Origin of the sequence: Candidatus Chloroploca mongolica (assembly GCF_004762035.2) — a bacterium.
Taxonomy (GTDB): Bacteria; Chloroflexota; Chloroflexia; order Chloroflexales; family Chloroflexaceae; genus Chloroploca; species Chloroploca mongolica.
In genome coordinates this window covers 1-57,671 of the sequence record NZ_SIJK02000032.1, presented here as the reverse complement: position 1 = coordinate 57,671, position 57,671 = coordinate 1, and the positions used below count along the sequence as shown (strand labels likewise).

The following is a 57,671-nucleotide window of genomic DNA, read 5'->3' as shown; positions in this document are numbered from 1 at the left end:
CCAGTTCGTCGCGTACCAGGCAGCGCTGCACAAGCGCTTCGAGCTCGCGGCGGAGCGTGGCATCGAGCGTCAGGGCTTTGTCGGCGATTGGTTGGGGCAACGGTTGCGCCAGCCCTTCGAGGCCGCCGCCTTCGCTGGCCCAGGCTGCGGCGCGCAAGTCGGTGGCGGTGAGCCTGGTGCGTTCGTGCAGATGCGCCTCGTGTTGCGCGACTTGCCCCAGATGCGCGATGCGCCCGCTGCTGTGGCGATGGTGGCGCGCCAGGTCGGCGGCGAGTTCGGCATCGCCGGTGACGCCGAGCCACAAGGCTTCACGGTCGCGCCGCTCGGGTACCGGGAGCGTCCAGGTATAGAGCGTTGCGCCGGCACGCTCCACCGAACCATCTGGCCCGCTGATTGCCAGCACTGGGCCGGTATACCCTGGCAGCGCCGGGAGGGTGCCCTGTTCGCCGGGGGCGAGTTCGAGCGGAAAGACGGGCAGGAGTTGACGGAGGAGCAGCCAGGGCACGAGGCCCGGCAGCGTCTGCGTCGGGTCGAGATAGACGGGGCGCCGTTGCAAGGCCTGGGCCACGGCAACGGCGACGGCTTTGCCCTCGGCGAGCGAGCCGGTGCGGATCACCAGGCCGCCCCTGGTGGCCTGACTGAGCGCGAGCGCCTGGCGGTGGGCTTGCTCCTCGATCGCCGCGGGCAGTTTGATCTGCGGGCCAGACTCAAGCGTTGCCCCGGCTAGATCGGCATCACGGTCGTGCAGCGCCAGACAAATCGCCAGCGGCACGCGCACCGGGCGCTCGGGCAGGGGCAGGTGCTCGTCGCCCATCACGAGCAGACCGCTGCGCATCGCTGGCCCGGTGACAAGGCTCGGGATTGGCGCGTGCTCAGGATCGTGGTACAGGGTCGCCAGCAGGCTCATCGTAGGACGACTGCCACCGATGGGTGCCTGCACATACGCGATCGTGCGGCCAATCATCATGTCATCTTCGACGGCTGCGGCCAGCGTGATCGCCAGGATCTCGGCATCCGACAAAGCCATGGTCTTCGCCAGGCGCAAGAGAGGCCAGTCGACCCGCGCTGAGGCCTGGAAATACGCGGTCAGCCGTTCGCTCCAGCCTTCGCGGTGCGGATCGACCAGGTGCGAGGCGTGCAGCAACAAGGCGTGTTCAGGGCGATCTGGCTGCGCTTCGAGCGCACCAAGCATGCGCGAGGCAATGCCCGCCAGGGCGTAGGTGCGCAACGTGACCGGGGGCAGTTCTTCACGCGGCCCGTTCTGCGTTTGTCGAGTTGCTGGTGCTTGAGTCATTGTTTAGCCGGCATGCTTTCTGACGAAGCCTGATTTTTTGACGAAGCCTGTTTTTTGACGCAAAGACGCAAAGGCGCAAAGGTTTTGAGGGAGCCCGATTTTTTGACGAAGCCTGTTTTTTGACGCAAAGGCGCAGAGGCGCAAAGGTTTTGAAGGAGTCCATTTTTTTGACGCAAAGGCGCAACGGTTCTGAGGGTTCAAAGAGCATAACGCAGTTCCTCCACGTTGGCATAATGAAATGAGACGACTTTCCCTAACCACGGCACCCAGCCAGGATTGAAGTCGAGGCCGTGACGCCGCAGGCGCAGATCGGTCTGGCTGTGGTCGAAGGTGAGGTCGAGATGGGTTGTGGTGATGCTGACCAGGGCGGGACGGGTGACGAGATCGCGCAGGCCGATATGGGCCGGGCTGCGCCGTAACCAGCGACGGGCGGCGGTGATCCAGGCGTGCGTCGGTGAGGGCAGGTTCGCCAGGGTTGCGCCGCGACGCAGATCTGTTGCCGTACGCAACTCGTGCAGGCCCGCCGGTCGCTGGTGTGACCACCGTGCGAGCAGCAGGCGTCCGGTGCGATCAATGATCACACGCAGCCCTGGCTGTTGCTCGACGCGATGGATCGTGGCGGATGGTAGCACCGCCGGGCCGTTGTGCCAGGTAGCGGGTGCAACGAAGGTGAGCGCGGGATCGTCGGGCGGTGCCTCGCCGAGAACGTGGTGCAACGGGTCGCGCTCGGTGAGGCCGAGGCGTGCAGCGACGATGCGCAGCAGCGCCCAACCCAGGTCGGCCTCGATCCAGTGAGGCTGGGCCGCAAGCAAGGCGCGCAAGCCGAGGCGCTCGAGCACAGGTAACAAGAAGAAGAGTCCGCCAAGCCGGGTCACTGGTGGCATTGCGAGCGGTGGCGCCAGCGCGAGCATTGCTTCGCCGGGTTGGTCAGTGCGTGCCGGCGATGGCCGCGGCGTCACAGTCTGGTCGCCGTGTGGCACTGGCCTGAGCTGCGACGAGCGCTCGACCGGCGCACCGAGGGCCGAAAAGGTCGCACCGCCAGACGGCGGCAGTTCATCTGTGGTTGCCTCGGCTGGATACGTCGCGGTGTGCGGGGCCTGAGTCGGGTGCGGGTCTTGGTCTGGTTCTGGAGTGAAGCCAACCGGCGACGGCTGTGCCGTTGGTGCGCTGGTCATCATGCTGGTGAGCAAAGCCGCCCGTATGGGCAGAGTCGGATCAAGCAAGCGGGGCGGGTGGGTGGCAACAAGGGCGCTTGTGGCGAGCCAGTGCGAGCGTGGATCACCGCTGCCCCACCGCTTGATCCAGCGTGCCAGGGGCGCGCGCCACGCCGAGGCGAGCAGTGCGGTTGGCATTGCTGGTGGCCCTGCTAATCCTTGCATCTGTGCTGCGTCATTGGGGGGCAAGGCTGGAGCTGCTACTGGGGCAGACCAATGACGCAGCGCCAGCAGCCGTGCGCCATCAGTGGGCGTCAGGGTTGCCAGCAATGGATCGAGCGCCTCGCGGGCCGCGAGTTCAGTGAGTACGCGTAGCAGCATTGCGGTGCCGACACTGGTTGCAGGGATCGCGTAGAGCAACGAACGCAACGGCGCACGTGGGTCGAGGTGCGGGGCGACGAGCCGCCAGAACCAGGCGCTGATTGGCTGACGCGCCACGAGGCGCAGGGCCAGCATTGTGTAGGCCTCGGCTTCGTCGTGAAAATAGACCGCCTGGGCCGCCGGCGCCCCTGCCGTCGCCGCATGCACCGCCGTTGCGCGCAACAGGCGCATCCGCTCTTCGAGGGCCATCGCGAGCGCAACGGGATTGCGGGCGGGATTGATCGTGCCCACATGCAGATAGCGCACGAGCAGCAGACGCCCTGGTCCTGCCCCTGGCAGTGACGCGGTACGCAGGGCATCTTCAAGCAGGAACGCACCCCGCTGCACTAGATGGGCCGCCGGCGCATGGAGACGAACTCGATGGACCAGACGTGACATAGGCTACCGTTTTCTATGACTCAACACAAGCGTCGAAGCTTCGGCGAGTTGCACCCGCGCATTGACCTCGAGTTGCACCGTGGGTTGCATCGTCTTGATCACCTGTACCGACGCCACGCTGCCGGCGAGGTCATCAACGAGCGCCTGGGCGACCACGGTATTGCCCTGGTAGAGCAAGGCGATCATGCCGACATGCACCTTCGCCGGATCGATCTTCAGGCGCACGCGGCTCCCTTCGCTGGCTGTCGTGGCTTCTTCAATTGAGGCGGCGACCAGTTCATTGACGGGGGCGTGGCTCGCTAGCAAAATGCAGATGCGCACGAGATCATTGATCAAACTGGTCGCCTCGGGCACACGCTCATCAACGCGCAGGAAGAGCCAGTCAACCATGGCCTGCAATTCACGCCGTTCGAGCCGGTCGATCTCGCCCCAGCGCGGCAACGACGCAAGATTGCGCAGGTTCACCGGCTCGTCGTACTGGCTCAGGCGTTCAGCCCAGGTGAGCCGCAACGATGGCAAGACCGCCGCAAAGCCATTGTAGAGACAGGCAGCGACATGCATGATTTGGTTGAGCGCAGTGGTGGCCTGATCAGCAATGTCGCTGCGGCTATGCCTGGCATTGAGCAGATCATTCAGCGTGACATGTTCTTCGGCGGTGACCCGCGTATGCTGCCAGCTTTTGCCGATCGTCGCATTGTTCAGGTCGAGGCGGGCGGTTGCACTGCGATGCTCGGCCACGATCTGCTGCTGTGCGGTATAGACCCGACTGATCCCGCTCGCAAGCAGACTTTGACTCTGGAAGGCCGGCTGGATCGCATATTGAGCCGGTTGGAAGAGTTGCGCCCGGTTGCGCGCCGTCAGGATTGTTTCGACCATTGTTTCGACCCGGTCGAGCCGTTGCAAGAGCGGGCGCAGATCGTTGAGCCATTTGAGTGGCGTTTCGCGCAAGAGCGCCACCATCTCGCGGAGCTCGGGGGCAATATAGGCGCGCTGGGCAAGGCAGGCCGGAACGGGTGCCGCGACCAGGCCATTATCAATAAAGCGTACGGGCACATCCTTGCGATTATCGCTCAGGCGTGGTCGGTAGTAGGCAAGAAAATCGACGTGCTCGGCGATGATCTGGTTGCGACGGTCATTGATCCCGGCAATGCGGGCGGTCTCTTCCGCCAGCAATGCGGTTGCTACGGCTACGTCGTGCCGCGCTTCGGCGAGCTCGTCACCGATCAGTTTGAGCCGACGATCGGCCTGGGCAGCGAGATCGGTGATGGCCTTGAGGGTTTGCTCGCATCGGTTAATCACCGCTCGGTAGGCGCGGATGCGCCCTTCGACCAGGCGCAACACCGCGATGGTATGTTCCGTCTGCTGCACGGCGAGCGAGAAGAACTCGGCTTCGTCGGCGTCGGCGGGATCGGGGTCGCGCAGCAGATCGAGGAAATTGTTCTTGGCGAGTTCGCGCAGGGTGCGCGACTCGCGGCGGAGCCGGGTGCGCCCATCGCCAACTTCTTCGAAGACGGGACGACCATCTTGGTAGACGGCGACGCCCGGCACGCTGATCTCATCGAGGTTGAGGCCCATGTCGAGCAGTTTGTGCAAGCCGCTCGCCACATCAAACTTGGCCGCAATCGTCGCCTCTTTGGCCTCATTCGCCTCGGGTGCCCGCAGGCGTTCGGCAACGGTCATCGTGCGAAAGTCGTAGCCCTTGCCAACAAGGTGGGACTGGCTGATGATCGCTTCCTGGGGCGGAACGAGCGACGGCGTCGCAAAGAGCTTGCCCCCGCTGGCGGTGGCAGCCTGGCCCCGGACGCTATCGAGGTCGAGGGCCAGTTCACCGCGGCCCCCACTGAGGTCGCGTCGCCCAGCAGCGAGCTCGGCTGCAACCGTTGCGTCGGGGATGCTTCGCCCGGCCAGGCCAGCGGCGAGCCGACTGACTTCGGCGGAGAGAAAGAGGTTGCGAGGGGTGGCACCACTGAAACCGGCAGGCGCCATGCCCGGGGTCGTTGTGGAACGAGTCACTGCCCTCGCCACGAGACCGCGACCAGCAAGATCACCCGGCGTCGGCGCATCGCCGGTTGTCGGCGTGCCCTGGGTTCGTTTCAAAACATCAGGCTGCACAACATTGCCCAGGTAGCGTTGGATCTGCTCGTTGGCAACAATCGCCGAATCGCTCCGCGCAATCTCGGGGAGGGCGGTCGAGGTTGCGAGGCGCGTTGCGCCGACAGTGCCCATCAGCAACTGGCGCAGGCGATACATATTGGTCTGTGCCTGGACAAAGCCGAGATCGATGCGGTCGTCGGCCTGCTTGACCCGTTCCTGCAGAAAGACGATGAAATTGCTGAGGCCCATCTGGTCAAACTGGGCCATTTCGGGTTCGCGCAGCAGGGACTGCTCGGCCAGCCAGGCGCGTAACTCTTGACGTACGGTGACGACCGGCGCATCATCGCTCGGGGTTGTACCATACGCCGCTTCGGGCTCGGCCAGTGCCGGCTCATTCGGGTCGAGCAGGTCATCCCCGGTGAGCACCGTCTCTTCGCCGACCGCATCGGGGTCGGGGTCAGGATAGACAAGGGCCTCGCCGGTGATCGCTTTGACGAGCGCACTGGTGATCTGGTGAACCTGGACGCGTCTTCCCAACCAGCGATTGCGCCGTAGCGCAAATGCAGCGAGCGTCGTTTGAAATTCGCCGTCAACCACTTCGACGCGCAGCAAATCGGGTTCGTACCAGACCTGGGGCACCGGCACGGCGACACGCACCCGATCGGGAACGCGCAGATCAAATGGGTCGAGTGAGGCGCTCGCTTCGAGCACAACATCAAGTTGTTCGAGCACCACCGGCAGCGCCTCGACCACATAGCCTGGGGGAAAGAAATGGTTCTGGGCGCGGGTCGTGCCATCGTCGGCGAGCAGGCGCGGCTCCAGCGCACCTGCGGGCAGAATTCCTGCGGGAGGCATGGAGCGTACGCGGGCGGCGATCTGCTCAATCGGCATGCGCTCCAGACTCAGATCGGCCATGTAGGCGCTGAAGTGTTGCATCCGCGCTTGCCACAGAAACGGATTGCCGCGCTCTGGTAGCAACGGTGTGCGGCGGCGCGGCTTGCCTCCCGCCCGCACGACGGCATAGCGATCAACAAAGAGCGCGTTCCAACTGGCGTCAAAGCCAACCAGACCCACCGGAACGCCGAGTTGTTCCCAGGGCATGCGCTCATCCGGCGCGAGCGACGCTTCGGCCTCAAAGATGGCGTGGGCCAGATGATTCTGCCACTGGTTGGCATCGAAGGCAGGCAGATTGAGTGCATGCAACGGCCAGCTATAAAAAGTCAGGGCAAGCCCATCGATCCATTGCCAATCGGCAAAAGCCTCGTCTTGCTCATCAATCGCGCACGGATCAGTGCTGTCGGTCGCTGCGCTCAACGGGATGGTCACCGGCGCGAGCACCAGAATGCATGCGCGTGGCAGCGGATCGGCGTCGGCGCTGGCGATCATCGCAGCCAGCGAGCGCTGCGTATCGCCGCTGCCCAGGCCCGTCTCGGGCGGAATATAGACCTGCGGCGCGTGAATCGGCACGCGCAATGGCTGCGGCACGGTCACATCATTGCCATCGGGCGTTAGCCCGGTGCCACGATTGAGATGGAGAAAGGTGCCACCTTCGCCGCGTTCAAGGCCGACCTCGAGACCCTCGATGACTCCGGACGAGACAACCTGACCGCGTAGCGCAAGATGCGCCTCGCGGATCGTCTGTTCAGCCTCGAGCGCCCGGTGACTCAGCGAACGCCCGGTAAAAAAATTGAGCCGACGACGCCAATCGCTGACGAGATCCGGACGTAGCTCGGGGTCAATGGCAAGCAGATGCTCGTCGCGCTGCGCATTGCGTATGCTCTTGAGAATTCTCATAGTCTTCCTTTTCCGCTTACCTGGCGCAAACGGCACATCTCTGGCGTACCATGTTGTGCTGGCAGCGAGGGCACCTCGCCCTCGCTGCTAGCGCAACAATTATTCCCCACGGCGCGGGAAGAAGGGGATCTCAGCCGGGTTAGTCCGTGTGACCCTGATCCCCGCAGCAGTTAATTGTTCAAGCATCGCCTGGAAGACCTCTTCGGGCGACAGATCGCCTTCACGCAGCGTCTGACCCATTTTCAGCAAGAATTCATTGATGGTTGCGATGTCGTTCTGGTTACTGAATTGCGTAATCAATTGATCAATTTCTGGGACAAGCAAAAAGCGTGGCACGGTCACGATCAATTCGGGATAAAACCGGGTCAGCACAGCATCATCCAACCGACGGAGTGTGGCATAACCCTGACCAGCATTTTGATAGCGGCGGGCCACATTGCGCAAATTGGTGCGCTGCATCCCCTCGACAAGACTCATCTCGTGAATGCTGCCGGCGAGCAGGAACGGTTCACTGCGCCAGCGTGCATTGTCAAGCAGCGTGACAACGCTCTCCCAGGTGTTGTTTTCGCGGGCAGCCGAGCGGAGCGCGGCAAAACGACGAAAATAGAAATTGGGCAGATCGCGTTCGCCAAGCGCGTCAAGCAGGCGGTTCTCGCTGATCAGGGTGCGATCGGGCACCTCGTCACCACCGCCTTCGCCGCCGTCCACCGGCGGTTCCACCGGGAGCGGAATGATCGTGCCGACAAGCTCGGCTTTATAATGAAAGTTGCGCCGCCGGACAAACCAGAGCTGCTCGGCACGCTGCAAAACCTCTTGCCATGCGCGATCAGCGAGACTCGCCGGATCAAGGATCGGCGGAGGCAGGCGCTGCGGCAGGCGCAAGGTGCGCAGGGCTTCGAGCGGTTTGCGCGCCGCAACCAGCCCCGGTGCAGCAGGGCGCAACAGGCGCATGGTGCTTTCGAGTTGATTGATGCGCTGGCGTAGTTCAGTACGAGAGATCGGAATAATGATCTGAATACTGGTGCTTTCGAGTTGATCGGCGGTGAGCGTCAAATCAATCGGCGGTAGCACCAGACTCTCTTCGAGCAGGATATTCAATTCATCAACGGGCACCAGCGAGAGATCGACCTCGATGCCTGGTGGAAAGTAGGTCTGCGTGAAATCATTGGGATTGACCGCCGAGCGAGGGAGACGGCCAGCGGGCGGCAAGACCCGGAAATAGTCGGTGGCACTGAACGGACGCCCGCCCTGGCGATCGAGCACGCTTGTGAGATGCATATCGTATTGCAACAGGTGCGCTTCGCGGGTCGCCCGTGTTGCAAAGCCGAGCATTGGTCCCAGGCCGATCACATCGGCATGTTCAGCCCCAATTTCGCGGCGCACCAGGAAGGGATCGATCCACTCGACCGAGCCGCGATTGAGCGCAACCATCGCCAGTGGGAGCGTGCCGACCGGCAATTCGCGCTCGGCATGTTCAACAAACATCGCGTAGGCGACCTCGGCCCGGCGCTGGTCAAGTTCGCTGCTCGTTGCGCCATCGCTGAAAGGAATCAGCGTCACCGCCGTCGCCTCAATGATGTCGCCATCCTCGACGCTGCGTTCGCCTTCAACCGCAGTTGGGTAGGAGACAATGGGATTCGCCGTATACTCGACCGCCCGCAGCGCCACGATAAAGAGACCGGTCAGCGTGCGTGGCGGCACGGCGGGCACCCGTGACAGCCCGAAGGTACGGTTGAGCCGCTCGATCTGCGGGATGTTCTGCACTTGCAGGGTCAGTTCACGCGGAATGATCACCATCTCGCCGAGCGAGGTGAGGCCAAAGCCGGGTTGAATGCGCAAGCCGCGCCGGTCCGCGACGACCTCTAGCCCGCGCACGACGCCAACCCCGCCAGCCTTGCCGAGATCGGCCTGCCGCGTGAGCACATAATTCTGTTCGTTGGTCAGGTCGCGGGCCGCCAGAAAGCGCCCATCGAACCACTGCGGGCGACGGCGGCGGTCGTCAACGACCATGATGCCATCACGGGTCAGGCGGTCGGCCTCATCGCGGTTGAGGCGCAGCCGCATCAAGCGGCGACCAGCCTCCAGGTTGAGATCAAACATAGCCTGTCTCCTCTTTATTGACCTAACCATGCCAGCAGGGCTGCGGTCGTATAGGCAAAGAGCCGCCCGGTCTCACTCAGGGTGACATCGCCGGGTGCGCGGGTCGCCGGTGGGCCGGCGGTGGCTGGAATGGTTACGCGAGCGAGAAAAACGCCGGTGGGATCTTGCCCAAAGACATATTCGGGCAAACGGTTCAGTTCATCCTGTGACGAAACGCGGGCGGCCACGTCCCACGCCGTGTAGATCGCCTCGCGCAGGGCCGCCGGGCGATCCGCCGGGTCAACGCCCTCAACGGCGCTGGCCCAGTGATCAAAGGGCAGCGGCGCATCGGCGCGATCGCGGACAATCAGATCAATGTCGTAGTAGTCACGTAGCCGCGAAGGTTGCACCGCATTGAGTGCGTCATACGGCCCGGCGGCCAGCGCTGGGGTTTTGCCCTGTTCACACGCGACATAGCGCAGATAGAGGTCAACTTCGACCCGGGCGGGGCGGTCCGTACCGTCACTGCTCGTATCGGCCACCAGTACCGGCAGGTCAGCGGCGTTGGCATCAAACCAGCGTTGTACCCGCAGACATACCGTACTCGGCACCTCGATCAAGCGCCCCAGTCGATCGATTGCCACCCCCGGATGCACCAGCAGTCGCTCTTCGCGACCGGGGGTACCCTCAGCGGCAGGCACTTCAGCCTCGTAGACGACGCGCAGGCCGGCAGCGGTACCCGATCCATGCAAAAAATGGAGCGCCCGGGCCTGCCGCCCTCGATGGTAGGTCTGCTCATCAAGAAAATCCTGGGCATCCAAGAGCACGCCGGTCGCATAGAAGAGCCGGTCGGTGGTGCGTCTGGCCTGCGCCAGCGGATCTGGGTATCTGCTCATGTCTTTGTTCCTTCAGGGCTGCGCCCTGTCATTTGTTACTTGTAGGGGCCCAGCGCGCTGTGTTGGGGCCCAGCGCGCTGTGTTGGGATGTGTTGGGGCACAGCGCGCTGTGCCCTTACCAGAGGACGGCTATCCATAAAAGATGGACGGCGTCTTAGATTCGCTGATCGAGACGTGGATCAAGAGAGGGCGTTGCTTGGAGCAGATCCCGTACGCCGATCTGGCTTGTGCCGAGGCGGAGTGGCCCCGGTGGACGTTTCGGACTCAGGTAGGTGTCGATGCCAATCAGGGAACGCAAGGCGACCATGAGTGATCCAGTGGCGGTCTGTACGTCGGTGATGATATGGGCGGGGGTTTCTAGCGCGGCGATGCGCTGGATCAACCCCTGCTCTTGCGGTTGCACGTCGTTGTGAACCAGGATTGTAACGCGATAGGCCAGGCGGTCGAAGAGCGCGGCGATGACCTCGGCCTCGGCTGCGGTGACGTCGAGATCGGCGGCAAAGAGGGCTAAAAACTCCTTTTTGTCTTCGTCGCCAAGCACGAGGGTGTCGCCAACATAGCTGTTGCCGCTGACCACCATCCCGGCCAGCAGGGGGTTCGTTTCGTCGGCAAGGTTGGCCCCCAGGATGGTGGCGACAATGCGACGGAAACGCCAGTTTTCAATGACGATGATGCGGCCATCGCGGACGCCGTCGCCCGTCGCAATGTCGAGCGCGAGCGTGAGCCCGGCCAGCGTGCCGCGCTGTCGGTAGAGCGTCGGGGCCGCCGCGAGCAGGCGTCGGTGGCGGGCTTCGGGATAGGCCGAGTCGAGCGCGAGGCCGATCCAGCTTGCCAGCCATTCCAACGCTTCGGGCGGGGTCGTCTCGGGGGCCGTGAGCAGATGCGCCGCAGCGACCCGGTCTTCGAGCATGGTCAGCACGCCCTCGAAGTTGCCGACAAACCGTTCCAGGAAATCCGCCGGGGTGCTGCGCTCGCCGTTGACCAGATACGCATCAGCCTCAGGCCCAAAGACGGTCTCGCGGTAGAGTTCGGGTAGATAGTTTTCGACATAACTGAAGCGACTGGCATAGACGCGAACGGCCCAGACTTCCGGGGTGGTGCGGCGATCGCCGTTGAGCACGATGCGGACGTGGAGGTAGCGCCCACGCAGGGTCTTCACTTTGCGTTGTGGGCGCTGGATCAGCGCGGTAAAGAGGCCCGCTTTGCCAGGGCTACGGTCGCAGGTGAGCAGGCCTGGATGGTGCGGGATTTCGCTGGCGTGCGGCACCCACGCCCCAACGGGGATATTCTGTTCGCCGGCAACCTTGAAGATCGACCCAAACTGGTGCTCGTGCCATTCCAGGTTGTCGGTCGGGGCTGCGCCTGTATCCTCGGCGGCCAGCAAGATGCGCACGCCACATACGTCGGGCAGGTTGGCTTCGAGATAAAGCCGGTGCCAGGCGGTGCGCGCGCTGCCGCTGTCAATGCTGGTCTGGTTGCTCGCTTCGCCTTCGCTCGGAAAACTGGGCAACGAAAGGTAGTGCAACGGGAGGCTGCCCTCTTCGTCGCTGGTTGCATAGTGCGGCGGGAGCGTCAGGCCATGCATGAATGGTTCACCCCCAAAGCGATCAGGTCGCAAGGGGTAGTAGTCACCGACTGGCATCACCCGGGCCGCGCCAGGGCTTGCCGGGTAGACCGGGGCTTCGTTGCCCAGATGCGCAACGAGCAGGGCCAGGCGATCGCGTGCGACCCAGGCAAGGCTGAAGGGATGCGTCACGCCTTGCAATAGGCACGGCTCATACCATCCCCCGCGTGCGTCAAGATAACGCACAATGGCAGGTGCGCCGTCGGTTTGCCAGCAGAGCACGGCGACCTGTCCATCAGGGCTGCACGCAAGGCCAACGGGTCTTTCGGTGGCGACGAAGGTGGCGTGCGGATAGGGTTGCAGCCGGGGCGGGTTCGCGTTCTCTTCGCAGGGGCGCGGCGTATCCGGGTCATAGTTAACCTGAACCCGTCTCCGCAATGGCAGCCCTGTGACCCGCGCAAGCTGTGGCTGGTCACGGTCAAGCACCCATACCCCGCCATCTGGCGCCGCCGCCAGTCGCCACGCCGCAAACCCTGGCATGCTCAGGCTCACTGCGTCCCACCGATCGCGCAGATCGACCAGCGTGACGCCGCCGTTCACCGCAAGATAGAGCACGCCATCGGTGCCGACACAGAGATCCGTCGGCGCCTCGGCGGCGCTCGGGGCTGTCCAGATTGGTACCTGCCCAGAAAGGGCACCGGTTGCCATGATGCGCCCAGTTGCGGCGTCCCAGATCGCCCGTGTGCCAAACGCATCGCGAGCTTGCGGAACGAGCTCGAGGCGGGCGGTCGCCTCGGCTTCGGTGCCAGCGGGCGCAACCGGCGGTAAGGTTGCCGCCTGGCTGGCGAGCCGTAGCGCACGCCGCTCGCGATCATAGCGCAGCGCTGGTTGTTCCCCCGCCAGCACCCAGTCATGGGCATCCGCAAGCATCCAGAATTTCAGACCGTTCGCATCCATAGTTAGGTGCATACCTCCGGGACAAGCGGGATCGGCACCATCCCTCCGTCGCTCAGGAAGGGATTCGGTACGCCCCGTAGATCGTTCGGTGGTTCGTCATCGGCGACGGCGACCACCGAGAGCAGTTCGGGCAGTTGCCAGTTGCTCAGCGGGATGTTGATGAGGGCATTCGTCGTGCTGCGCTCTTGTTTCACCCAATCGTCGCCCGTTGCATTGCGCACAAAGATATTCAGCCGGTTGCCGAGCAAGCTTTGAACTCCTGGGACCCGTGCGGCGACCAGTTCGAGCTCGCGATCTTCGACGGTTTTGCCAAGCGGCCAGCCGGTGCGCTGTGGCCCGCCGCCCATCAACGGCCACAAAAACTCGCGCAGCGCCAGACGCACACTGCGCAGCGTTGCTTCGCGGTCGTAACCATCGGCGATCTCGACGCCAACACTCAACCCGAGCGGCACATAATCGACGCCAATGACATACAATTCGGTGCCAAGGGGCCGCCGTGCTTCAAGGTGGGCATAGACGGTTTCGAGAAAGGGCCGGTCAGGCCGCGGATTCGGTGGGCCAGGCGGCGGACGGAAGGGCAGCACCATGACCGAGACAATGCCCGGCACATCTTCGCGCATCTGGTGCGGCTTGAACCGTGGCAACAACTCGACCCGTGCCACCTGCACCCCTGGCGTCTCGGCGGCGATCGTGCGGTAATCCTGGGCCGTCACCGCCCGCTCGCGATGGCGAAAGACCTGCGGAATCCGCACCTCGGCTTCGGCCAGCGTTTCGGCATCGAGACCGCCTTCGGCGGCCAGGGGTTGCGCCACCACGACTCCTGTTGCCCGGCGGCCATCAAGTTCAAAGGCGTCAAGATCGGTCAGAGACCCGGGCGGCAGGTTTCCCGCAATTCCACCACCGGCCCGCATCTGCGCGACCCGCACCCGCCGACCGGGGGCCGGCATACGGCCACGCACCCCATTGCCAAATGTGATTGTCCCGGCCTCGGCATCGAGCGTGTAGACACGACTGTCGCGCCCGGCCAGGCTCGTTTCGCCACGTTCCCACAGGACATACCCGAGGCCATCTTCTTCTACCTGCAAGGCCAGCGACGCTGGCTCGACACTCGTGCCAGGCAGCGCCATTTGCTGGTCGCTGCTGCCGTTGCTTGTGCCGATAATGCGCCCGGTGATGGTCTGCCGCTGATCAATCTCGACCGCGTTGATCCCGACCCAGCTCAGGCGCAGGCTTTCGAGGCGGCGGGTGGGCCGCAGGCGTAGCCACGCAACCAGCCGCGCCGCCTTTGCCGGATCATCCAGACGCGGCGGCATATCGCCGGTGCCCGCATTAAGGTGCTGGCGCACATCGTTGCCAGGGGCACCAATAAATTGCGGCCCCGGCAAGACCAGGCGCTCGACGCCACGTTGCGTCAGCCCTGCCGTTGTATCCACAATCTGATCAAGTTGCGTATAGGTCACCTGACCACGCGCATTCAGGCCGGTGATCTCCCAGAGATGGGGCAGGGCTGCGCGTGGCCCGATCTGCTCATCGTTCCAGGCCGGCACACTGATCGCCGGCAGCAAGCCGATGCTCAACAGTTGCTGGCCACCGCCGACACTGGTGCCAAGCGTCTGCCGCACCGCTTCGTTGTGGATCGGTTGCAATGCTGGCTCCTCGGCCTCGGGGGCCAGCAGCGCCAGCCACAACGCCTGATCAATCGTCTCATTGATCAGATCAAAGCCCTCGGGATTGGCTGCGCCACCGGCAAAAATCGGCACCGTCACATAGCCCCGCGCACGACTCGCCGCCTGCGTGCCAAGATAGAGCACCCCAAGATTGTGGACGATCTCGCTATACGTGGCTTGCTCGTTCTCGCTCAGCGGGCGTCGCGCATACGCCTCGGCGGTCACCGGCAGCACCGTCACTTCGCTGGTCGTCTCGAAGGCGACGGGGCCGCTCACCTTCGCCAGTGGCCGCAGGATCGTCGCGCTCGTCTGCATCGGGTCGTCAAGCGCCAGCGTCACCAGCGTGCGGGCTGGCAGGGCGGGCCGCATCTGCATGCCGAGCAGCTTGAGAAAGACCAGGCGCTGCCGCTCGGGGATCAGATTGGCCCGGTAGAGGATCGAGTCGGCCAGAAAGGCAAAGAGCTCGATCAGCGTTCGCCCCGGATCGCCAGGCCGCACATCGGCCCACTCACGGGTATGCGCCGGCACTCGGTTGAGCAGTTCGCGCACCAAGTCGTCGTAACTGCGATCATCAAGCGTTGGAGGAATGATCGGCATGGTATTCTAGCCTCCCAATTCCATCGATAGGCCCAACTGACTGATCACGCCTGTCCGTCGTAAGCGGTACACCACCTCGACCCTGATCCAAGTCGGGCGCTCCGGCACCTCTTTGATCTCCACCCGCTCCACCTTGATCCGGGTCTCCCAACGCTCCAGCGCTTGCACAATCGTATCGTGAATGCGCCGATGCGTCGTGAGTGTATTCGGCTGGTGCAAAAAGACTTGCAAACCGCCCCCAAATTCTTGACGTTGCAGGCGTTCACCAGGGCGTGTACGCAAAATGATCTGGATCGATTGGCGCACACTCTCGTCGAGCGTTGGATAATGCAGCTGGCCGTTGGCATCAGGTACAGCAAGCAACGGCCAGCTGATCGGCTCCTGAATCATGGTTCTTACTCCTCTTCTGGAACCGGAATCGGCAAACAAATCCGAATAAAAATCAACCAGTTAAAAACGATATTGAGCAAGATGGCAAAAATGATCAAAATAATGAAGGCGATCATCATAATGATATAAATGCTAAAACTACAGATCCAGAGAATGCCAATGCCGCCGCCGTTGCCTTTGGTCGCATTGCCTTCGAGGAACGCGTTGAGGCCATTGGCCGCCAGGAAGTTTTCGAGGCTCTCGGGGACTTCAAAGGCGACATTGGGCTTCATCGCTTTCAAGGCCGCCCGCGATGGCAGGTCAGGCAGCGGAATGATCGCCGGTGGAACGTCGGGATTGTGATCCCAGTGCTGGGCAATCTGAAACACTTCGCTATACTCGCTCCACCAGAGTTGCGGTGGGCACCCGGGTTCACGTTTCACGCGAATAAAGGCCCGGGCGACATAACGCCCCCGGCGCGGATCAAAGCGCCGCTCGCCCGAGATGAGTTTGAATTCGGTGATCCGGCTCTGCATCCGGTCGGCAAGCGCCCCGAGCACCTCGTCACTCAGCGTCGTCGTCGGGATGCTCCAGGCCAGCGTCTGTCCACTCGCGACCGTGATTTGATTGGTGAGATCGCTCTCGCTATCACGGAGGCGCGTGGCACTATCGGCCACCAGATCGCCCAGGCGCACCTCAAGATAGTCGGCAATGACCAGATTGTTTCGTCCCCGCTGCGTGACCCGCGTGAAGGGGGCCACAATCGCCAGACCTGGCGTTGTCGGATCCAGCCCGAGTTGCACCGTCACACTATTCAGGTGCTCGATCACCGCGGGGTTCTCAAGTGCGTCCAGTTCAACAACCCAGCGCAAGAGCGACAAAAACCGATCCTGTTGAGTCAACTCGCGCTGTTTAAGTTGGTAAAAATCGACCCCGAGCGGATTCAGTTGCAACGGAATTGACCGTTGCCCCCCGGCTGGCGTCAGGTAATCGGCAAAGAGATCGCGTAACTGCCCGATCGCCAGGCGCGGCGGGGCCAGTTGCTCAGTCGGGAGCTCGCTCTGTTCAAGGCTGACCGTCGGGATCATGCCAAACAAGAGCGTTCTGGCCGCACCTGCACAGACATCAGGCGGCGCCACATAGAGCGGCTCAACGGCTTCGCTCAGGTGCTCGGCGGGAAGGCGGTGCAGCCCGAGTTGCTCGTCGAGTTCGCGGATCCCCGTGCCCAGACGACGCGGGCGGCGCTGCGGATCAGGATCAATTTCGTCGTTCAGCCCGTCTTCCTGGATCGGGAACCAGCCACGCAACGCATTGCCGTCGCTCAGCCACGCCTCAGTCAGCCCCGTCTCGCCGTTGATCCGCCGAATGACCAGCCCCGAACTCTCGATCTGGGTGCGGTCGAGCTTCGGTAGCCCGGCTTCGCCAAGTTCAGGCAAGAAGTCACACACCGCTTCCAGCACAACAAACTGGAAGGTGCGATGCACCGGCTGATAGAGCTTGACGGGCGGCTGGAGCTCGCGCTTCGTACGCCGCAGCACCATGCGGTCGGCTCGCTCAACTGGTCGCGCGGCAAGCTGATTGCGCGCCATGCCCTGGTTGATCGTGCCAGCCGTCAGTTTGGCAAATGATCCACCTTCGCTCATATCGGCGAGCAACCCATCAAGGAATTTGATGTCGCTACGGCGCACCAGGGTTGGCCGGCTATCACCCGCCTCGTGCAGGCGCAGGCCACGCAGCAACACCGCATGGTTGTGGCTAGCTACCATATGTTGCCAACTCCTACGCTATACGTACCAGCCGTAATCGAAGGCGTCGTCGCTGACGGTATAATCGTCGTCGCCCCATTCACCATCACCTGCGCTCCTTTGATCGTCACCCCACCCGCTGCCGTCAGATCAAGCTTGCCCCCAGCATTGATCGTAATATTCGATGGCGAATCAAGCGTAATGCCACTGCTATCAAGCGTAATCGTCGCATTATTCGCCTTGATCACAACCTGACCACCGCCCTCATCACTCAGCACCACGCTCACTTCGGTCTGATTGGCTGTCTTGAGCGTAATCGTCGGCGTTTCGGCCTCTTCGATCGCAATGCGACTCTTCTTGGCACTCGTGATGGACCAGACATGCACCTTCTCGTCGTCCACCTGCTCTGGTGGCGGCGCACTGTGACTCCAGACCCCCCCAAGCACAACGGGGTAGCGCGGGTCGCCCTGCACAAAGCCAACCAGCACCTGATCGCCCTTTTTGGGAATTAGAAACGCCCCCATCTCTTTCCCCGCAAACGGAACAGCCACAGCAGCCCAGATCGGGCCATCCTGCTCGCCAACCCCATCGTGATGGAGCAGGCGAACCTGTACCCGCCCGAGATTTTCGTCACTATCAACTGCCGAGACCACTTCTGCCAGGTACATCCCGACAAAACGCCCCGCCATTGGCAAATCATAGAGTTCGTGCTCTTGAAGCATGCGTCAATTCCTCTTCAGCCAGGTACTCATGAGTCGGTCAACATCTACCTTTGGCACCGCCATCTTTCACACGCCTGGCATCTTGATGCGCCCTTAACGCTCTTTGCGCCTTTGCGTCAAATCATCGGGAAGACTACTCATCTACCGCCCCAATAGGCGCTCTCGGCCTCAAAGTCAACCTGATAGCCCCGGGTCTCATCCCAACGATGGCACGCCGAGGTGACATAGTAGGTATTTTCAAAACGCGGCCCCACCCCAACCAACTCGACGTGCGTTCCGACGCGCAGCTTGGGATCGCCGACCGCCGTGCCTTCGATGCAGACAAAACGACGGGCGCGCTGGTCAAACGCCGCTTCGGCGATCGCCTGCGCTTCATCGCTGGTCGCCATCGCCAGATGGCCGATATGATGCGTGCGCTGCCGCGCGATACGTTCTAAGACATCCTTGCCACTGGTGCCGCTCCCCGGGCCAGTCGCCGTCAGTCGGCTGGCGGTACCAGTGATTTTGCGCCCCGCCAGCGCATCCCATCCGCTGGTTGTCATTTCGGTGACCTGGTGCGCCAGGTCGGCGAGCATGCTCACCTGCACCAGCGCTTCATACATCGTCAACGTCAACGGATCACCGCGGCGCACGGCACCACGCGGCGAGACATGCAATTCAGTCCCGACGACCTGCAGATCGACATCGTAGCGTCGACAGATGCGACGCACAAACGCGAGATCGCTCTCATTCAATTGCACCTGCGTCCCAATATTTGTCTCAAGGCCATCGGCAATCACCAGCGTCAAACTCAACGTGTCGGCGAGTTCCTCGGCGAGGCCTTTCACGGTCACCTCGTCCTCATCAAAGGTGCGCGTCTTGCGCGTCATCCGCGCCAGCATCAACGCATCCTCGGCCAAGACAACCAGTTCGGGCGGGCCATCTTCGGGAAAGCTCAACTCAAAACCAGTCACAATGCCTCGAAAGATCTCCTCTGGCGCACTCACATCGCCTGCACCCACCAGAATTTCAGCCCCTAATTGATAGATCTCTTCATCTTCAAAAGCATAATCGGCATCGCCTTCAGTATCACTTGCCTTGCCACTGTACCGCAACTCCAGGGCCGCCAGACCGCCCTCCTGCTCGGTCATCGTCATCCCGATCAGCAGTTCTTCAATTTTGGCATAGGCCTGCTCAGCGACCCGCACACTTGGCCGCATATACACCAGATCTGGAGGAGCTTCTGTCATCTATCAACACCCTTTGCGCCTTTGCGCCTTTGCGTCAAATCTAATCAGCCCGTAACCGCGCCTGCCGCCGCTGCATCCGCCGCAACGCCCGCGCCACCTGCTCAGGCGGCAATTCCAGCAAACCCCTCGCCTCCTCCTGCTCACCTTCCCGCGCACCGCGTTCAGCCCGCTCTGCGCCAATAACGCCCTCGACCATATCAAAACGAACATCGTTACTACTCATCGTTGCTTCACTCCCCTCTCGACGCACTACTTTTCAAAGAAGCTCACGCCAAGCCGCGAAAAGTTCGCGCACCTACGCTAAAACCTTTGCGCCTTTGCGCCTTTGCGTCAAAACAACCTTTGCGCCTTTGCGCCTTTGCGTCAAAACAACCTTTGCGCCTTTGCGCCTTTGCGTCAAAAAAACCTTTGCGCCTTTGCGCCTTTGCGTCAAAAAAACCTTTGCGCCTTTGCGCCTTTGCGTCAAAACAACCGCGACGCAACCCCTCATCACGCATCAAACTGAAGCTTCGCGCTCAGGTTGCCATTCACCTTCGCACTCAGGCTCGCCGAGCCTTCGAGATGGGCCTGGCCGCCAACTTTGAAACTTGCACCCTGATCGGTACTAATATTTGAAGAAATGCTGCCTTTAATAATATTATTCGTATTCAAAGAGGTTGTTTTTTTAACGCTTGTTGTATGCTGAAGACCGCTGAAGGCACCCGCCGACGCCGTAACCCCTGCCGACGCCGTTGCACCAAACATCGCCCCGCCACCGGCACTGGCCCCCGCGCCAAACCCCGCCCCAAAGCCCGCACTGGCCCCGGCCCCGAACCCGGCGCTGGCCCCAAAGCCCGCCGACGCACTCGCCCCAAAGCCCGCGCTCGCCCCGGCCCCAAAGCCCGCCGACGCACTCGCCCCGAACCCGGCACTGGCCCCGGCCCCGAACCCGGCACTGGCCCCGGCCCCGAACCCGGCACTGGCCCCGGCCCCAAAGCCCGCACTGGCCCCGGCCCCAAAGCCCGCGCTCGCACTCGCCCCGAACCCGGCACTGGCCCCCGCGCCAAACCCCGCCGACGCACTGGCCCCGAACCCCGCGCTGGCACTCGCCCCGAACCCAGCACTCGCCCCGGCGCCAAAACCCGCCGATGCACTCGCCCCGATCCCGGCGGAAATCCCTGCGTTGAGGCCAAGCGAGGCCGACGCGCCCGCCGAGAAGGCCGCCGCAGCGCCGATGCTTGCGCCTGCCCCGACCGCCAACGCCCCCGACGGAAAACGCAGGCTCTCCAGGCCATTCGCCAGCGCCAGCATCCGTGCCGCCCCTGGATCGCCTCCTTGTGCCGCCGTGTCCGCCGGGCTCCCTGCCGTCGGGTTGTCTTCGCCCCCATCAGGAGCCGGCGCAACAACCGCACTATCAAGCCCACTCAAGCCCTGACCTACATTTGCCGCCTCGCTCTCGTTCGCCGAACGGGTGTCAAACTGTTTGTCCTTGCTCGTGAAGGTCACGTTCAAGGTCGACCGCAACGGTACGCCACCAGCGGCAAAAAAGTCGATCGTCTCTTTGTACGACTCGACATACCCTTCAAAAACAAAGGTGCCCCACTCAAAACGAATCGTTGGCGGTATCTTTTTCGTATCATCATACGGCTGCAAATACCGCGCAATCTTGACTGTCTCAATCCGCACATCTTGCCCAGTATGCGTCGTATCAAAAATCAGTTCCGTCGTCAGCGTGGCGGTCGTCTGGCTCACATGCTGGCGCGCCCGTGCCCCACGGCCCTTTTTCTCGATATTGTTGCGCAGGTTATACTCGAGCGAGGCCGGATTGAATTGCACCGTCACCGCTTCGAGCTCCTGACCAGCCCCTTGCGAAATGGGAGTGATGATCGCCTGCTCAGGATTGCTTGTATCTGACATCACCCCTCCTTCGCGCCTTCGCGCCTAAGACATGGTTGCTTGACCGTTTGGAGTGCCGACTTCAGTCGGCTTTTTCCTCAGCCGACTGAAGTCGGCACTACGATCACCACGAACGGGCAAGCTCGTTTGAAACATGCCTAAGAGCATTGGTCTGCCAAAGCATTGCCCCGTACAGCCCCGACCTCCGACCTCTCAGGTAGAGAGTTTTTGGCTGGCAACGCCCTGCCCCCCCACCCCCTGCCCCTCCCCCACGAGGGGGGGGAGGGGAGTTTGAGCGCAGTCCCATCAGGTTTTCGGCTCCCATCTCCCCCCTCCCCCCTTGTGGGGGAGGGGGGCCGGGGGGGTGGGGGGGAAAGCGCATTGGGACACCATCCCGCAAAAACTCTCTACCTGAGAGCGACCCCCAACCCCCGACTCCAGACCCTAGCCCCTAGCTCCCAGACCCTACACCACCTCGTACCTCAACCCCTCATGCGCCAGATGAATCTCTTCAATGCCAACGTCATCACCCGTCATTGCATTCAAGTCGGGCGATTTGAAGCGGATCGGCATGGCCCGCTCCAGCGTCCATTTCAACTGCGGCTCGCCACTATGGTCTTGCAGCGTAATCGTGACTTGCAAGCGATGTTTGTACGCCCCGCTCACATGCATCAGTTCAAACCACTGCCACAAGTGCCGCCGCGTGGTGATGCCCCGCCGCAGGATCACCGTCGCAAAACTGACCCGACCCGGACGCTGCACCACCCCATAGTTCATCCCGCCCACCCGGATCGTTTTCGGTTCCATCGTCGCGTCTAAGCCCGAAACTTCACTGAAATACCCGTCAACCAGGTTGAAGGCTGAGCCGACCGCTTCATCAATCGAGGCTTCCTGAAATTCGACTTTGAACCGAAAGATGTGCAGAGGCACCTCTAGCGATGGGCTGCTGTCAGTCACGACGACCTCCTACCAGCGAAACCTGCCCGCCTTCGGCAAGCGCCAGTACAACCTGAATCTGTTCAATGCTGACCGTCGGGGTAAAGGTGACTTCGGCAATCAGGCGTCCCTGATCAAGATCCTGTTGCGTCATGGTGCTGCGATCACAACGCACTTGAAACGCATCACCCGGTGCGTCACCACGCAATGCGCCCTGCCGCCAGAGTCCGCGTAACAAGTGTTCCATCTGCTCCCGCAGCCGCCGCCAGAGCAAGGGGCCGCTCGGTTCAAAGACGAGGCTCTCGCCAAGCAGTCGGGATGCGCGCACCAGTGTCGCAATCAGGCGATTGACGCTTGCCAGCCGGTAGCTTTCGTCCAGACTGGTGGTCACATCGCTGAGCAGCCGGAAGCCTGCCGGAGTCGGGCCGAGCAACGTGACGCGCTCTTCGAGGATGTGGCTTTGCGCACTTTGCCTTGGATTGTCCAGGACGGCCGCCTGCATCTGATCACGCCGCAGCCCCGGCACAACGTCATATACATCGCCCAACCTAAGCGTGGCGGCGCTCTGGTAGGTTCCTCGCGCCAGCGCATTGCGCGCCAGCAGGCCCACCACAACCGCATCAGGCACCTCAAGGCGTTCAGGCAAACGCGCCGAGCCCGCCGTCTTCACCCACGGATACACTAGTTGCACAAAGGCGCTTGCAATGCCGGTCACCCGATCATTCAGATGATGCGCCAACGGGCCTTCCCCGTTCGCCACCAACCCGCCAAGCGGATGCTGCTGCACAGCATGGCCTGCTTCGGGCAACGGGATCGCGGCGACCAGGTGCGTCTCGCGCTGGTACCGCGCTAGCATATCGCCCACCAGACGCACCGCGCGCGCCCAGGCCTCATACCCATCGTCATCGCAGCGCGGCGCACGGATCGCAACCTCTTCACGATCGGCGGGTGGCGCAACCGGCTCCGAACAGACCACAAACCGCTCCTCGGGGCCTGGCAATGGCATCGGTAGCTCACTGGCGACCCGAGCAGCACTGACAAGATCGGGGAGATCGGGCAGGCAAACAAACGAGACATCAGTCAACCCCATCACATGCGCAACGCCCTTCCAGGTCGTCTGGTCAAGCGGGTCAACCTCAATGCGGTCTGGATACCCCGGGATCACCTGGTTCATCAAGGTGTACAGCCGATCTGCTCGCGTCTGATCTGCCGCTGGTTCCAACCACGGCGGATCACCAACCCGTACCACATAACACTTGCGCCCACCCTGCGCAAAAAACGAGCGTACCGCCGCGCCGAGGTAGCTGTGTCCAGTTGTTCCTTGCGCATCAAAGATCCGCTGCTCCCACGCAAAGAGTTGATCAAACATATCCCAGGTATCAATCGGGATCGGCAGATTCGTCAGGTCAGGGATCGTCGTGATGCGCAACGTCTCGCCCGCCACCCTCGTATCAAGCGCAAACCCCAGCGCCGGATTGCGCCGCACCTGCACCGACGCTCGCATGCCCTGAGTATCACTGCCAAGCACCAGCCGCCCTTGCGCATCCGTGTAGGCGTACCCGCCCGCCATCAGGCTATTGAGCGTCTGTACCAGCCTTGTCGATGTCATTGGCTCCACCGGCAAAACAAGCGTCTGCGTTCTACCATCAAGCGTGACCGTCAGCCGGTTTGCCGGTGCCACCAGGGTCAACGAAGCAGGCAACGCATCACGGGCCGTCGCCTCGACCGGCGGCACCATTGTCTGCATCGGCCAACCCCTGGCCGCCAGCCAACGCACCACCTCGCCCCCAGCGCTAGCCCGGCGCTGCGCCACAAACCCGACAAAACAGGCAATATCCGCCCGATGCGGGTCGCTCGCCACCACCGGAATGTCATCAACAAAACTCAGCCCACGTACCATACCAATTCACCTGGCAATTGTGGGGCCACAGGCCCGCAAAAGGATCTACTATGAGCATTGCCAGCTCTGCTGGCAATGCTCATAACAATACTCACTCGATCGTGAACGACTCGCACGCCAACACCAACTCCTCAATCGCAACTTCACTCCCGCCCCGCGCATTCAGCGATGGGCCGTTGTAGCGCATCGGGAAGACCCCCGTCAATGACCAGGTCTGTACATCGTTGTGCGCTTCGTCTTGCAAGGTGATCGAGATGTTCTTCTTCGCGACTGGCCCGGTGCGCCGCGTATCGTCAAGCCAGGTCCAGAGATCCGCCGAACTGATGATGCCCCGCCGCAAGGTGATATCGCTCACGGTCGTCATGCCAGGGATTTTGCGCGGGTGATTCTCGGCTTCGTTCCCCGTTCGATACTGGGCTACTCCGATCTCCATCCCTAGGCCCGAGACCTCTGAAAAGCCACCGAAAAGTTCGTTGCCGTCGAATTTGACCAGATAATTGAAATCCCCGTAGGGAACAGTGCGCTCTGCCATGCTTCAAGTTCCTCCTCGCTATCCGCGTGCATCCGCTGTCTTCTGCCCAATCCGGAAGATGACAAATTCGGCTGGCTTGACGACCGCCACCCCGATCTCGCAGATCAGCCGCCCTAGATCAAGATCCTGCTGGGTCATCGTGCTCCGGTCACAGCGTACAAAGAAGGCCTCCTCGCGGCTGGCACCAAGCAGCGCCCCAGTCAGCCATTCGGCGTACAGAAAGTTGCTCACGGTTTCGCGAATGTTCGCCCAGAGGTCTGGTCCGTTGGGCTCAAACACCGCCCACTGCGTGCTCACGTCAATCGAGCGTTCGAGATAGATGAAGTAGCGTCGCACGCTCACATAGAGCCATTCCAGATCCGAGGTGGCTGTCCGTGCGCCCCAGACGCGATAGCCACGCCCGCTCAGGTAGCGTAAACAGTTGATGCCCTCGGGATTCAAGACGTCCTGCTGTCGTTTGTTGACGTCAACCTCGAAGCGCAACGCATCACGCACAACCTCGTTCGCCGGGGCCTTCCAGACGCCGCGTTGCACGTCGGTACGCGCATAGATGCCCGACATGGCGCCCGATGGCGGAATGTTGATCTCTTTGGGAATCAGGTCGTTGCCCGGTCGCGCCAGCGGGTTGGCAATCGTGATCCAGGGGAAGTAGACCGCCGCATAGGTGCTGTCAATCAAGCCTCGGGCCTCGCGGACTTCGCCAACGGTCAGGCCCGGTTTCGTGTCAAGCACCGCAATCCGGTATTTCATCCGCTCGGCATGGCTGATCAGGCGATTTTGCACATCACGATAGAGGATATCCGCCGTATCGTTCGGGTCAAACCCACTGGATCCAGGCGCCGCGATGATCGAAATATCTTCGATAATCTCCAAAACTTCCAGGCCCCGTTCGTACGAGACCGCGCCTGCCGTCATCGAGCTCGAAACCGGCGTGCCGCCGTCATTGCCCCCCGCCACCGGGATCGTATTTTCGGTTCCCCCACCAAGCAAGCCATTAAAAAGGGCAAAGGGTTCATTGGTGCCATTCGTCTGCAACCAGTAGAGATTTTGCAGCGCATCGGCTTTGCGCGAGGGTCTTTGTGGCAGAATAGCCCCGATATACCGCGGATGGGTTGTGGCAAAGCCCAGATTTTCATAGGCCATCAGGTTGCCATCGCCATCCTCGGTCTCCAGATTGACACTCACAAGATGGGCCGTGGTCGTCAAGGGTTGGCTTGTATCGGGTGCCGGAATGTTGACGCCGCCAACAAACGCCCAGCTTCCATTCGTCTTGAGGAAGTAGCTCGGATTCGCCCCATCCTCGCCTGTCGCCACTGCGCTCGGCAAGCCAAGCGCCGTCCGACCCGGCGTATCCTGCGCCTGCAACGTCGCCGCCGTGCCCGTCGCAACCGTAGCAAACGTGAGCTGCCCCGTACTCGGCGGCATCGTCACCCGCAGCGTATTGGGCCGGGCTGCCTCAAGCAGCGCCTGAAGCTCGGCAATCGTTACATGCTCCAGGTTCGCGACATTGCCGCCACCATTGCTACTCACCCCACCGGCAAACCCAAGCAAATCATTCGCCTGCACCGCCAGCGTGGCACTCGTGCCGTGCCGATCCGTGCCCAGACTGATCTGATTGCCATTCTCGATCCAGGCCCGCCCATACCTGATCGACCGATTGATCGCATCAACAAGCGCCGCAATGCTCTGGTCGCCCGCCGGCAGATTGATCGTCTGCTCCATACTATCGACCGTCACTACCAGCGTCGTATCATCAGGCACCGTCACCGGCTCGGCCAGCGCCGAACCAGTCACCACCGCCGAGGTTCCCTGAAACTGGATGGTGACATCTACCCCCGTGGCGGTCAGCGTCAACTGGTCATTATGGGTAAGGAAGAACGTCGGCCCCGTGATCCCCCGAAGCGTGGCGGAACGGGCGATCACCTCACCGCCGATCCGCAAGAGCGAGCCATCCGGTGCCGCCGCCATCGTGGCCACATTCGCCGGCGACAAACGCTCGCTCACCCGGATCTCCCCGTTATACCCCGAGCCCGGTTCGCGTGAGCGAAACTGCGCCGTAAAGCCGCCCGCCGTCGTCACAAACTGCGCCGATTGCCCAAAGCCAGCACTCGTCACCGTCCCAGCCGCATCAATGCGGGGCTGGAAGGTGCGCGCAATATAGACCCGTGCGCCCCCATTTTCAAAGAAACTGCGCACCGCATGCGCAAGATAGTTCGTCATCTCAGGGGCCGCATCGGTCCCCGAGGCAAACGACAGATTGCTCAACCCACCGTACATCCGCGTGAACTCACCAAAACTGGTCATCACCTCGGGCGTACCGCTCAGCGGACCTTTACGCGTCGGGCCGACAAATGCCGTGGTACTCGTGCTTACACCTTCAATTGACTTGGGGCGAAAGCTTGTCTCTTCGACATAGACACCAGGCGCCAGATATTCAGGCATAGCACCTCATCCTTTCGCAACGAACCACTACGTCGTCACAAAACAACATAGATCACCTCTCCCGCACGAATCACCCGGTTGACCACCCCCGACGCTACCAGGAAAGCACCAAGCGCATCAGGATCTGGGGCCGCAACAAGGATTTGCCGTCGGGCTTCAAGATCGTCAGGGTCAGGCAACGCTGTCTCAGGGTCAAACCCGGGATGGTAAAACGCCTGGATCGCAATCGCGATTCCCTGGCTGATCACCGGCCCTGTTCCATTCGCCGCCACACTGGTTGTTGGGATCTTCGCAATCGGCACCAGCGCCTCGCCACGGGCGCGTCCTCGCCACTCCGTGATGCCTTCCCCCATCAGATTGGTGGCATCATCAGCCGCCACCACCCGCACCAGCGCCCCCGGCACCCCTGCGCCCTCAGCATCACGCACCGTCACCCGCACCGCCCCCCATCCAGCCAGCGGCACGGCCGTCGGCGCACGGTACAGCCTCAGATCAAGCGGGGTAAACAGACTATTCACCGCCGCCGGATCAGGATCGCGTGGCAAAGCAATGGTTGCCACCCGCGGCAGGTAGCTCCCTGTTGACGGCACCACCTCCACCGCAAAGCTCAGACTACCGATCGCCGGCAGCGCTGGCGGTGCCTCAAACTGGTCATGGTGCGCACGCAAGAGCGGGTGCGAACTACGGTGAATCACATAGTAATTGCGCCGATTGCGCCGAAACGTCAATTCCGCCGCCCTGATCGCCACCGGTTCAGTCACCACAAGTTGGCGACTCACCCCCTCAAGCTGCGCCACCGTCGCATCAACCAACCGCACCGCCCCCAGCACCCGATGCACAACGCGATCAATCACGGCACCACCCCTGTAACGCTTCACCACTATCCTGACAGCAAGGGCATCGTGCCCTCGGCGCACGGCTCAACAGTGTGTGCATAAGGCCCTTTCAATCATCCAGCGCCTCATACCTGAAATCAGTTGCCACCACCGGACGATGCTCCTCTTCTTCATCAGGATCAATGCGCACAACCCGCGCAATATAGCCAGAACTCAAACGATACGTCGGCTCCAACGCATCCCAGATCCGCATCAAACTCTCAATCGTCAACTCTTCCGGAATCACCTGAATCAAATCATCAGGCTGCCAACCAGCCTCCGCCGAGAGTTGCGTCCGGCCAAAGGTAGCCTCCTGTGCAAACTGACTCATCGCCCACGCCACAATGTTGTGCTCAGCCATCGCACTCTCAGCCCACACCGTCAACAGATAGTGCAAATTCAACGAAAGTGGCAACGGGCGACGGGCGCTATCACTTGACCGTGGCGCATTCCGCCGATGCTCATTCATCGTCACCCGATACAGATAGAGCGTCAGCGTCGCCGTCGAATCAGTCTGAATGCTCGTCGGATCGGCCAGTTCTCCACTCGAAATCAAGCGAAACGCGCAAGGATGCTGATCCCTGAGGCTACTATTCCGATAAGCTTGCCGCAAATAACCGATCAGCGAATACCCGACCGAATGGATTGCCAGTACATTTGCCATAACAATCACTTCTGCCTGGACACACGTCGCAGAAAACCAGGGGCCAGCACACGCAACAACCAGTAACTATGGCCTGGATACACCCCGAGCCGGATCAGATAGATCGCAAGAAAGAGGCTCACTTCTTCCAGACGCCGAAACGACTGACGCGTATTATCCTGAACATGAACAATCTGCCCTCGCCAGCCATCGCGCCCATTGCGACCCACTCCACGTTCACGCCACACTCGCACCACAAACGAGTGCGTTGATCGCTCGAGTGGATCCATAGCAGGACTCCTACCTTGCAGTCGGTAGATCAGGGCACCAGGTATCGCTTGCCAGGCCTCACCCGCAGACACACAACAGTTCTGATGGGCCAGGAACGAGCCAACCTTGCGCCAGCAGATCCTGGCTTGAAACAACAATGGGTATGCGGCCCAGTCTACAAGCCCCAGCGATCCAGCCGCGATCCAGCCGCGATCCGCCCGCGATCCTACCCTGATTACACCAAGTAGGGGCGCAGCAGCATACGGGTGAGTGCCACCCACGGTGGCACTCACCCGTATGCTGCTGCGCCCCTGGCGCATTGGTGGCACCACCTGCCCCGGATTGAACGCCGATGCGACGGTCACCGAGGGGCGTTTCATGTCCACGGCAGCAGATCGCAGCAGCGATGGGGCACGGTGACGGCCATGGGGCGGCGTCGGGGCACGGCGCCGCCGTGCCCGTACGGGGGGATGGCGATGGGATGGCGTCGGGGCACGGCGGCGCCGTGCCCGTACGGGGGGATGGCGATGGGATGGCGTCGGGGCACGGCGGCGCCGTGCCCGTACGGGGGGATGGCGATGGGATGGCGTCGGGGCACGGCGGCGCCGTGCCCGTACGGGGGGATGGCGATGGGGCGGCGTGTGGGGCGCGTGCTTCGGCCTGACGGCCATGGGAAGGCACGGGCGGGGCACCGCAGCGACGGCCATGGGCTGGCGATGGGGTGGCGGGGATGGCACGGGCACGGCGGAGATGGGGCGATCACCGTGGTCATAGCGGATGCCGTCGTCCGGCGTAGGGGCGCAGCAGCCCATGGGCCACCGTGGGTGTGATCCTCACCCGTATGCTGCTGCGCCCACCGGCATGATGGTGGTGCGATCCTCCTCTAATGAACGCAATCCACGCCCGTAGGCATATCTGGTGTGATCGATGGCAATCACAGAGCAATTGATCACCGGGCGCGCACCACGGAGCGATCCATACGCAGATCCGGGCGTAGCCCAGGGCAGCGCATAGCGTTTCAGTGCTCAACCTTGAGCCGATGGAGCGAAACCTCAGGCTCACCGCGCCCGCGCTGCTGCCCGTCGCGTTTCAGTGCTCAACCTTGAGCCGATGGTGCGGAACGCGATCGAGCACGGGTTGCGCGTCTTTGAGTTTGCGTTTCAGTGCTCAACCTTGAGCCGATGGTGCGGAACGATCGCCGCAACGCTGACCGACGCCGCCCGGTTTGGTTTCAGTGCTCAACCTTGAGCCGATGGTGCGGAACGATCGCCGCAACGCTGACCGACGCCGCCCGGTTTGGTTTCAGTGCTCAACCTTGAGCCGATGGTGCGGAACCCGCGCTGAACGATCCGCGGATCGTCTCGCTTATCCAGTTTCAGTGCTCAACCTTGAGCCGATGGTGCGGAACGTCTGTTTCGACTGTTTCATCTGGTATCATTCCTTTGTTTCAGTGCTCAACCTTGAGCCGATGGTGCGGAACCCTCAAGCTGCGCGTCGTAGCACGCTGCGAGACGCAGTTTCAGTGCTCAACCTTGAGCCGATGGTGCGGAACCCGCGGCGGGCCGCAAGGCCGTCCGGGTGAGTAACGCGTTTCAGTGCTCAACCTTGAGCCGATGGTGCGGAACCCCGCCGCGCTCAAGCACCGCCGTGTCGAGTTCGGCGTTTCAGTGCTCAACCTTGAGCCGATGGTGCGGAACCCCGACGCTGCGCTTGCTTGGGGCGCAGCACAACCCGACGTTTCAGTGCTCAACCTTGAGCCGATGGTGCGGAACCTCCCCATCAGGCGCAAGGATAACCCGGCGGCCTTGCCGTTTCAGTGCTCAACCTTGAGCCGATGGTGCGGAACGTTAGTGATTACGATGGTAGCTTAACGTATGAAGTGTTTCAGTGCTCAACCTTGAGCCGATGGTGCGGAACCGCAAGGACGTTGCTTTCCGTTTCGGCCACAATCAGATGTTTCAGTGCTCAACCTTGAGCCGATGGTGCGGAACCAGAGCCTGAGCAGGCCGGGGCGCTACTACACCGCAAAGTTTCAGTGCTCAACCTTGAGCCGATGGTGCGGAACCGTCCGCCCGTGGGCAACAGCAAGCGGAGCGGCACCTGTTTCAGTGCTCAACCTTGAGCCGATGGTGCGGAACCCGATAGACCAGATCGAAGGTTGGGGCGCTGGCGACATGTTTCAGTGCTCAACCTTGAGCCGATGGTGCGGAACCGCATAGCGAATGATGCGCTTGCTCGTTTCATACGGCAGTTTCAGTGCTCAACCTTGAGCCGATGGTGCGGAACCTTCGTCATGGTGTCACCTGCGCATTGTACGCCGTGAGGTTTCAGTGCTCAACCTTGAGCCGATGGTGCGGAACCATTGGCGAAGTTCGCCAGCAATGGATTGATTGGCAGGTTTCAGTGCTCAACCTTGAGCCGATGGTGCGGAACCGCACGAGTGGCACACCACGAATATGCAGCCGCTCCAGTTTCAGTGCTCAACCTTGAGCCGATGGTGCGGAACCTCCGGTATGAATAGGCACATCAGGGTATTGTGTCACGTTTCAGTGCTCAACCTTGAGCCGATGGTGCGGAACCACCTCGTATATGCAAAGTGCCACCCTGCCCTTGCGGTGTTTCAGTGCTCAACCTTGAGCCGATGGTGCGGAACCTCCGTCAACGTCTCGGCAAGGTACGCCGCGTACAGCGTTTCAGTGCTCAACCTTGAGCCGATGGTGCGGAACCAAGTAACGCCAGCTTCGGCCTTGCCGATGCCTCGCTTGTTTCAGTGCTCAACCTTGAGCCGATGGTGCGGAACCCAGGCTGATCCGGTTGGACACGTCGCCACTGAGGTAGTTTCAGTGCTCAACCTTGAGCCGATGGTGCGGAACCAATACCGTGCCGACGTTCAGGCGAGCAATGGAGCCAGTTTCAGTGCTCAACCTTGAGCCGATGGTGCGGAACCCCTGCTTGATCCCAACAATAGACGGTGCTTTCGTCGTTTCAGTGCTCAACCTTGAGCCGATGGTGCGGAACCCCTTCAAAGCAGGTATCACGGATGTCGGCAAACGTGTTTCAGTGCTCAACCTTGAGCCGATGGTGCGGAACCCTTTGGTGTGGCCTGCTCGGTGGTGACACACCGGGCGTTTCAGTGCTCAACCTTGAGCCGATGGTGCGGAACCGCGGGGACTGGCCCCGCGCTGTCTGCGTCGTCACTAGTTTCAGTGCTCAACCTTGAGCCGATGGTGCGGAACCTCCGCCTGGCACGGCGGATCCGGTCACAGGTGGAACGTGTTTCAGTGCTCAACCTTGAGCCGATGGTGCGGAACCCTGTTGCAAGTGCCACCCGATAGCAAGCCAGCGGATCGTTTCAGTGCTCAACCTTGAGCCGATGGTGCGGAACCACCTGTATAGAAAGCGTACAGCCGTTCATTTAGAACGTTTCAGTGCTCAACCTTGAGCCGATGGTGCGGAACCGTGCGATACGCTGCTTTCAACTCGGCCCACAACTGAGTTTCAGTGCTCAACCTTGAGCCGATGGTGCGGAACCGCGATTTGATGCTGCCGAGGGCGTGATCATAAAAGACGTTTCAGTGCTCAACCTTGAGCCGATGGTGCGGAACCCCCCGCGTCACGTTCCACAGCCTACGCCATAGCGCTGTTTCAGTGCTCAACCTTGAGCCGATGGTGCGGAACCCGGCATCTTCGTCCGTCGCCACGAACGCCGCAAGCCAGTTTCAGTGCTCAACCTTGAGCCGATGGTGCGGAACCCAGCGGGGTGCTTGGTCGGAGGCGTCGTGTTTGGGCGTTTCAGTGCTCAACCTTGAGCCGATGGTGCGGAACCCCATTGCGCAGGCGTTGCACGCACGAGGCGCAAGTTTCAGTGCTCAACCTTGAGCCGATGGTGCGGAACCGCGTCTACTTTGGCGGCCAGGCGCGCGGCCTCGGCTGTTTCAGTGCTCAACCTTGAGCCGATGGTGCGGAACCCCCGACCAGGCCCGCCATTGCGCTCTTCACGGTCATTGGTTTCAGTGCTCAACCTTGAGCCGATGGTGCGGAACCACTTGCCGTCCACGTTGCGGCAACGCTGGTAATAAGGTTTCAGTGCTCAACCTTGAGCCGATGGTGCGGAACCGGCTTTGCCGCTCACATCCACCCCACGCCGCTCAAGTTTCAGTGCTCAACCTTGAGCCGATGGTGCGGAACCTGTCGCCAAACACCAGCCAATCATCAGGATTAAGCGTTTCAGTGCTCAACCTTGAGCCGATGGTGCGGAACCCATCATCGTTCGTCGGTAACGCCACACCTTCAGGGGCGTTTCAGTGCTCAACCTTGAGCCGATGGTGCGGAACCGCAGGCGCACCAGCGGCGCTGATCTCCCACCGCAAGTTTCAGTGCTCAACCTTGAGCCGATGGTGCGGAACCGCACTGGCGAGCGGGGGAGCGGGCAAAGATCAAGCGCGTTTCAGTGCTCAACCTTGAGCCGATGGTGCGGAACCAGGGCAAGCGTTGCCGCCGCGTTGTCGCGCTCGAAGTTTCAGTGCTCAACCTTGAGCCGATGGTGCGGAACCACCAGGCGCAACCAACGCGACGCAGTGACGTGCGTGTTTCAGTGCTCAACCTTGAGCCGATGGTGCGGAACCGATGACGATGATCGCCGATCTCACCGCGTGGCTCTGTTTCAGTGCTCAACCTTGAGCCGATGGTGCGGAACCGCCGACTGGCACCGCGCCTACACCAGCTTGTTAATGTTTCAGTGCTCAACCTTGAGCCGATGGTGCGGAACCAGGCCAAGCAATTCGCTCGCATCGCCGTGCGCCACGGTTTCAGTGCTCAACCTTGAGCCGATGGTGCGGAACCCAGACGCAGCGGGCGTCAAACCGCGCCACGCTTGCCGTTTCAGTGCTCAACCTTGAGCCGATGGTGCGGAACCCCCGACCTTGATTGGGGGCTGCGGAGGTCTTTTATGCCGGGAAGGTGTGTTTTGTTGCGTCATATGCTTTCCTGTGCTGTCATTATAGGACGTTTTTGCGCCCTTTCAAGTCCGTTCTTCGCAACTTGGGTTTTGTTGCCCAACGCTGTAAAGTTGCGAGCCCTCGGTTTACGTATCCTGATGCTCTAGATGAGGCGCGATTGCTTGACAGGTGCTTTTGCGATGGGCCAATTTGCCTGGGTCAAGCACTGACTTGCGACACGACCTCTCTTGGAGGCTTCTGGAACTGTCTCTGGCTCTGCGTGAGCGCGGTTTGATGCGCTCACGCGTTGCCGATAGGGGCGTCAAGGGATGTCCACTGTGCGCTAAAGCTTGCCTGTTTAGACAACGTCGTTGCAAAAACGACGAAATTCGCAGGTGATGCATGGCCGACGATTGGCTGGGGCATCAGGCATGTGCTCGCCACCGATGGCTGCCTGGATCGTCGCAACAGTGGTGGTAACCTGGGTGCGCAGGCTCGTCGTGAGTTTGATCGCTTCGGCCTGGCGCAGCGGAATTTTGTAGATCCAGCCCCCTGTTACCGGGATCTGCCATGCTTCTTCGACCAGCAAGGCGTAGGCCGTCAGTTGGAGTTTGAAATGGCTTCCGGTAGGCGCTTCGCTGTCTTTGTATTCAACCACCACTGCCTGTGCACCTGGACTGGTGCGGTCTGGTACGGCAATCGCTAGGTCAACCCGACCCCGTAAGCCCAGACCCTCGGAACGGAGCCGTACGTCAAAGTGTCGCTCGCCTGCTTTAAGGCCGTACATCCGCAATGAGCGCCGCTCTTCTCGACCTTCTTCCGCCTGATGGTTTGTTCGTCCCTGATCCATCAGCGCAGTGACCGGTCGTATCGCAGGGGTGCAGTACCGGTACCAGACGATGCGTGGACAGTAACGCCACTGTTTGAGATCAGTGACTTCAAGCAGTACCTTATCCATCTTTGCCCTCCTGGGTCAAGACGCGCCGTCCGCTCCAACTTCGCTCATCAAGCGGGAAGAGTTGAATGTTGGCCGAGCGGCCTTTGACCCGCCTGGTGATTTCGCCAAAGAGCGCACGCTGGTGCGTGCGGCTCAGATCGCCAACAAACGCACTGTATTGCACCCGCTGTAAGCCATAATCGAGGCAGGCGTCGGCGACTTTCTGGCGGGTGCCGTCATGTGGAATGTCGTAGATGAGCAGACACTGCATAACTACCATCCCATAACAAAGGGTTGATACGCTTCGCGTTCGCCGCGTACAAAGGTGGCAATATGGCGTGCCTGACATTGCAGAATGTGCCGCAGTGGTTGCCGTTTGCCTTCGTAGGCCTCGCTCGATTCAAGGCGTTCGAGCACCCGGGTCACAATGCGTTCACGTGTATCGGCATCAAGCCGTCCATCTTCGTCTCGCCCGATGCTCCACCCACGGGTAACTTGCCCGAGCAGGGTGCGATCAACAACCGCCTGACGAAATTCCTCAATCAGATCAAGAACCAGACTCGGTTTGCCGGGGCGATCAGCATGGAGAAGACCGGCATAGGGATCAAGGCCCGCTAAAATAATTGCGTGTTCCACTTGTCCATACAAAACCCCGTACCCATAGTTAAGCACCTGGTTAAAGGCGTCAGCCGCCCCCTGCGTTTCACGCCCAGGCCAGGCAAGTTCGGCAGGCACCAGCGGGGCAAGTGCGCCCCAATAGCGTGCGGCATAGCGCCCTTCAATGCCCATCAAACGGTCGCGTAACGCTTCGACACTGACCCCCTGCAAGTCCCGCACCGCCTGCAGACTATCAACAACCTCGCTCGCCACCACCGTCAGCGCCGCATGCAGATCTGGATCAGCCTCTTTGCGATATTTGGCGACGTAGCGCAGCAGATTGGCCTGATTCTGTAGCTTGCCAAGCGTAAAAGCGCGCGCCAACGCAAGGCCTGCTTCGCCATCATACGCCCGTAGTTGGGCACGCCTGGTTAGTACGGTACCAGTGAGACCAGCACTGTAAAGACTGGAATGTGGTGTGCCATTTGAACTAACAAAATGGATCGGAATGCCCTCTTCGGCACATGCGCGAATGGCATCACTGCTAATGCTCACCCCTCCGCCATTGATAAGCACCTGCTGCAAATGGAGTAAGGGCACCTCGTTGAGCCGATCTTTCGCTTTCATCACGCGCAGACGTCCCTGGTGCTTGGCAATAAACGCACCTTTTTCCTGGACAAAGAGATGCATAGCTTCCTCGCTCTTTCCTGAATCGGCGGGTACAATCACCCGTGCTCAATCACGAGCCGAAAAAGAGAAGGTGATTTGTTAAGGTGCAGCAAGCACGTGCAACTTCAACCTGGTCTGAAAGGGAGCAAGCCAGCCCTCATACAACGCAACTACGGTGTCGCAAACGAATACCAACCATCGCCTTTGACCGCATTCTTGCCCACATGAACAAGCGACCCCCAGACGAGCAACTCACGCAATGGACCAAGCTCGCCAGCAAACGTCACCTGACCGATCAACCCGCCGATGGGAGTACGACGCTGGGTGCGCGAACTCGCACTGACAAGATCAACCCAACGCGTGCGATCGTCAATAACCTCTACCTGCTCAGCCAGATCAAGCAATGCCCGAAAATCGATGCCAAGCGCCCCGTCGCCATAAGCCAGCGAAAGATCATCGAGACGTCGCATCAAGCGCTGCAACAACGGACGCAAGGCGATCTGTTTGAGCAAGTGACCTTGCTCGATCAAGCGCATCGGAGTATGCAAAATAAGAGACACCTTTTTATCCGAAAGTGACTGAGCAAATGCACGCACATCTTCAGCCTTGATCGCCAGGCCGGGCTGGCGTACCTGCCCAGCCGCATCACTGTAGAGCGTTTGGTGGAGACCGGACAGCGGATCAACCGCTTCAATCGAACTAAGCCGCAGTTGACCGCGACGGCGACCGAGTTGGGCCAGGGGTATGCCGAGCCCACCACGTTCAAGTTCGTGCGCAGCCATCACCACATATGGAAAGAGCGACGCAGCCGTACCAAAGAGGGCCAAGCCAAACTGAAGCGTCTCACCGGGTTGATAGGTACGCGCCCCTTCACGAGGGGGGCGCACCACATACGGACGAGGGCGCTGATCGCCGCCCTTCTCATCTTCGCTCCGCATAGGCGCCAGCAACGCCGCCACCGGGCAAACCTCGAGAAGAGGACACCGATCACACGTTGGAGCCTCCCGATTCGCACAAAAGCGTTCCCAGAGCGCCCCAGCCAATGCACCGCGCACCGCAGAGCCACTCTGCTCACCGAGCGCCACAGGGGTCAGCGCAGTTGCCGTAAAAGTCAAATGATGGGTCGTCAACGTCATAACCGCAGACTCCTCAGCGTTGTTGTTGCATCCTGTTCAAAAGGTGATCGAGCCGATCGCGTGCCTCAGCCCAACGACGTGGATTATCCTCGATATACTGACGGATAGCATCGAATTCAGCTTGATCACGCACAATGCGTTCATAATAGCCACGTTGCCACACAGCGGCCCCAGGCTGTTTACGACGCGCATTGACCCGTCGCGCAACCGCCGCCTTAAACGAACGCACAATCGCCCCCAACGATCCCGGCTCTACATTGATCCCCAACGCCGAAACATTGGACATCCCCTCGGTCAACGCAAGCCCACCCGGTGCCGCCGCGATCGCCGGGGTGGGTTCGGTCACCGAGGCGGCGTTTGCCCAATGTAGGGGCGCAGCAGCCCCTGGGCCACCCGGCGACACACCCCCATCCGTATGCTGCTGCGCCCTCCCCGGGGGCGTATCGCCCCCCGGTGGTGGCGCGATCGTCGTGTCGCCCCCCGGTGCCGCCGCGATCGCCGGGGTGGGGCCGGTCACCGGGGCAGTGGTTGCCCGATGTAGGGGCGCAGCAGCCCCTGGGCCACCCGGCGACACACCCCCATCCGTAAGCTGCTGCGCCCTCCCCGGGGGCGTATCGCCCCCCGGTGGTGGCGCGATCGTCGTGTCGCCCCCCGGTGCCGCCGCGATCGCCGGGGTGGGGCCGGTCACCGGGGCAGTGGTTGCCCGATGTAGGGGCGCAGCAGCCCCTGGGCCACCCGGCGACACACCCCCATCCGTAGGCTGCTGCGCCCGCCCCGGCGTCGTATCGACCCCCGGTGGTGGCGCGATCGCCGGGGTGGGATCGTGCCCCATCCCAAGGCCGCCGACCGATATGGTGGCGGTTCGCGGGGTGGGTTCGGTCATCGAGGTGGCCGTGGGCGCAGGATGGGCCTTGAAAGACGACGGGGCCGTGGGCGCAGCAGCATACGGATGGGCCTCCAAGGACGAGGGGGCCATGGGCTGCTGCGCCCCTACATGTTCTGCCCATCCCGGTGGTGGGGTTGTGCCATCGCCCGATATCGGCGCGATCGTCGGGGCGTCACCCGATGCCGCCGCGATCGCCCGGGTGTCACCCGATGCCGCCGCGATCGCCGGGGCGTCACCCGGTGCCGCCGCGATCGTCGGGGTGGGGCCGGTCATCGGGGTGGTGGTTGCCCAATGTAGGGGCGCAGCAGCCCCTGGGCCACCCGGCGACACACCCCCATCCGTATGCTGCTGCGCCCTCCCCGGGGGCGTGCCATCACCCGGGGGCGTATCATCACCCGTGTTGCTATTGATTTCCACGGGATCATCGCGATCGGTGATGACAATGATCCCGTGGATATGATCGGGCATGACGACGAAGGCATCGATCTTCACCCGCCCTTTGCGCTGACCACGTTCACCGGCGTGAGCGAGGGCGGCCCATTGTTGCTCGGCAATGTGGCGAAGCATTGGATCAGCAAAGAGGTGGGTACGTTGATGGGTGCAGATCGTAATGAAATAGACCCCGGCCTGACGATAGTCATAGCCAGCTAAGCGGATGGTACGACGGTGGTGGTGCATGGTTATGGCATCGCTATCTGTGTATACATACTAAAACCACGACTGCTGCGCTCCAGGCGATACGGAAGCACAATGTGACGGAGCAGACGGTCTTTGCCAAGGGTGATGCGTTTCGAACTGTAGATATTGACTTGCTCAAAGCTAAGCTTCGATCCACAGTCATCAAGCATCTGAAGCGTGCCACTCGCTTGAAAGGCTGGTTGGTCTTCGGTAAGCATAACCCATTTCTGATCTGATGGGAGATCGTCATTGTCGTAGACTTTGGGTGGTTGCATTAACTGGACAAAGCCACCCCGTTTGCCAAAGTAGTTGATCTGGGTTAGCAGATCAATGATCGATGATGGTGCTGCTTTGCTTTGTACTGGCTGAAGTGCCAGCGCAAATTGGCCACTGTAGTTGACATATTCACGATAGGCAATGGTATTGCCCAGCGGTGTCAAGAGGCCACTACCATTATCATCGCTTGACCCGCCCTTTTTTGGGCGAACAATCTTGGTAAAGGTATTGATGACTACGATATGTGAGGGCAAGGCAATTTGTAGGCGCATATCCCTGATCAGCGGCCAGAGCCGTTCACCTGCTGCGAGACCCTGTGTGCGCAGGGCGGCATCAAGCAGGGCCATTTTCAAGGCAAAGGGTGTTGGGCACAACAGTGTCTTGCCGCCAGACGAGGTTGCCATCGCTGGTTTGAGCGAAAAGAGCGCTACTGGTTGATAGACAGCGTAGATCCACATGGCTGTAACTCCTACGCTGGCTCGAGCGCGTATGGCCGTGCCGATTGTGCGAGGCTCTGAATCTGCTCGGCAAGGTGCCCAAGTGAGTCAAAGTTTTCGACGACAATACCCTGTTCACCGCCCACTGCCCGGGCAACACGGCTCATCTGATCGCGGTAGTCATCGGTGATCGGGCTGATCAGCGGTGCAGGCAACAGCATTGTTGAGTACGCGAGCGCACCTTCGAGCGCGACAAGGTGCGGCAGTTGCGCTGAACGCATGGCACCGTTGAGTTGGACAAAGGTATGCAGCACACTCTCAAGCAGCGCACGAGTACGCTCAGCACGCTCTTCTTCAGAAATGGCGTAGCGTTGGGCAATGTCGTTGTAGCCTATGCGCCCTATTTCGAGATGACAGACAATGGCGTATTTGCCGCTTGACGCAGGGCGGTGAAAAATCGCCTGACCCAAATTCGCGCCACCAGTCTTGCCCTCATCACCACCAGTACCTTTTTGCACGCGGGTGGCCGCCTCTTCTTTCCGTTTGCCTTCACTGCGCTCCGTCGCATACTTGACGTGAAAGAAGCTCTGGTTATGGCCTTCGCGTGTTATGTCAGGAATGCCCACGGCCCAACCAAATTCAACCACGCTCTTGCGCGGGATCGAGCGTCCCCCCTCGGTGATCAGGATGCCTTCAAGGTCATCCATCGCGCACAGACGCAAGAGTTCATCTAGCGTTTCGACATCCGTCTTCCCTTTAGTTCGGGTAATGAAATCCTGATCAGCATTGATTCGGTTAGGATTGAAGAGTTTGCAACCCGCGCAGAGTGGCAAGTTGCGCTGGCGTGCCAGGTTGAACAGGTGCTCGGCCTGGATATGTTTGAGCATATCACCGCTAATTGCATTGACATTGTAGAGGTTGCCGTCGGCACCAACAATATCAACCATGCGCGTCTGAAGCTGGTTGCCTTCGTTGCCTTCATTATTGAGATTGTGCATATCGAGCGTGGCATTGATCGCAAGGGCAAGCGAATAGATGTGCGTAGTCATGGTCTGGGGTTCTCCTTCAAACTAAAAGGGCTGATTCTCATGCGTTTCTGCGGTGGGCTCTTCGGATGTAAGTTCAGGCTCGCTTGTTGCCGCATCGCTCTCTTCATGAACCGCATCCGGCGTCTTGGGGTCACGGGCATAGCCATAGGCAATGAGAAGATTCGCAACCGTGGGAGCATCGTACTCGTCGATCAAATTGACAATGTCGGTGATATCGCCGGTGGTAATATCAGCGCGTACCGGGCGCTTCTCCCGAGCAAAGATGCGCTTATTTTCCTGATTGTACTGTTGCATAAACTCGCTGAGGGCACGCATAAATTCGGCATTATTGCGTGCTTTGCGGCGCAAATCATCGGCCAGACCGTAACGGACATCATACGGTGTGTCACCTTTCGTCTTTTGATACTGTGGAATCACCGTACTCCGACGAATTGCGGTCGCAATGTTGCGAAAGCCTTGGGTCTCCAGGATCGGGGCAAGGGGTTTTTCGCGCCGGTTGTCGTTTGCCATAATGATCACCTCCAAAGTGTTGATCGTGAAGCGGCGCACTGGTTGCCGCTTGCTCATTTTGCTCATAACATGGCTGGCATAGCCCGTAGTAAAGGCGAAAAAAGCCGTCAGGTTCGGGTCGCGGCTGGAAAGAAAGTCGCGGTAGTGACGTAACAGATGCTCTTCCTCAGAAAACTTCTCTTCCAGCGCACCAATAATGCGTTGGTGCTGGTCAACTTCATCACGCCAATGCTGGATTGCACTCACCTCTTCAGGTGCCGCGATCCAATCAGGCAGATTGATCGTGGAAACATTCATCACGGCAAAGGCACTGCCAAGGTCTTTGTACGCCACAACGGCAAAGCCTTGAATCAGGTCTGAGGGTTTGCGTTGGCGACCACTACTAAGCATGGCCCCTTCCCATTGGGCCAGCATCGCATCGGTGTAACGCAAGGCGGCCTGAATATCCATTTTGATCGCCGTGCCAGCCCAGAATTGTTGCTGAAATTGCTTGAAAATCGTGTCATGCCAGTGTAGTTCGATGCCTTCGGCTGACGGGATCACAATGTACGTTTTGCGATCTTTTTTGCTCTGCACGGTTCGCGGTAAAGCGGCATCAAAGAGACCAGCAAACTTGAAGTATTCGAGTAACCAGAAGCTTTCCCGCCCGCCAATCGTCAGCGCATCAGCCTTCGCACGATTTGCCCCCTTTCCCTGTTCTGGATTGACCACCTGGGTCGCCGAAAGCAAGGCTTTATGCTCAAGCCCGTGAGTCTTTGCCAGTTGCACCCAGGCCTCTTGGGCTTGCTCAATTGCACCGGGCTTGCCGCTAAAAAGTGTCCAGATGAGATCAATCAACTCAGGGTAGATCGGGCGGCACGCAGCCCATGCCTCAACCGCTTTGTTATAGGCATTCAGCGCGCTCATCTGATTGATTTTTACTGCGACCGGCCAGTAAGGACGCGGAGCTTTTTGTTCAAGTGCATTGCGTTCATCTGATGGCAAGGTCTTTACATTGATCTTGAGCTTGCGATAACGCTCAAGCTCCTGGTAGTAGTCGCTGTTGTGCCGTTTCTCGGCTTCATAGTCAAGCACGGGCAAATCAGCCGGCGGCGAGCCTGTCTTGTCAGTCTGAATCCATCTCATTGTCGGGTCACGATAGGGCACCTGACGGAGTTGTTCACGACTCACCACCCTAGCCGTGCTGACAATGATGCTGTGCCCGGCGTTTGCTATCCGGACATCTCCACCATCGCCGGTGATGTCGCGCAGGGCATCCGCAAACCACCTTGCCACCCCCGCAGCCGCCAGCAACGCTGCTACCGGGGTTGTCGTCATCGGAATGCAGAGTTGGGTCACTGTTGGCATGTCATACCCTTTCGAATTTTTATGAATCTTGCGAATGCTGATCAGCAAGCCGCAGGATTCGTACCAGGAGCAAATAGAGGATCACCTGATCGCGGCGATCCACGCGAATAAGATGGTCGCTCAAGCCTTCAGCGGCTTCAAAGCCTTGCCAGGCAACAGTTTTGCGTGCAGCTAGTAATACCGGGTCATTGATGAGGCCAACCTGGTGCATGGCTTCGTTAAAGGCGGTGCGGGCATGCTGTGAAACTGGTTTGAACGGGCCGTGATGGTAGCGGAAGGTTGAACTGTGATGGCAGACAATCGCTGTCATAAGTGCGACATGAAGTGCATCGCAGTTTCCAGCCATTGCCCCGATGAGATCGCAAGCCGCACGCGCACTTTCCGCAGCATGCGGTGGTCGTCGGGGCTGAATGGCGTTGTTTTCAGCCCACTCAGTCTGGCTGTCATAGTCGGTGTGGGCCGCCATATACGCAGCATCAATGCATAGGTCTTTATCCTTGCGTAGTTGCGTGACGCGCACTTGCCAGGTATGCGCCCATGCTTGCCACACCTGATCCAGTTTGCCCAGGTCGTGAACGGCAAACATCAGCCGAATGGCCCGATCAAGGTGGCCTGAGTCGAGACCAAGGTGGCTTTCGAACCGACGCTGCACTGCTGCAGTCTGGTCACGTAATGTGCTTGTGTAGACACGGTAGAGACCGGCAATATGCTCACGGTACGTTTCACGCTGGATCGGGCCAAAGTCATCACCGTGGCGTTGCGGTCTGGTCGTTTCGGCCACTTCAGCCGGCGTTCCTACCTCAAAACGAAAGCCTAGCTGTTGGTCGTATTGCACCAGGGCAGGGTTGACTGCGATCAGGCTGCTACCTGCGATGTCGCGGCATGCTCCACGAATATCCTCAGCGATCGTGCTCGGGCCAAGCGCAAGCCAGTGTGTTTCCAGACGTTGTCGTTGCTCTGGCTCTTCGCTTGCCTCGGTGGCGCTGGCCCTGGCACTGACGGCAAGCTTGACCACCCAATCCAACTCCAACTCCATTGCGATGGCTTGCACACGACTGTACCAGCCAAGCAGGGCATTGCGGCGAACGCTGATCCCTTCATAGCGATAGGGGTTAGGTACTGTTTCAGGGGTTGGATTGGGATGCACAATGACGGTGCGACTATCAATATCGCGAATGAGATCGCGTCCGCTTGTTCGATCCTGTTGCTTCAAGACAGCTTCGATAGCTTCACGTAGATTATGCCGATTCGCTTCGAGGCGATCGAGGAGGCGCAGATCAAATGGTTCGTGGGCCACGTTGACGAGATCCAGTTCAGCGTGATAGTTCAGCACAGCACCGTCTGGTGGCAATTGCGCAAATGCTGCCTGGGTACGCTCACACAGTTTCGATTGACCTTCCACCTCAACCTCAGACGCATGCTTGCCTGGTTTTGGGTCAAGGTAGGGCGCAAAGTTGAACGAACCATCTTCACGACGGGGCACATCATAGACGAGAACTTCACCAGCCTCGCCTGCAAAGCGGGCACAACGTCCAGCCCGTTGAATGATCGCCGCTGCTGGGGCCATCTCGGTATGAAGCACCTCGCAGGTAATGTTGAGCCCAACTTCGATCACCTGGGTCGCAACCAGGATGGTTGGCCCCCACTGATAGGCACGCTTGTCTGCACCAAACTCATGGCGAATATGCTCTTCTTTTTGATTACGATCACCCGCATAAAACCGACTATGCAGCAACTCAATATGGAGATTCAACCCTGCGGCTTCAGATCGCAGGGCTTGTGCCAGCGCCTGTGCCCGGTCAACCGTATTGCAGACAACAACAACGCGCTTACGGCTATGTTGCACGAAGTCGCTCATGATGGCACTGGACGTCAATTCATCGGCCAGGTAGCGATAGCGGCGCTGCTTGCCTTGCTGTGATGGAATTGCATCAATCTCCTCTTGTGTTAACACAACCGGCTCAGCATCAAGCAACGTACAAAGACGTCGCAGCATCGCCTCCGAGAAGGTTGCGGTCATCAACACGAAAGGCGTAACGCCTTTGAGGAATTGGAGCATCGCCAGCGTGGTTGCAAGTGCGCCATTGCCATGCTCATCAACCGGAAAGAGGTGAAATTCATCGAAGACGAGGTAGCTACTAATGATCGCACCAGCATTCAGATTAGCCTGACGATTGCTCAAGCTATAGGGAATAGTCAAGAAGCTACTCAAAACTTGATCAATCGTTGTAAAGATTAAATCACTCTCAAGTTTGCGATCATCAGGGCGGGCACCTGTTTGAACACACACGCTGTTAACCTGGGTTAACCCGTGCGAGGTTGCAAAGCGGGCGACGACAGCCTTATATTCAACCTCGAATTGATTTGCGAGTACGCGCATTGGCACGGCATAGATGCACTGGCGAGGAAAAGCGCCTGGATCATTGCGCCACCCATCAAGAAACGGGAAGAGCGCGGCGCGCGTCTTGCCAGCCCCGGTTGGAGCCTGCAAAATAATGTTGCGGCCTGCTCTGAGCAGCACATCAACTCGTTCCTGGTATGCATACAGTGGCATAGACTACTCCGATCCGAAAATATCATTGAAACGTTGTTGCCGATTGTTGAGATCAGCATCATTGATCCCATACATCCGCATCTGCCGCCGCACTTCACCAATGATCTGTTCACGCAGGGTCGCTGGATCGAGCACCTCACACTCTGGCCCCCACCCCCTGATCCAGTTCATCATCTCCTGGGGTTCATCAATCTCGGCTGTCCAGTTCAACCTTGCTTCGTTATCCACTTCGGTACGCTGCGAAGGATGCCAGACGGCCTCAAGTACCCGCCGGATCGTTTGATTGCCACTGAAACGCAGCCGTACGGTTATTGGCTGATCGTCCAGATCAAACCAGATGCCCCATGCTCCGGCGAGCAGGGCATTGGGATCAAAGTCTCTCGGTATGGTGAAGGGTTCGTCGGTGAGTTCGATGCGTTCGATGCGTTCGACTTTGCGGGTGCGCAGTTTGCCCGGTGGCTCGGCGAGGCCAATGGCATAGGTGCTGTAGCCGATCGCTGATGGTTCGAGCATGTATGGCGCAAAGGTGTGTTGAAAGGCCCGTTGCGCCTGCAATGGGCGGTACCAGATGCGGAGTTTGACGCCCGTGGCCCAGGCTTCGGTGAGCTTTTCCAGGGTACGCTGATAGTCGCCAGGTTGTTTTGGCAAGCGGTTGCGCAAGATAGTCGTCGTGCCGCTGATGTGCTGGCCGAGCACCGGCATCAAGCCCTGCAATGATGTGCCAAGTTTTTCAAGCGTCGCAACCGTGTGTTCGTTCGGTTTGTCGCTATAGCGTGCGAGCAGACGACACGCCAGAAAGACGGCGAGGGCTTCGTGCAGACGGAGATGGATCTGGCTGAGGTACGCGGTTCGTTCGATGTAGATCAGGCCGTCGTCGGTCAGGCGGACGGGAATGCCGTTGTCGATCATGCCTTGCACCAGGCGTCCAATCGTTGAACGATGCACTTCGCAGCGACGGGCTATTTCCGCCTGCGAAAGCGGCACGCGACTCGTCAATAAAAGCCGCTCTACCTGTCCAATGCGATCTGATTTGGCAAATGCTCGTGTCATGGTTCTCTCCTGCAATTGAGCATATCATATGCCTGCGACCAAAATTGCAACAAGACTGTGGTATGAGGATAAGAAAGAGCAGATGATCTTGTTGCAGTATGAATCACCACCACTGCCGAAAAAGCCGCAGCCGACCAGTCTCGTCTTCTTCTAACTGAATACCCTGATCTTCTAGGTCGGCCAGATCGCGCATGACAGTCGAACGCGGGATACCCAGCCGTGTTGCAAGTTCCGCCTGGGATAAGGGCTCGGTAGCGAGCATCTCCTGGTACCGTGCGAGGCGTTCGCGTTTGCGTTGCTTGCTGCCAAACATTGCAACACCTCCTGTGTGAGCATTACGTCTGCTGTGCTCACCGTACCAGGGTGCTGTTGCAGGTAGTGCAACACCGCATAGATTGTCTGGACGTAAAATGGCCCTGCGAGAAGCCTGGTTCAACAACCAGGCTTCTCGCAGGGCTGTGTTTCATTCTCCTCCCACCCTACTGCTGGCGCACCGGTGCATTCCAGCTCCCCACCACGGCGGGGCACGGCGCCGCCGTGCCCGTACGGGGGCGGCGGCATCGCCGGGGCAGCGGCGGGGTAGGGGCACGGCGGCGCCGTGCCCGTACGGGGGCGGCACGGCGGTGGGGCACGGCAGCGCCGTGCCCGTCCGGTGTAGGGGCGCAGCAGCCCACGGGCCACCGTGGGTGGCATCTGCCCCCGTATGCTGCTGCGCCCCCTGGCGTGTTGGTGGTGCCCCTCCGCCCCGGATTGAATCAAGGAGGCGTTTCATGTCCACGGCAGCAGGGCGCAGCAGCGACGAGGGGGGCGGGGTGATGAACGGGGCGGGCGACTGGGCTGCTGCGCCCCTACGGGGTGGTGGTGCTGGTGCCGCGCGCGGCGGGGGCACGGCGCCGCCGTGCCCGTACGGGGGGAGGGCGATGGGTCGGCGGCGCCGTGCCCGTACGGGGGGGGCGATGGGTCGGCGTCGGGGCACGGCGCCGCCGTGCCCGTACGGGGGATGGGCAAAGGGGCGGCGTGTGGGGCGCGTGCTTCGGCCTGACGGCCATGGGATGGCACTCCTTGCCATTGCTGCTGCGCCCACCGGCATTCTCTACAAAAGAAACCTGCACAACATCATCAAAGCTGAGCTATAATCAAGAAGGTACGTCTTATGCAGACAGAATAGTCCAACAGATGCCACGAGGAGTCCATGAAACTCAAAGGACGTGTTGCGATCATTACAGGTGCCTCTAGCGGGGTTGGCTACGCCACGGCTCGTGTCTTCGCCCGCGAAGGGGCCACCGTCATTGTTGCTGCTCGCCGCCGGGATCGTCTCGAGCACCTCGTTGCTGAAATTGCTGGTGAAGGGCAACAGGGTTTTAGTATTCCCACCGATGTGACCGACTCGACCCAGGTACAACGCTTGATTGAGCAGACGGTTGCGCTGCTCGGCCGGATTGATATCCTGGTCAACTGTGCTGGTGGCATGATGAAGATTTCACCCATCGAACAGTTTACCGATAGCGAATGGCGTTCGATTATTGACACCAATCTGACAGGTGTCTTTTATACGTCAAGGGCCGTTATTCCCTATATGAAACGGCAGCGCAGCGGTACGATCATCAACCTCGGCTCACGTGTCGGCAAGATCGGTATCGCCAATATCAGCCCCTTCAGCGCCGCCAAATTTGCGCTCGCTGGGCTCTCGCAATCGCTCGCCCAGGAAGTACGCCCGTACAATATCTTTGTGACCAATATCATCTCAGGGATGATCAACGCCGATCTCGCTCCACTCAATCCCGATGAGACCTTCCGCCGTCGTTTGCTTACGACCGATGATGTTGCCCAGGCGATTCTCTGGACATGTACGTTGCCAGCGAGTCTCCGCGTTGATGAGTTGCCGATTATGCCGCGACAGGTCGATTTGTGATATGTGGATGGTAGGCGATCAGGAACGGCTTCGCTCGTCCTGATCGCCTACCCAGGGAGCAACTCCCGAGAACAACAATGGTTACGCAAATTATTGGTGACTACGAAATCACGTACGAATCCAACACAGAACCAGCCCTGCTGATCTACCATGTTGTCCGTGGCTACGATGCGCTGACGTTGAACCAGCAGGCAACCGATCTTTTGCGTGAGTTGCTGGCGGTTCAGCAAAAGCGCATTCGTGAGATCGGTGGCTATCGTGCGATCTTTGGCTCGGGCGGCGATGTTGTCTTTTATACCCCTGCCGGTCAACGGGCATGCTACTTTAACGAAGCCCACAGTGTGCTGCTGGCACGGATGCTTGGGGTAACAACTCCCTAGCTCGCTGCTGTCTGCCCGCCTTCAATGAACAGCGAAGGAGCCCCCGCTGTGCCAGGCCAGTTTCCCCTTGATGTCGCCCAACTCCAGACACTTGTGGCCCGTTACCCAACCCCATTCTATCTCTACGATGCAGCAGGGATGCAACGCTCGGCCCGGGCCTTGCAACAGGCGTTTGCCTGGGCACCCACCTTCCGTGAGTTTTTTGCCGTCAAAGCCACGCCCAATCCCCATATCCTGGCCCTGCTGGCCGCAGCGGGTTGCGGGGCCGATTGCAGTTCATTGGCCGAACTCGTGCTGGCTGAACGGGTGGGTTTAAGCGGTGAATTGATCATGTTCACCTCGAACACGACCCCCGCTGAAGAGTTTATCCAGGCGCGACGGCTCGGGGCCTTGATCAACCTCGATGACCTCAACCACCTCGCGTTTCTGGCCCACCACGCTGGCCTGCCTGCGATCCTCTCGTTTCGCTATAACCCGGGTGCGCAACGCACCGGCAATGTGATCATTGGCCGCCCCGAAGAGGCGAAATTCGGTGTCACCCGCGACCAACTCTTTGCCGGCTATGCCGCCGCCAGGGATCAGGGCATCCGCCGCTTTGGTCTCCATACCATGCTTGCCTCGAACGAACGCGAGCCGAGTTATTTTGTCGAGACCGCCCGCATGCTCTTTGAGCTTGTCGCTGAACTGAGTGCAAGCCTGGCGATTTCATTCGAGTTTGTCAATCTTGGGGGCGGCATCGGCATTCCGTACCGCCCCGAAGAAGCGCCGGTTGATCTGCATGCCCTTGGCGCAGGCATCCGTGCCGTCTACGAGGCCACCTTTGACGGGACAGGGCTGCCACGACCGGCCATCTTCACCGAATGCGGCAGGCTCATCACCGGGCCACACGGCTACCTGATCGCCTCGGTACGCCACATCAAACAGACCTACCGCACCTATGCGGGCCTCGACGCCTCAATGGCCAACCTCATGCGCCCAGGGATGTACGGAGCGTACCATCACATCACCGTACCCGCCAAAGCCCACCTGCCCAATGATACGCTCTACGATATCACCGGATCGCTCTGCGAAAACAACGACAAATTCGCCATCCAGCGCCCCCTACCAACGCTCGCCCCAGGCGACCTGATCGTGATCCACGATGCCGGTGCGCACGGGCACGCCATGGGCTTCAGCTACAACGGCAAACTCCGGTCCGCCGAGCTCCTGCTCGAAGCAGACGGACAGATCCGCATGATCAGGCGCGCTGAAACGATTGAGGATTATCTACAAACGATCGTTTAGGGCTAACGTAAAGGGTTGCTACGAACGAAGGAGGACTTCTGGAAAGAACCGGGAGTGGTGGGCGATACTGGACTCGAACCAGTGACCTCATCCGTGTGAAGGATGCGCTCTAGCCAACTGAGCTAATCGCCCGCAGTGACGCGAAGTATACCATACGCGCCGGGGACGCGCAAGTATCGACCTGCGCTTCCAGGGCAACGGCAAAGTCATACATGGAAGCGGAGAAACTAGGTGAACACCTTTCGGCTATGTGGAGGTGCAACCAGCCACCAGCAGCGTGCTGGCTGGCTCCAGCGACTGGCCCTATCTGGCGCAGGACTTCCAGGTCGTCTATATAACCTGGTCGGGCATCAGTCGTGACGAACGCTGTGGGATCACGAAGGCAATGCACAAGCGAATAGCGTGCAACAGAACCCACTCTAAGCCTGGCCGCGAGGAGTGGGTTCTGTCTTGCCTGGCAGTATAGCACGCCTCTGTGCGCTGCGTCACATTCGACAGACGCGATTCAATGGCACCCGGCGATCAGCCTGCCGACTCGTCTGCCGATCAGTTTCAAGGGGGTTTTGACGCTCATACCTGGGGTGTTATGTTATACTTCAGCTCAGGAAACACAAAACCCGCCCTCCTGCCGCCAAGCTTTGGAGCGGGTTCTGTCTGTGGTAGTGATTGTTGTGTGCGTTGCCATTGTAGCATCGCCTGCACATTGCATGCAAGCTGCTGCTCTGGTGATTCACCTCTCTGTGCGTTCACATGGCTTCCTCCGATCTCCTACCTGATCGTCGCTGTGTGCCTGGGGGGGGTGTTGTAGATCCCAGGTATCCTGCGCTCCTGCCTGCCTCGCCCATATGTGAGGGCGTTGCAGATATGTCTGTATGCGTGCAGCCTGGTTGTTCTGTGGTCGTACGTCGTGATGACTCATGCCTGTCGTTGGAGCACCGCCTATGAACAAGCGCGAACTCAGCGAACGCGATATCTGCACCAAGTTCATCACTCCCGCGCTGCGCCGAGCCGGTTGGGACGAGTTGACCCAGATCCGCGAGGAGGTTGGCTTCACCAGGGGCCGGATTATCGTGCGCGGCAAGATGGTGACCCGCGGCCAGCATAAGCGCGCCGATTACATCCTCTCCTATAAGCCGAATATCCCGCTGGCGCTGATTGAGGCCAAAGATAACAACCACAGCCTCGGCGATGGGATGCAGCAGGCACTCGACTATGCCGAGACGCTGGATATCCCCTTCGTCTTCACCTCCAATGGCGACGGCTTCCTGTTGCACGACCGTACCGGCACCTTCCCCCAGCCCGAAACAACTCTCGGCCTCGATGCGTTTCCCAGCCCCGGCGACCTCTGGACGCGCTACCGGGCCTGGAAGGGTTTGCCGCCCGAAACCGACTCGCTGGTGCTGCAGGACTACTTCGACGATGGGGGTGGCAAGACGCCGCGTTACTACCAGGTCAATGCGGTCAATGCGGCGATTGAGGCGATTGCGCGGGGGCAGCAGCGCGTCCTGCTGGTGATGGCCACCGGCACCGGCAAGACCTATACCGCCTTCCAGATCATCTGGCGGCTGTGGAAGGCCGGCTACAAGCGGCGCATTCTGTTCCTGGCCGACCGGAATGTGCTGGTTGACCAGACTATGGTCAACGACTTTCGGCCTTTCGGCCCGGCGATGGCCAAGCTCTCGACCCAGGCCAAAACGATTGAGCGTGATGATGGCAGTTCGGTCGAACTGACCACGGCAATCGACCGCAAGCGGCGGATCGATACGGCCTACGAGGTCTATCTGGGGTTGTACCAGGCGATCACCGGCCCCGAGGAGCGCCAGAAGCTGTTTCGCGAGTTCTCGCCGAGCTTCTTCGACCTGATTGTGATCGACGAGTGCCATCGGGGGAGCGCAGCGGAAGACTCGGCCTGGCGCGAGATCCTCGAATACTTCAGTTCGGCGACCCAGATCGGTCTCACTGCCACGCCGAAAGAGACGAAGTATGTCTCGAATATCGCCTACTTCGGCGATCCGGTCTACTCCTACTCGCTGAAGCAGGGCATCCGCGACGGCTTCCTGGCACCCTACAAGGTGGTCAAGATCCATATCGACCGCGATGTGGAGGGCTATCGCCCCGAGCGGGGCCAGCTCGACCGCGATGGCGAGGAGGTTGCGGATCGGATCTACAACACGAAAGATTTTGACCGCACCCTCGTCCTCGATGAGCGCACCAGGCTGGTGGCGGCCAAGGTGACGGCGTTCCTCAAGGAGCTGAACGACCGCTATCAGAAGACGATCATTTTCTGCGTTGACCAGGAGCACGCTGCGCGTATGCGCCAGGCGCTGGTTAACGAGAATGCCGATCTGATCGCCGAGAATTCGCGCTACGTGATGCGGATTACCGGCGGCGATGCGGAGGGCCAGGCGCAACTGGGCAACTTCATCGACCCCGAGTCGCGCTATCCGGTGCTGGTGACGACCTCGCGCTTGCTCTCCACCGGGGTCGATGTGCAGACTTGCCGACTGATTGTGCTCGACCGCGAGGTTGGTTCGATGACCGAGTTCAAGCAGATCGTTGGGCGCGGCACGCGGGTCCACGAGGATACGCACAAGTTCTACTTCACGTTGATCGACTTCCGGGGGGCGACGAACCACTTCGCTGACCCGGAGTTCGACGGCGAGCCGGTGCAGATCTACGAGCCTGGCGCGGACGATCCGGTCAGCCCGCCCGATGTGGACGATGCCAGCGACGATGCGGAGCTTCCGCCCGACCCGGACGCAGACGAGGCGGTGATCGACGATCCGGGCGGGGTGACCTGGGCCTACCGCCAGGGTGGGCAGCGCAAGATCTATGTTGATGGTGTGAGCGCGACGATTATTGCCGAGCGGGCGCAGTACCTCGACGAGTATGGCAAGCTGATCACTGAGTCGTTGCGCGACTTCACCCGCAAGGCGCTGCGGCGGCGCTACATCAGCCTCGACGCCTTCCTGCAACGCTGGCAGACGGCTGAGCGCAAGCAGGCGGTGGTCGATGAACTGGCCGAGGAGGGGCTGACGCTCGATCTGCTCAAAGAGGTGGTTGGCAAAGACCTCGATCCCTTCGACCTGGTCTGCCACCTGGCCTTCGACGCCCGCCCGCTGACTCGCCGCGAACGGGCCGAGCAGGTGCGCAAGCGCGATGTTTTTGCAACCTATGGTGCCCGCGCCAGGGCTGTGCTCGAAGCGCTGCTGGCGAAGTACCAGGACGAGGGGATGATCAACCTCGACGATCCACGGGTCTTGCAGATCCCGCCCTTCTCGGATCTGGGCACCCCAGTACAACTGATCAAAGCCTTCGGCGACCGCCCCGGTTTCGAGCGGGCGGTGCGTTCGATGCAATCCGCGCTCTATCAGGAGGTCGCCTGAGCTATGCAGGTACGCACACTTGTCAAATCGGTGCAGGATATCATGCGCCAGGATACGGGAGTCGATGGCGATGCGCAGCGCATCAGCCAGTTGTGCTGGATGTTCTTCCTCAAGATCTTTGACGACCAGGATCAGGAACTGGAGTTGATGATCCATGACTACCGCTCGGCGATCCCCGCGCCGTTCCAGTGGCGAGCCTGGGCCGCCGACCCGGAGGGTTTGACCGGCGAGGCGCTGCTCGGCTTCATCAATAACGACCTCTTCCCGGCACTCAAGGAACTCCCGCTCGCAGGCCAGGCCGACAACCGGCGGCGGGTGGTACGCGATGTGTTCGAGGACGCCTACAACTACATGAAATCGGGGCACCTGATCCGCCAGGTGCTGAACAAGATCAACCAGATCGACTTCAACGACCTGCACGAACGCCAGCATTTCGGCGACATCTACGAGCAACTGCTCAACGACTTGCAGGCCGCCGGGAACGCTGGTGAGTACTACACCCCCCGCGCTGTGACCAGCTTCATGGTCGAGCGGCTCGACCCGCACCCCGGCGAAACGCTGTTCGACCCGGCCTGTGGTACGGGCGGCTTCCTGACCTGCGCCATTCGCCACATGCGCAGCCACTACGTCAAGCGACCCGAGGACGAGCGGGCCATGCAGGCAGGCTTGCGGGCGGTAGAGAAGAAGCAGTTGCCGCACATGCTCTGCGTGACCAACATGCTCCTGAACGGGATCGAAGACCCGAGTTTTGTGCGTCACAATAACACCCTGGCCCGGCCCTACATCAGTTGGGAGCAGAAAGATCGGGTCGAGATCGTGCTGACCAATCCGCCCTTTGGCGGCACCGAAGAAGACGGGATCGAGGCCAACTTCCCGCAGCACTTCCGCACTCGCGAGACTGCCGACCTGTTCCTGGCGCTGATCATCCGGCTGCTCAAGCCAGGCGGGCGGGCGGCAGTTGTGCTACCTGACGGCACGCTCTTTGGTGAGGGCGTCAAGACCCGCCTGAAAGAGCATCTGCTGCAGGAGTGCAACCTGCATACGATTGTGCGCCTGCCCAACTCGGTCTTTCGGCCCTACGCCTCGATCGGCACCAACCTGCTCTTCTTCGAGAAAGGCACGCCAACCAGCGAAATCTGGTTCTACGAGCACCAGGTGCCGTCCGGCCAGAAAGCCTACTCGATGACCAGGCCGATCCGCCTGGAGCACCTGCAACCCTGCGTCGCCTGGTGGGGCGGCCCGCAGCGCGAGGGGCGGGTCGAGACGCCCCAGGCCTGGCGAGTGAGCGCCGAGGAGGTGCAGGCCCGCGGCTACAACCTGGACATCAAGAACCCGCACGTGGTTGCCGACGACCACGGCGACCCGCAGCAACTGCTGGCCGACCTGGACGCTGCCGAGGCTCGCAGCGCCGAACTGCGCGAGCAACTCAAGGCCATCCTGGCGGAGGCGTTGCTACGATGAATACCGACCTGCTCCTGACCCACTACCAGCGCATCGCCGACGCCCCCGACGCCGTCGCCCGCCTGCGCCGCTTCATCCTCGACCTGGCAGTGCGCGGCAAACTCGTGCCGCAGGATCCGAGCGATGAGCCGGCGGGGGAGTTGCTGAAGCGGATTACGGCGGAAAAGGCGCGTTTGGTGGAGGCGGGCCTGGCTCGAAAACCAAAAGGGTATCCAAGCCTCGCAGAAGAAGATATACCTTATCCATTGCCCACGAAATGGGCCTGGAGCCAGATTGCAGAGATAGGTATCCTCAGCCCCCGAAATGAAGCACCTGATGATACTGAAGCGTCGTTTGTACCTATGCCTATGGTTCCAGCGGAATATGGTGCCGCAAACAAACACGAGGTTCGTTTGTGGGGTGACATCAAGCGCGGATATACCCATTTTGCCGACGGCGATGTCGGCCTGGCAAAAATCACACCCTGTTTCGAGAATGGAAAGTCTACCGTATTTCGCAACTTGATGGGTGGATTCGGGAGCGGTACGACTGAGTTACACATTGTACGCCCTCTGTTCGTCAATCCAGACTACATTCTCATTCACCTGAAGAGCCCGCAATTCATCGACACTGGTATTCCGAAGATGACCGGCACCGCTGGACAGAAGCGCGTATCAGGCGAATACTTCGCCAGTTCACCCTTCCCCCTCCCACCCCTCGCCGAGCAGCGCCGGATCGTCGCGAAGGTCGACGAACTCATGGCCCTCTGCGACGCACTGGAGGCCGAGCGCGCAGCGCGGGAGGCCACCCGCGACCGGCTGGCGGCGGCGAGCCTGGCCCGCCTGCACCGCCCCGACCCCGACCCGCTGCGCTTCCGCGCCGACGCTGCCTTCGCGCTGGAACACCTCGCCGCCCTCAGCGCCCGCGCCGACCAGGTTCCGGCGCTGCGCCGCGTCATCCTCGACCTCGCGGTGCGCGGCAAACTCGTGCCGCAGGATCCGAGCGATGAGCCGGCGGGGGAGTTGCTGAAGCGACTCGCAAAAGCAAAGACTCTTTGCTTCAAAGCCGAGGGTCTCAGAGAAAGAAGTCCAGTTCAACCACTAACCCGCGATACAGTCCCATTTGAATACCCCGATTGTTGGGAAATCCCATCATTTGATGATGTTTTTGTCATCGTAAGCGGCGTCACAAAGGGTCAGAAACTGCCACCAGATGATCGGATTGAAGTGCCGTATCTCCGTGTTGCTAACGTCCAGCGCGGTTTCTTAGACTTGTCGGTCGTCAAAACTATTACTGTCAAGAGAGGAGATGCGATCCGATTCAGATTGAAGTACGGTGATATTTTGATGACTGAAGGCGGTGATTGGGATAAACTTGGTCGTACAGCTGTTTGGGACGGAGAGGTTAGTCACTGCATACACCAGAATCATGTATTCCGTGTTCGACCACCCTCAGAAGAGATCAACCCCCGCTGGGTGATGATCTATACGAATAGCATCAATGGGCGAGCCTATTTTGAAGATGCCGCCAAGCAGACTACGAATCTTGCATCCATTAATATGACTCAGCTTCGCGGTTGCCCACTCCCCCTCCCACCTCTCGCCGAGCAGCACCGGATCGTCGCGAAGGTCGACGAACTCATGGCCCTCTGCGATGCGCTGGAGGCGCGGTTGGGCGCGGCGGAGGCGACGCGGGGGCGCTTGCTCGAGGCGCTCTTGCATACGGCGGTGGCACCCGAGGAGCCGGGGCCGGTTGCCGATCGGCGGGAGTGACAGCTATGCTGACCCAGGATGAGATCGATCAGCTTGTGGCTCGCTTGCGCACCTATCGCCGGACGCTGGCGCACTACTTGCAGCAGCGAGCCGCGCTCAGCAGCAGCTTCGAGCCTCCCGGCGTGTCTGCCGGTATCCGCGAGGCCCGAACACAGATCGCGCAACTCAAGGCGGCCCTGCGGGCGCAGCACATCGCGGTCGAGGAACATCCCGACGATGTTGAGTCGCTGCCGGTCGCGCCGGAGCCGACACCCCCTCCGACGCCCAATTCGGTCGCAGGTGCGCCACCCTCACCCCACCGCATGCCCTTCGCCCCCTCGCGCCCGCTCGTGCCGCCCGAGCCGATCTTCGGGCGCGACCACCTGCTGCAACAGGTCGGGCGCTCCCTGCGCGATGGTCAGTCGGTCAATCTGGTCGGCGCAAAGGCGCTGGGTAAGACCAGCCTGATCAACTATCTGCTGGCCGAAGACGGCCCGCTACGCCCCACCCCGATCTGTTGGGCCGTGCTGAACCTAGATGCCATCCATCAGGTCGGGCAGTTCTATGCCGCAGCCGCCACCGGTCTGCTGCTGGCCCTGCCCGCCGAGCAGCAGCGCCAACCTGCGCCTGCGGCACTTATTGCCGAAGCCACCAGCGGCAGCGTGGCCGATGCAGAGTTGCTTCGGCGGGTACTGTCGGCCTATGCCAGGCTGCAGCCGATCGTGTTGCCGTTGCTCGCCATCGACAACTTTGAAAAACTGCTGCGCCCGACCTCGGCTCAGGCCTTTCACTTTCCGACCTTCTTCGACGACCTGCGCGAGATGCGTCAGACCCGCCGACTGCTGATGCTGGTCGCCTCGGACGAACGGATTGAGCGCTACTGCACCGAGCGACGCGACGGCCTGACCTCTTCGTTCTACGACGGGTTGATGGTCTACCACCTGCCCGAACTCGCGCCGAGCGACGCCGAGGCGCTGTTGCTCCAACCCGGACGCCACAGCCTGACCAATGCCGAAGTGCGCGCCGCCAGAGACTGGGCCGGCGGGCATCCGGCCCACCTGCAGATCGCCGGCACCGCGCTCTACCGCGCCCGCGACGAAGGCAGCGGCCTGGAGCAAGCGCTGCGCTACTACCGCGATCAGATTCCGCTTCCACTCCCGGCACCGGCGCAAGTCGCCCCGCAACGGCGCGGCGTCTGGGGCTGGTTGCGCCATGCCCTGGCCTGGCTGCTCAGCCTCCCCAAACACCTCGGCCAGTTGATCAAGCGGATCGGCAGCGGCCTCGACGCCCTGAGCGCCTGGATCTTTGGATTGTTCTTTGTTGTCGTCGTCCTGCTCGTCGTGTTCGGAGTCATCCCGCTTGAACAAGCACGGGCCTGGTTGCAAGACATGCTCGGCCTGGGAGGAACGTAACATGCACCAGCCCCAACCAACCCCGCCCAGCAGCGGCTGGGCCGTCATCCGCGCAGGCCTGCTGCTGCCGTTGGAACTCTACCTGCGACCAGACTCCTTTCGCCGCCGGGTGACAGCTCTGTCCCTGGAACTGCCCGAGGATTTTAGTCTATGGCAGGCCCGCCGCTCCTGGCGCGAACCAGCCTTTCGGCGCGGTATAGGGCACCTGCTACGCACAGCGTTGATTGCGCTGGTCTGGGCACTGGCGGCCTTTCCCATCGCGGGCATGTTCCAACTTGCCGGTCTGGAGGTTGCATGGTTTGGCGTGGGCGTGGGCGTGGCCGTGAGCGTGGCCGTGAGCGTGGGCGTGGGCGTGGCCGTGGGCAGGGCCCGGGGCGTGGCTGAGGGCGTGGCCGTGGACGTGGCTGAGGGCGTGGCCGTGGGCGTGGCCATGGGCGTGGCCATGGGCGTGGGCGGGGGCGTGGCCGGGGGCGTGGGCGTGGGCGTGGCCGGGGTCGTGGCCGTGGGCGTGGCCTGGGTCGTGGCCGGGGTCGTGGCCGGGGTCGTGGGCGTGGGCGTGGCCGGGGGCGTGGCCGGGGTCGTGGCCGGGG

The 57,671-nt window shown here is 60.7% G+C and carries 42 protein-coding genes, 1 tRNA gene and 1 CRISPR repeat array (1 of these 44 running past the window's edge); of the genes, 10 read left to right on the top strand and 33 right to left on the bottom strand.

Annotated elements, in window-relative coordinates:
* From EYB53_RS16755 to EYB53_RS16655, 21 genes are all read right to left on the bottom strand, one after another.
* A protein-coding gene (locus tag EYB53_RS16755; RefSeq protein WP_135479564.1) for an AAA family ATPase crosses the window boundary here: on the bottom strand, positions 1–1,294 show its 5' portion. 686 nt of this gene lie to the left of the window's left edge; the window shows 1,294 of its 1,980 coding nt (coding positions 1–1,294); the start codon lies at positions 1,292–1,294; its stop codon lies beyond the left edge, outside the window.
* 197 nt (positions 1,295–1,491) lie between these two features.
* On the bottom strand, positions 1,492–3,267 hold the full coding sequence (locus EYB53_RS16750) for a hypothetical protein (RefSeq protein WP_135479563.1): 1,776 nt from the start codon (positions 3,265–3,267) through the stop codon (positions 1,492–1,494).
* A gap of 3 nt (positions 3,268–3,270) precedes the next feature.
* Positions 3,271–7,155, bottom strand: a complete 3,885-nt coding sequence (locus EYB53_RS16745) for a hypothetical protein (protein WP_135479562.1) — start codon at positions 7,153–7,155, stop codon at positions 3,271–3,273.
* 99 nt (positions 7,156–7,254) lie between these two features.
* Positions 7,255–9,255: a hypothetical protein gene (locus EYB53_RS16740; RefSeq protein ID WP_135479561.1), complete on the bottom strand. Its 2,001-nt coding sequence runs from the start codon at positions 9,253–9,255 to the stop codon at positions 7,255–7,257.
* Positions 9,256–9,269: 14 nt separating this feature from the next.
* Positions 9,270–10,130, bottom strand: a complete 861-nt coding sequence (locus EYB53_RS16735; protein ID WP_135479560.1) for a hypothetical protein — start codon at positions 10,128–10,130, stop codon at positions 9,270–9,272.
* A 154-nt stretch (positions 10,131–10,284) separates the two neighbouring features.
* Positions 10,285–12,651 (bottom strand): phage tail protein, encoded by a 2,367-nt coding sequence (locus EYB53_RS16730; RefSeq protein ID WP_167857450.1) that lies wholly within the window; start codon positions 12,649–12,651, stop codon positions 10,285–10,287.
* Between the two features lie 2 nt (positions 12,652–12,653).
* Complete coding sequence (locus EYB53_RS16725) at positions 12,654–14,915, bottom strand: putative baseplate assembly protein (protein WP_135479558.1); 2,262 nt, start codon at positions 14,913–14,915, stop codon at positions 12,654–12,656.
* A gap of 6 nt (positions 14,916–14,921) precedes the next feature.
* The gene (locus EYB53_RS16720; protein WP_135479557.1) at positions 14,922–15,305 is read right to left on the bottom strand and encodes a GPW/gp25 family protein; all 384 of its coding nucleotides are present in this window, start codon (positions 15,303–15,305) and stop codon (positions 14,922–14,924) included.
* A 5-nt stretch (positions 15,306–15,310) separates the two neighbouring features.
* A complete protein-coding gene (locus EYB53_RS16715; protein ID WP_135479556.1) occupies positions 15,311–17,050 on the bottom strand; it encodes a hypothetical protein in 1,740 nt (579 codons plus the stop codon).
* Complete coding sequence (locus tag EYB53_RS16710) at positions 17,044–17,751, bottom strand: phage baseplate assembly protein V (protein ID WP_135479555.1); 708 nt, start codon at positions 17,749–17,751, stop codon at positions 17,044–17,046. Before EYB53_RS16710 ends, EYB53_RS16715 begins: the two co-directional genes overlap by 7 nt.
* A 137-nt stretch (positions 17,752–17,888) precedes the next feature.
* A complete protein-coding gene (locus EYB53_RS16705; RefSeq protein ID WP_135479554.1) occupies positions 17,889–18,980 on the bottom strand; it encodes a phage late control D family protein in 1,092 nt (363 codons plus the stop codon).
* A gap of 40 nt (positions 18,981–19,020) precedes the next feature.
* Positions 19,021–19,203, bottom strand: a complete 183-nt coding sequence (locus EYB53_RS16700) for a DUF1682 domain-containing protein (RefSeq protein WP_167857449.1) — start codon at positions 19,201–19,203, stop codon at positions 19,021–19,023.
* A 43-nt stretch (positions 19,204–19,246) separates the two neighbouring features.
* Positions 19,247–19,480 (bottom strand): hypothetical protein, encoded by a 234-nt coding sequence (locus EYB53_RS16695; protein WP_135479553.1) that lies wholly within the window; start codon positions 19,478–19,480, stop codon positions 19,247–19,249.
* The gene (locus EYB53_RS16690) at positions 19,470–20,876 is read right to left on the bottom strand and encodes a CIS tube protein (RefSeq protein WP_167857448.1); all 1,407 of its coding nucleotides are present in this window, start codon (positions 20,874–20,876) and stop codon (positions 19,470–19,472) included. Before EYB53_RS16690 ends, EYB53_RS16695 begins: the two co-directional genes overlap by 11 nt.
* A 444-nt stretch (positions 20,877–21,320) precedes the next feature.
* The gene (locus tag EYB53_RS16685) at positions 21,321–21,812 is read right to left on the bottom strand and encodes a phage tail protein (protein ID WP_135479552.1); all 492 of its coding nucleotides are present in this window, start codon (positions 21,810–21,812) and stop codon (positions 21,321–21,323) included.
* Entirely contained in the window at positions 21,805–23,691 is a 1,887-nt protein-coding gene (locus EYB53_RS16680) for a phage tail sheath family protein (protein ID WP_135479551.1), read from the bottom strand. Before EYB53_RS16680 ends, EYB53_RS16685 begins: the two co-directional genes overlap by 8 nt.
* A gap of 91 nt (positions 23,692–23,782) precedes the next feature.
* A complete protein-coding gene (locus tag EYB53_RS16675; RefSeq protein ID WP_097654039.1) occupies positions 23,783–24,223 on the bottom strand; it encodes a phage tail protein in 441 nt (146 codons plus the stop codon).
* Between the two features lie 18 nt (positions 24,224–24,241).
* Positions 24,242–26,665 (bottom strand): phage tail sheath family protein, encoded by a 2,424-nt coding sequence (locus EYB53_RS16670; protein WP_135479550.1) that lies wholly within the window; start codon positions 26,663–26,665, stop codon positions 24,242–24,244.
* Positions 26,666–26,700: 35 nt separating this feature from the next.
* Positions 26,701–27,543, bottom strand: coding sequence for a hypothetical protein (locus EYB53_RS16665; RefSeq protein WP_135479549.1), 843 nt, complete (start codon positions 27,541–27,543; stop codon positions 26,701–26,703).
* A gap of 67 nt (positions 27,544–27,610) precedes the next feature.
* Complete coding sequence (locus EYB53_RS16660) at positions 27,611–28,204, bottom strand: Pvc16 family protein (RefSeq protein ID WP_135479548.1); 594 nt, start codon at positions 28,202–28,204, stop codon at positions 27,611–27,613.
* Positions 28,205–28,209: 5 nt separating this feature from the next.
* Positions 28,210–28,473: a hypothetical protein gene (locus tag EYB53_RS16655; RefSeq protein WP_167857447.1), complete on the bottom strand. Its 264-nt coding sequence runs from the start codon at positions 28,471–28,473 to the stop codon at positions 28,210–28,212.
* Between the two features lie 262 nt (positions 28,474–28,735).
* On the opposite strand from EYB53_RS16655, the gene EYB53_RS16650 reads away from it, so the two are divergent.
* Entirely contained in the window at positions 28,736–28,873 is a 138-nt protein-coding gene (locus tag EYB53_RS16650; RefSeq protein ID WP_167857446.1) for a hypothetical protein, read from the top strand.
* 595 nt (positions 28,874–29,468) lie between these two features.
* Positions 29,469–33,368: a CRISPR direct-repeat array (repeat unit 37 nt; unit sequence GTTTCAGTGCTCAACCTTGAGCCGATGGTGCGGAACC).
* A gap of 380 nt (positions 33,369–33,748) precedes the next feature.
* On the opposite strand, the gene cas4 is transcribed toward EYB53_RS16650, so the two are convergent.
* The 11 genes from cas4 to EYB53_RS16595 all read right to left on the bottom strand — a co-directional run bounded on the left by cas4 (position 33,749) and on the right by EYB53_RS16595 (position 45,829).
* On the bottom strand, positions 33,749–34,348 hold the full coding sequence (gene cas4, locus EYB53_RS16645) for a CRISPR-associated protein Cas4 (RefSeq protein WP_135479546.1): 600 nt from the start codon (positions 34,346–34,348) through the stop codon (positions 33,749–33,751).
* A complete protein-coding gene (gene cas2 / locus EYB53_RS16640; RefSeq protein WP_135479545.1) occupies positions 34,341–34,598 on the bottom strand; it encodes a CRISPR-associated endonuclease Cas2 in 258 nt (85 codons plus the stop codon). Before cas2 ends, cas4 begins: the two co-directional genes overlap by 8 nt.
* 2 nt (positions 34,599–34,600) lie before the next feature.
* On the bottom strand, positions 34,601–35,614 hold the full coding sequence (cas1, locus tag EYB53_RS16635) for a CRISPR-associated endonuclease Cas1 (RefSeq protein WP_135479544.1): 1,014 nt from the start codon (positions 35,612–35,614) through the stop codon (positions 34,601–34,603).
* Between the two features lie 149 nt (positions 35,615–35,763).
* Entirely contained in the window at positions 35,764–36,729 is a 966-nt protein-coding gene (gene cas6, locus EYB53_RS16630; protein ID WP_135479543.1) for a CRISPR system precrRNA processing endoribonuclease RAMP protein Cas6, read from the bottom strand.
* Positions 36,730–36,742: 13 nt separating this feature from the next.
* The gene (locus EYB53_RS16625; RefSeq protein WP_135479542.1) at positions 36,743–38,293 is read right to left on the bottom strand and encodes a transposase; all 1,551 of its coding nucleotides are present in this window, start codon (positions 38,291–38,293) and stop codon (positions 36,743–36,745) included.
* A gap of 2 nt (positions 38,294–38,295) precedes the next feature.
* Entirely contained in the window at positions 38,296–39,027 is a 732-nt protein-coding gene (locus EYB53_RS16620) for a hypothetical protein (RefSeq protein ID WP_135479541.1), read from the bottom strand.
* Positions 39,028–39,038: 11 nt separating this feature from the next.
* Entirely contained in the window at positions 39,039–40,055 is a 1,017-nt protein-coding gene (locus tag EYB53_RS16615; protein ID WP_135479540.1) for a DevR family CRISPR-associated autoregulator, read from the bottom strand.
* A 21-nt stretch (positions 40,056–40,076) separates the two neighbouring features.
* Positions 40,077–41,912, bottom strand: coding sequence for a hypothetical protein (locus tag EYB53_RS16610; protein ID WP_135479539.1), 1,836 nt, complete (start codon positions 41,910–41,912; stop codon positions 40,077–40,079).
* Between the two features lie 19 nt (positions 41,913–41,931).
* The gene (gene cas3, locus EYB53_RS16605; RefSeq protein ID WP_135479538.1) at positions 41,932–44,466 is read right to left on the bottom strand and encodes a CRISPR-associated helicase Cas3'; all 2,535 of its coding nucleotides are present in this window, start codon (positions 44,464–44,466) and stop codon (positions 41,932–41,934) included.
* A 3-nt stretch (positions 44,467–44,469) separates the two neighbouring features.
* Positions 44,470–45,516, bottom strand: a complete 1,047-nt coding sequence (locus tag EYB53_RS16600) for a helix-turn-helix transcriptional regulator (protein WP_135479537.1) — start codon at positions 45,514–45,516, stop codon at positions 44,470–44,472.
* 103 nt (positions 45,517–45,619) lie between these two features.
* On the bottom strand, positions 45,620–45,829 hold the full coding sequence (locus tag EYB53_RS16595) for an HTH domain-containing protein (RefSeq protein WP_097654880.1): 210 nt from the start codon (positions 45,827–45,829) through the stop codon (positions 45,620–45,622).
* 457 nt (positions 45,830–46,286) lie between these two features.
* On the opposite strand from EYB53_RS16595, the gene EYB53_RS16590 reads away from it, so the two are divergent.
* From EYB53_RS16590 to EYB53_RS16575, 4 genes are all read left to right on the top strand, one after another.
* The gene (locus EYB53_RS16590; protein WP_135479536.1) at positions 46,287–46,652 is read left to right on the top strand and encodes a hypothetical protein; all 366 of its coding nucleotides are present in this window, start codon (positions 46,287–46,289) and stop codon (positions 46,650–46,652) included.
* Positions 46,653–46,708: 56 nt separating this feature from the next.
* Positions 46,709–47,428 (top strand): SDR family oxidoreductase, encoded by a 720-nt coding sequence (locus EYB53_RS16585; RefSeq protein ID WP_097654881.1) that lies wholly within the window; start codon positions 46,709–46,711, stop codon positions 47,426–47,428.
* A gap of 77 nt (positions 47,429–47,505) precedes the next feature.
* On the top strand, positions 47,506–47,808 hold the full coding sequence (locus tag EYB53_RS16580) for a hypothetical protein (protein WP_135479535.1): 303 nt from the start codon (positions 47,506–47,508) through the stop codon (positions 47,806–47,808).
* A 48-nt stretch (positions 47,809–47,856) separates the two neighbouring features.
* Entirely contained in the window at positions 47,857–49,092 is a 1,236-nt protein-coding gene (locus EYB53_RS16575) for a diaminopimelate decarboxylase family protein (protein ID WP_205712674.1), read from the top strand.
* Between the two features lie 55 nt (positions 49,093–49,147).
* On the opposite strand, the gene EYB53_RS16570 is transcribed toward EYB53_RS16575, so the two are convergent.
* Positions 49,148–49,224: transfer RNA gene (locus EYB53_RS16570), tRNA-Val, on the bottom strand.
* 809 nt (positions 49,225–50,033) lie between these two features.
* Between EYB53_RS16570 and hsdR the strand changes: the two genes are divergently transcribed.
* The 5 genes from hsdR to EYB53_RS16545 all read left to right on the top strand — a co-directional run.
* Positions 50,034–52,478 carry an EcoAI/FtnUII family type I restriction enzme subunit R gene (hsdR, locus tag EYB53_RS16565; protein ID WP_135479573.1) on the top strand — a complete coding sequence of 815 codons (2,445 nt, stop codon included), beginning with the start codon at positions 50,034–50,036 and terminating at the stop codon, positions 52,476–52,478.
* 3 nt (positions 52,479–52,481) lie between these two features.
* A complete protein-coding gene (locus EYB53_RS16560) occupies positions 52,482–53,939 on the top strand; it encodes an N-6 DNA methylase (RefSeq protein ID WP_135479533.1) in 1,458 nt (485 codons plus the stop codon).
* Positions 53,936–55,690 carry a restriction endonuclease subunit S gene (locus tag EYB53_RS16555; protein WP_135479532.1) on the top strand — a complete coding sequence of 585 codons (1,755 nt, stop codon included), beginning with the start codon at positions 53,936–53,938 and terminating at the stop codon, positions 55,688–55,690. Before EYB53_RS16560 ends, EYB53_RS16555 begins: the two co-directional genes overlap by 4 nt.
* A complete protein-coding gene (locus EYB53_RS16550) occupies positions 55,687–57,081 on the top strand; it encodes a hypothetical protein (RefSeq protein WP_135479531.1) in 1,395 nt (464 codons plus the stop codon). Before EYB53_RS16555 ends, EYB53_RS16550 begins: the two co-directional genes overlap by 4 nt.
* Position 57,082: 1 nt before the next feature.
* On the top strand, positions 57,083–57,671 hold a 589-nt coding region (locus tag EYB53_RS16545), incomplete at its 3' end, for a hypothetical protein (protein WP_205712673.1).

Excerpts from the sequence above, each read along its gene's own strand:
- EYB53_RS16700 (WP_167857449.1), bottom strand. The coding sequence starts at position 19,203 with ATGAGTAGTAACGATGTTCGTTTTGATATGGTCGAGGGCGTTATTGGC.
- EYB53_RS16655 (WP_167857447.1), bottom strand. The coding sequence starts at position 28,473 with ATGGATCCACTCGAGCGATCAACGCACTCGTTTGTGGTGCGAGTGTGG.
- EYB53_RS16660 (WP_135479548.1), bottom strand. The coding sequence starts at position 28,204 with ATGGCAAATGTACTGGCAATCCATTCGGTCGGGTATTCGCTGATCGGT.
- EYB53_RS16670 (WP_135479550.1), bottom strand. The coding sequence starts at position 26,665 with ATGCCTGAATATCTGGCGCCTGGTGTCTATGTCGAAGAGACAAGCTTT.
- cas6 (WP_135479543.1), bottom strand. The coding sequence starts at position 36,729 with ATGACGTTGACGACCCATCATTTGACTTTTACGGCAACTGCGCTGACC.
- EYB53_RS16690 (WP_167857448.1), bottom strand. The coding sequence starts at position 20,876 with ATGTCAGATACAAGCAATCCTGAGCAGGCGATCATCACTCCCATTTCG.
- cas2 (WP_135479545.1), bottom strand. The coding sequence starts at position 34,598 with ATGCAGTGTCTGCTCATCTACGACATTCCACATGACGGCACCCGCCAG.
- EYB53_RS16710 (WP_135479555.1), bottom strand. The coding sequence starts at position 17,751 with ATGCTTCAAGAGCACGAACTCTATGATTTGCCAATGGCGGGGCGTTTT.
- EYB53_RS16740 (WP_135479561.1), bottom strand. The coding sequence starts at position 9,255 with ATGTTTGATCTCAACCTGGAGGCTGGTCGCCGCTTGATGCGGCTGCGC.
- hsdR (WP_135479573.1), top strand. The coding sequence starts at position 50,034 with ATGAACAAGCGCGAACTCAGCGAACGCGATATCTGCACCAAGTTCATC.
- EYB53_RS16615 (WP_135479540.1), bottom strand. The coding sequence starts at position 40,055 with ATGACTACGCACATCTATTCGCTTGCCCTTGCGATCAATGCCACGCTC.
- EYB53_RS16560 (WP_135479533.1), top strand. The coding sequence starts at position 52,482 with ATGCAGGTACGCACACTTGTCAAATCGGTGCAGGATATCATGCGCCAG.
- EYB53_RS16750 (WP_135479563.1), bottom strand. The coding sequence starts at position 3,267 with ATGTCACGTCTGGTCCATCGAGTTCGTCTCCATGCGCCGGCGGCCCAT.
- EYB53_RS16715 (WP_135479556.1), bottom strand. The coding sequence starts at position 17,050 with ATGGTAGCTAGCCACAACCATGCGGTGTTGCTGCGTGGCCTGCGCCTG.
- EYB53_RS16625 (WP_135479542.1), bottom strand. The coding sequence starts at position 38,293 with ATGCACCACCACCGTCGTACCATCCGCTTAGCTGGCTATGACTATCGT.
- cas1 (WP_135479544.1), bottom strand. The coding sequence starts at position 35,614 with ATGCATCTCTTTGTCCAGGAAAAAGGTGCGTTTATTGCCAAGCACCAG.
- EYB53_RS16555 (WP_135479532.1), top strand. The coding sequence starts at position 53,936 with ATGAATACCGACCTGCTCCTGACCCACTACCAGCGCATCGCCGACGCC.
- EYB53_RS16675 (WP_097654039.1), bottom strand. The coding sequence starts at position 24,223 with ATGGCAGAGCGCACTGTTCCCTACGGGGATTTCAATTATCTGGTCAAA.
- EYB53_RS16720 (WP_135479557.1), bottom strand. The coding sequence starts at position 15,305 with ATGATTCAGGAGCCGATCAGCTGGCCGTTGCTTGCTGTACCTGATGCC.
- cas4 (WP_135479546.1), bottom strand. The coding sequence starts at position 34,348 with ATGGATAAGGTACTGCTTGAAGTCACTGATCTCAAACAGTGGCGTTAC.
- EYB53_RS16705 (WP_135479554.1), bottom strand. The coding sequence starts at position 18,980 with ATGACAGAAGCTCCTCCAGATCTGGTGTATATGCGGCCAAGTGTGCGG.
- EYB53_RS16585 (WP_097654881.1), top strand. The coding sequence starts at position 46,709 with ATGAAACTCAAAGGACGTGTTGCGATCATTACAGGTGCCTCTAGCGGG.
- EYB53_RS16590 (WP_135479536.1), top strand. The coding sequence starts at position 46,287 with ATGTCCACGGCAGCAGGGCGCAGCAGCGACGAGGGGGGCGGGGTGATG.
- EYB53_RS16580 (WP_135479535.1), top strand. The coding sequence starts at position 47,506 with ATGGTTACGCAAATTATTGGTGACTACGAAATCACGTACGAATCCAAC.
- EYB53_RS16620 (WP_135479541.1), bottom strand. The coding sequence starts at position 39,027 with ATGTGGATCTACGCTGTCTATCAACCAGTAGCGCTCTTTTCGCTCAAA.
- EYB53_RS16745 (WP_135479562.1), bottom strand. The coding sequence starts at position 7,155 with ATGAGAATTCTCAAGAGCATACGCAATGCGCAGCGCGACGAGCATCTG.
- EYB53_RS16725 (WP_135479558.1), bottom strand. The coding sequence starts at position 14,915 with ATGCCGATCATTCCTCCAACGCTTGATGATCGCAGTTACGACGACTTG.
- EYB53_RS16600 (WP_135479537.1), bottom strand. The coding sequence starts at position 45,516 with ATGACACGAGCATTTGCCAAATCAGATCGCATTGGACAGGTAGAGCGG.
- EYB53_RS16595 (WP_097654880.1), bottom strand. The coding sequence starts at position 45,829 with ATGTTTGGCAGCAAGCAACGCAAACGCGAACGCCTCGCACGGTACCAG.
- cas3 (WP_135479538.1), bottom strand. The coding sequence starts at position 44,466 with ATGCCACTGTATGCATACCAGGAACGAGTTGATGTGCTGCTCAGAGCA.
- EYB53_RS16610 (WP_135479539.1), bottom strand. The coding sequence starts at position 41,912 with ATGCCAACAGTGACCCAACTCTGCATTCCGATGACGACAACCCCGGTA.
- EYB53_RS16735 (WP_135479560.1), bottom strand. The coding sequence starts at position 10,130 with ATGAGCAGATACCCAGATCCGCTGGCGCAGGCCAGACGCACCACCGAC.
- EYB53_RS16730 (WP_167857450.1), bottom strand. The coding sequence starts at position 12,651 with ATGGATGCGAACGGTCTGAAATTCTGGATGCTTGCGGATGCCCATGAC.
- EYB53_RS16680 (WP_135479551.1), bottom strand. The coding sequence starts at position 23,691 with ATGGTACGTGGGCTGAGTTTTGTTGATGACATTCCGGTGGTGGCGAGC.